This is a genomic window from Lentzea sp. NEAU-D7 (assembly GCF_026242055.1).
GTDB lineage: Bacteria > Actinomycetota > Actinomycetes > Mycobacteriales > Pseudonocardiaceae > Lentzea.
This window is the reverse complement of sequence record NZ_JAPJDL010000039.1, coordinates 1-55,825: the sequence shown is the minus strand read 5'-3', so window position 1 is coordinate 55,825 and position 55,825 is coordinate 1. Positions and strand designations below refer to the sequence as shown.

General features: G+C 70.4%; 56 protein-coding genes and 1 tRNA gene (1 of these 57 cut by a window edge). 27 read left to right on the top strand and 30 right to left on the bottom strand.

What is annotated here, in order from left to right; genetic code table 11:
* The 4 genes from ORI60_RS44125 to ORI60_RS44110 all read right to left on the bottom strand — a co-directional run.
* Positions 1-1,847, bottom strand: partial view of a non-ribosomal peptide synthetase gene (locus ORI60_RS44125; protein WP_266042430.1) — the 5' portion only. Its footprint begins 622 nt before the window's first position; the window shows 1,847 of its 2,469 coding nt (coding positions 1-1,847); its start codon is at positions 1,845-1,847; its stop codon lies beyond the left edge, outside the window.
* Positions 1,844-2,845 (bottom strand): ABC transporter ATP-binding protein, encoded by a 1,002-nt coding sequence (locus ORI60_RS44120; protein ID WP_266042431.1) that lies wholly within the window; start codon positions 2,843-2,845, stop codon positions 1,844-1,846. The genes ORI60_RS44125 and ORI60_RS44120 overlap by 4 nt, the downstream gene beginning before the upstream one ends.
* Positions 2,842-4,296: an ABC transporter permease gene (locus ORI60_RS44115; protein ID WP_266042432.1), complete on the bottom strand. Its 1,455-nt coding sequence runs from the start codon at positions 4,294-4,296 to the stop codon at positions 2,842-2,844. The genes ORI60_RS44120 and ORI60_RS44115 overlap by 4 nt, the downstream gene beginning before the upstream one ends.
* Before the next feature lie 62 nt (positions 4,297-4,358).
* Positions 4,359-5,339, bottom strand: a complete 981-nt coding sequence (locus ORI60_RS44110; RefSeq protein ID WP_266042433.1) for an iron ABC transporter substrate-binding protein — start codon at positions 5,337-5,339, stop codon at positions 4,359-4,361.
* A 361-nt stretch (positions 5,340-5,700) separates the two neighbouring features.
* Between ORI60_RS44110 and ORI60_RS44105 the strand changes: the two genes are divergently transcribed.
* Positions 5,701-6,096 carry a MerR family transcriptional regulator gene (locus tag ORI60_RS44105; RefSeq protein ID WP_266042434.1) on the top strand — a complete coding sequence of 132 codons (396 nt, stop codon included), beginning with the start codon at positions 5,701-5,703 and terminating at the stop codon, positions 6,094-6,096.
* A 105-nt stretch (positions 6,097-6,201) separates the two neighbouring features.
* Complete coding sequence (locus tag ORI60_RS44100) at positions 6,202-7,125, top strand: NADP-dependent oxidoreductase (RefSeq protein WP_266042435.1); 924 nt, start codon at positions 6,202-6,204, stop codon at positions 7,123-7,125.
* A gap of 49 nt (positions 7,126-7,174) precedes the next feature.
* Here the strand turns inward: ORI60_RS44100 and ORI60_RS44095 are convergent, their stop codons facing one another.
* The 6 genes from ORI60_RS44095 to ORI60_RS44070 form a co-directional block, all read right to left on the bottom strand.
* On the bottom strand, positions 7,175-8,146 hold the full coding sequence (locus ORI60_RS44095) for an ABC transporter permease subunit (RefSeq protein ID WP_266042436.1): 972 nt from the start codon (positions 8,144-8,146) through the stop codon (positions 7,175-7,177).
* Positions 8,143-9,042, bottom strand: a complete 900-nt coding sequence (locus tag ORI60_RS44090; RefSeq protein ID WP_266042437.1) for an ABC transporter ATP-binding protein — start codon at positions 9,040-9,042, stop codon at positions 8,143-8,145. Before ORI60_RS44090 ends, ORI60_RS44095 begins: the two co-directional genes overlap by 4 nt.
* Complete coding sequence (locus ORI60_RS44085) at positions 9,039-9,434, bottom strand: GntR family transcriptional regulator (RefSeq protein WP_266042438.1); 396 nt, start codon at positions 9,432-9,434, stop codon at positions 9,039-9,041. The genes ORI60_RS44090 and ORI60_RS44085 overlap by 4 nt, the downstream gene beginning before the upstream one ends.
* Before the next feature lie 78 nt (positions 9,435-9,512).
* Entirely contained in the window at positions 9,513-10,463 is a 951-nt protein-coding gene (locus ORI60_RS44080) for an alpha/beta hydrolase (protein WP_266043957.1), read from the bottom strand.
* 28 nt (positions 10,464-10,491) lie between these two features.
* On the bottom strand, positions 10,492-11,427 hold the full coding sequence (locus tag ORI60_RS44075) for an NADP-dependent oxidoreductase (protein WP_266043956.1): 936 nt from the start codon (positions 11,425-11,427) through the stop codon (positions 10,492-10,494).
* A gap of 105 nt (positions 11,428-11,532) precedes the next feature.
* Positions 11,533-12,000 carry a cupin domain-containing protein gene (locus ORI60_RS44070; protein ID WP_266043955.1) on the bottom strand — a complete coding sequence of 156 codons (468 nt, stop codon included), beginning with the start codon at positions 11,998-12,000 and terminating at the stop codon, positions 11,533-11,535.
* A gap of 182 nt (positions 12,001-12,182) precedes the next feature.
* Here ORI60_RS44070 and ORI60_RS44065 point away from each other — a divergent pair, with 182 nt between their 5' ends.
* The gene (locus tag ORI60_RS44065) at positions 12,183-12,680 is read left to right on the top strand and encodes a MarR family winged helix-turn-helix transcriptional regulator (protein WP_266043954.1); all 498 of its coding nucleotides are present in this window, start codon (positions 12,183-12,185) and stop codon (positions 12,678-12,680) included.
* 2 nt (positions 12,681-12,682) lie between these two features.
* On the opposite strand, the gene ORI60_RS44060 is transcribed toward ORI60_RS44065, so the two are convergent.
* Complete coding sequence (locus ORI60_RS44060; protein WP_266043953.1) at positions 12,683-14,335, bottom strand: ATP-binding protein; 1,653 nt, start codon at positions 14,333-14,335, stop codon at positions 12,683-12,685.
* Between the two features lie 29 nt (positions 14,336-14,364).
* A complete protein-coding gene (locus tag ORI60_RS44055; protein WP_266043952.1) occupies positions 14,365-15,219 on the bottom strand; it encodes a helix-turn-helix domain-containing protein in 855 nt (284 codons plus the stop codon).
* Positions 15,220-15,410: 191 nt separating this feature from the next.
* Here ORI60_RS44055 and ORI60_RS44050 point away from each other — a divergent pair, with 191 nt between their 5' ends.
* From ORI60_RS44050 to ORI60_RS44040, 3 genes are read left to right on the top strand one after another with little or no spacing between them, the layout of a single operon-like run.
* Positions 15,411-15,797, top strand: a complete 387-nt coding sequence (locus ORI60_RS44050; protein ID WP_266043951.1) for a hypothetical protein — start codon at positions 15,411-15,413, stop codon at positions 15,795-15,797.
* On the top strand, positions 15,794-16,513 hold the full coding sequence (locus tag ORI60_RS44045) for a heavy metal-binding domain-containing protein (protein ID WP_266043950.1): 720 nt from the start codon (positions 15,794-15,796) through the stop codon (positions 16,511-16,513). Before ORI60_RS44050 ends, ORI60_RS44045 begins: the two co-directional genes overlap by 4 nt.
* Positions 16,510-17,307: a heavy metal-binding domain-containing protein gene (locus tag ORI60_RS44040; RefSeq protein ID WP_266043948.1), complete on the top strand. Its 798-nt coding sequence runs from the start codon at positions 16,510-16,512 to the stop codon at positions 17,305-17,307. Before ORI60_RS44045 ends, ORI60_RS44040 begins: the two co-directional genes overlap by 4 nt.
* 90 nt (positions 17,308-17,397) lie before the next feature.
* On the opposite strand, the gene ORI60_RS44035 is transcribed toward ORI60_RS44040, so the two are convergent.
* Positions 17,398-17,766 (bottom strand): hypothetical protein, encoded by a 369-nt coding sequence (locus ORI60_RS44035; protein ID WP_266043947.1) that lies wholly within the window; start codon positions 17,764-17,766, stop codon positions 17,398-17,400.
* Between the two features lie 104 nt (positions 17,767-17,870).
* Here ORI60_RS44035 and ORI60_RS44030 point away from each other — a divergent pair.
* From ORI60_RS44030 to ORI60_RS44020, 3 genes are all read left to right on the top strand, one after another.
* Positions 17,871-17,942, top strand: a tRNA-Pro gene (locus tag ORI60_RS44030).
* 22 nt (positions 17,943-17,964) lie between these two features.
* Positions 17,965-20,283: a hypothetical protein gene (locus ORI60_RS44025; protein WP_266043946.1), complete on the top strand. Its 2,319-nt coding sequence runs from the start codon at positions 17,965-17,967 to the stop codon at positions 20,281-20,283.
* 162 nt (positions 20,284-20,445) lie between these two features.
* The gene (locus ORI60_RS44020; protein WP_266043945.1) at positions 20,446-21,201 is read left to right on the top strand and encodes a class I SAM-dependent methyltransferase; all 756 of its coding nucleotides are present in this window, start codon (positions 20,446-20,448) and stop codon (positions 21,199-21,201) included.
* A gap of 50 nt (positions 21,202-21,251) precedes the next feature.
* On the opposite strand, the gene ORI60_RS44015 is transcribed toward ORI60_RS44020, so the two are convergent.
* The 3 genes from ORI60_RS44015 to ORI60_RS44005 all read right to left on the bottom strand — a co-directional run bounded on the left by ORI60_RS44015 (position 21,252) and on the right by ORI60_RS44005 (position 25,030).
* On the bottom strand, positions 21,252-21,995 hold the full coding sequence (locus tag ORI60_RS44015; protein ID WP_266043944.1) for an MBL fold metallo-hydrolase: 744 nt from the start codon (positions 21,993-21,995) through the stop codon (positions 21,252-21,254).
* Positions 21,996-23,024: 1,029 nt separating this feature from the next.
* On the bottom strand, positions 23,025-24,536 hold the full coding sequence (locus ORI60_RS44010) for a hypothetical protein (RefSeq protein WP_266043943.1): 1,512 nt from the start codon (positions 24,534-24,536) through the stop codon (positions 23,025-23,027).
* 77 nt (positions 24,537-24,613) lie between these two features.
* The gene (locus ORI60_RS44005; protein ID WP_266043942.1) at positions 24,614-25,030 is read right to left on the bottom strand and encodes a PASTA domain-containing protein; all 417 of its coding nucleotides are present in this window, start codon (positions 25,028-25,030) and stop codon (positions 24,614-24,616) included.
* Between the two features lie 474 nt (positions 25,031-25,504).
* On the opposite strand from ORI60_RS44005, the gene ORI60_RS44000 reads away from it, so the two are divergent.
* The 3 genes from ORI60_RS44000 (at position 25,505) to ORI60_RS43990 (ending at position 27,779) form a co-directional block, all read left to right on the top strand.
* Entirely contained in the window at positions 25,505-26,053 is a 549-nt protein-coding gene (locus ORI60_RS44000) for a TIGR03086 family metal-binding protein (protein ID WP_266043941.1), read from the top strand.
* 119 nt (positions 26,054-26,172) lie between these two features.
* Positions 26,173-26,937 carry a DUF5984 family protein gene (locus ORI60_RS43995; protein ID WP_266043940.1) on the top strand — a complete coding sequence of 255 codons (765 nt, stop codon included), beginning with the start codon at positions 26,173-26,175 and terminating at the stop codon, positions 26,935-26,937.
* Between the two features lie 68 nt (positions 26,938-27,005).
* Positions 27,006-27,779 carry a maleylpyruvate isomerase family mycothiol-dependent enzyme gene (locus ORI60_RS43990; RefSeq protein ID WP_266043939.1) on the top strand — a complete coding sequence of 258 codons (774 nt, stop codon included), beginning with the start codon at positions 27,006-27,008 and terminating at the stop codon, positions 27,777-27,779.
* Here the strand turns inward: ORI60_RS43990 and ORI60_RS43985 are convergent.
* Positions 27,739-28,206, bottom strand: a complete 468-nt coding sequence (locus ORI60_RS43985) for a DUF6326 family protein (protein ID WP_266043938.1) — start codon at positions 28,204-28,206, stop codon at positions 27,739-27,741. The genes ORI60_RS43990 and ORI60_RS43985 overlap by 41 nt on opposite strands.
* A 167-nt stretch (positions 28,207-28,373) precedes the next feature.
* Here ORI60_RS43985 and ORI60_RS43980 point away from each other — a divergent pair, with 167 nt between their 5' ends.
* The 3 genes from ORI60_RS43980 to ORI60_RS43970 all read left to right on the top strand — a co-directional run bounded on the left by ORI60_RS43980 (position 28,374) and on the right by ORI60_RS43970 (position 30,865).
* Positions 28,374-29,519 carry a sensor histidine kinase gene (locus tag ORI60_RS43980; protein ID WP_266043959.1) on the top strand — a complete coding sequence of 382 codons (1,146 nt, stop codon included), beginning with the start codon at positions 28,374-28,376 and terminating at the stop codon, positions 29,517-29,519.
* On the top strand, positions 29,516-30,172 hold the full coding sequence (locus ORI60_RS43975; protein ID WP_266043937.1) for a response regulator: 657 nt from the start codon (positions 29,516-29,518) through the stop codon (positions 30,170-30,172). The genes ORI60_RS43980 and ORI60_RS43975 overlap by 4 nt, the downstream gene beginning before the upstream one ends.
* Before the next feature lie 81 nt (positions 30,173-30,253).
* Positions 30,254-30,865, top strand: coding sequence for a hypothetical protein (locus tag ORI60_RS43970; RefSeq protein ID WP_266043936.1), 612 nt, complete (start codon positions 30,254-30,256; stop codon positions 30,863-30,865).
* Between the two features lies 1 nt (position 30,866).
* On the opposite strand, the gene ORI60_RS43965 is transcribed toward ORI60_RS43970, so the two are convergent.
* A complete protein-coding gene (locus ORI60_RS43965; RefSeq protein WP_266043935.1) occupies positions 30,867-31,529 on the bottom strand; it encodes a Type 1 glutamine amidotransferase-like domain-containing protein in 663 nt (220 codons plus the stop codon).
* Positions 31,530-31,663: 134 nt separating this feature from the next.
* On the opposite strand from ORI60_RS43965, the gene ORI60_RS43960 reads away from it, so the two are divergent.
* Positions 31,664-32,290 carry a glyoxalase gene (locus ORI60_RS43960; RefSeq protein ID WP_266043934.1) on the top strand — a complete coding sequence of 209 codons (627 nt, stop codon included), beginning with the start codon at positions 31,664-31,666 and terminating at the stop codon, positions 32,288-32,290.
* Between the two features lie 112 nt (positions 32,291-32,402).
* Here ORI60_RS43960 and ORI60_RS43955 read toward each other — a convergent pair whose 3' ends face one another.
* The 4 genes from ORI60_RS43955 to ORI60_RS43940 form a co-directional block, all read right to left on the bottom strand.
* Positions 32,403-32,810: an SRPBCC family protein gene (locus tag ORI60_RS43955; protein ID WP_266043933.1), complete on the bottom strand. Its 408-nt coding sequence runs from the start codon at positions 32,808-32,810 to the stop codon at positions 32,403-32,405.
* Positions 32,785-33,876 (bottom strand): VanZ family protein, encoded by a 1,092-nt coding sequence (locus ORI60_RS43950; protein WP_266043932.1) that lies wholly within the window; start codon positions 33,874-33,876, stop codon positions 32,785-32,787. Before ORI60_RS43950 ends, ORI60_RS43955 begins: the two co-directional genes overlap by 26 nt.
* Positions 33,877-33,940: 64 nt before the next feature.
* Positions 33,941-34,657, bottom strand: coding sequence for a spermidine synthase (locus ORI60_RS43945; protein WP_266043931.1), 717 nt, complete (start codon positions 34,655-34,657; stop codon positions 33,941-33,943).
* Positions 34,658-34,702: 45 nt separating this feature from the next.
* On the bottom strand, positions 34,703-35,134 hold the full coding sequence (locus ORI60_RS43940) for a cupin (RefSeq protein ID WP_266043930.1): 432 nt from the start codon (positions 35,132-35,134) through the stop codon (positions 34,703-34,705).
* Positions 35,135-35,274: 140 nt separating this feature from the next.
* Between ORI60_RS43940 and ORI60_RS43935 the strand changes: the two genes are divergently transcribed.
* Positions 35,275-35,952, top strand: a complete 678-nt coding sequence (locus tag ORI60_RS43935; RefSeq protein WP_266043928.1) for an alpha/beta fold hydrolase — start codon at positions 35,275-35,277, stop codon at positions 35,950-35,952.
* Positions 35,953-36,072: 120 nt separating this feature from the next.
* Here ORI60_RS43935 and ORI60_RS43930 read toward each other — a convergent pair whose 3' ends face one another.
* The 3 genes from ORI60_RS43930 to ORI60_RS43920 all read right to left on the bottom strand — a co-directional run bounded on the left by ORI60_RS43930 (position 36,073) and on the right by ORI60_RS43920 (position 38,164).
* Entirely contained in the window at positions 36,073-37,137 is a 1,065-nt protein-coding gene (locus ORI60_RS43930) for a lectin MOA-related protein (protein WP_266043927.1), read from the bottom strand.
* 182 nt (positions 37,138-37,319) lie between these two features.
* Positions 37,320-37,805, bottom strand: a complete 486-nt coding sequence (locus tag ORI60_RS43925) for a glutathione peroxidase (RefSeq protein WP_266043958.1) — start codon at positions 37,803-37,805, stop codon at positions 37,320-37,322.
* A 14-nt stretch (positions 37,806-37,819) separates the two neighbouring features.
* Entirely contained in the window at positions 37,820-38,164 is a 345-nt protein-coding gene (locus tag ORI60_RS43920) for a hypothetical protein (RefSeq protein WP_266043926.1), read from the bottom strand.
* Positions 38,165-38,274: 110 nt separating this feature from the next.
* Here ORI60_RS43920 and ORI60_RS43915 point away from each other — a divergent pair, with 110 nt between their 5' ends.
* Positions 38,275-38,781 carry a M15 family metallopeptidase gene (locus ORI60_RS43915; RefSeq protein ID WP_266043925.1) on the top strand — a complete coding sequence of 169 codons (507 nt, stop codon included), beginning with the start codon at positions 38,275-38,277 and terminating at the stop codon, positions 38,779-38,781.
* Here ORI60_RS43915 and ORI60_RS43910 read toward each other — a convergent pair.
* The 3 genes from ORI60_RS43910 to ORI60_RS43900 are packed head-to-tail and all read right to left on the bottom strand — an operon-like array spanning position 38,778 to position 40,984.
* Positions 38,778-39,602 carry a PaaX family transcriptional regulator C-terminal domain-containing protein gene (locus tag ORI60_RS43910; RefSeq protein ID WP_266043924.1) on the bottom strand — a complete coding sequence of 275 codons (825 nt, stop codon included), beginning with the start codon at positions 39,600-39,602 and terminating at the stop codon, positions 38,778-38,780. The two genes, ORI60_RS43915 and ORI60_RS43910, sit on opposite strands and share 4 nt — an antisense overlap.
* Positions 39,603-39,636: 34 nt before the next feature.
* Entirely contained in the window at positions 39,637-40,509 is an 873-nt protein-coding gene (locus ORI60_RS43905) for a fumarylacetoacetate hydrolase family protein (RefSeq protein WP_266043923.1), read from the bottom strand.
* Positions 40,510-40,567: 58 nt separating this feature from the next.
* Positions 40,568-40,984, bottom strand: a complete 417-nt coding sequence (locus ORI60_RS43900) for a RidA family protein (protein WP_266043922.1) — start codon at positions 40,982-40,984, stop codon at positions 40,568-40,570.
* A gap of 40 nt (positions 40,985-41,024) precedes the next feature.
* Between ORI60_RS43900 and ORI60_RS43895 the strand changes: the two genes are divergently transcribed.
* The 5 genes from ORI60_RS43895 (at position 41,025) to ORI60_RS43875 (ending at position 48,949) form a co-directional block, all read left to right on the top strand.
* Complete coding sequence (locus ORI60_RS43895; protein WP_266043921.1) at positions 41,025-41,507, top strand: cupin domain-containing protein; 483 nt, start codon at positions 41,025-41,027, stop codon at positions 41,505-41,507.
* A complete protein-coding gene (locus ORI60_RS43890; protein WP_266043920.1) occupies positions 41,504-42,403 on the top strand; it encodes an acyl-CoA thioesterase in 900 nt (299 codons plus the stop codon). Before ORI60_RS43895 ends, ORI60_RS43890 begins: the two co-directional genes overlap by 4 nt.
* Positions 42,404-42,444: 41 nt before the next feature.
* The gene (locus tag ORI60_RS43885) at positions 42,445-44,055 is read left to right on the top strand and encodes an AMP-binding protein (RefSeq protein WP_266043919.1); all 1,611 of its coding nucleotides are present in this window, start codon (positions 42,445-42,447) and stop codon (positions 44,053-44,055) included.
* A complete protein-coding gene (locus ORI60_RS43880; RefSeq protein WP_266043918.1) occupies positions 44,052-46,424 on the top strand; it encodes a bifunctional salicylyl-CoA 5-hydroxylase/oxidoreductase in 2,373 nt (790 codons plus the stop codon). The genes ORI60_RS43885 and ORI60_RS43880 overlap by 4 nt, the downstream gene beginning before the upstream one ends.
* A 200-nt stretch (positions 46,425-46,624) precedes the next feature.
* Positions 46,625-48,949 (top strand): hypothetical protein, encoded by a 2,325-nt coding sequence (locus ORI60_RS43875; protein ID WP_266043917.1) that lies wholly within the window; start codon positions 46,625-46,627, stop codon positions 48,947-48,949.
* Between the two features lie 17 nt (positions 48,950-48,966).
* Here the strand turns inward: ORI60_RS43875 and ORI60_RS43870 are convergent, their stop codons facing one another.
* A complete protein-coding gene (locus ORI60_RS43870) occupies positions 48,967-49,599 on the bottom strand; it encodes a response regulator transcription factor (RefSeq protein WP_266043916.1) in 633 nt (210 codons plus the stop codon).
* Positions 49,587-51,551 carry a sensor histidine kinase gene (locus ORI60_RS43865; RefSeq protein WP_266043915.1) on the bottom strand — a complete coding sequence of 655 codons (1,965 nt, stop codon included), beginning with the start codon at positions 51,549-51,551 and terminating at the stop codon, positions 49,587-49,589. The genes ORI60_RS43870 and ORI60_RS43865 overlap by 13 nt, the downstream gene beginning before the upstream one ends.
* 174 nt (positions 51,552-51,725) lie before the next feature.
* On the opposite strand from ORI60_RS43865, the gene ORI60_RS43860 reads away from it, so the two are divergent.
* The 4 genes from ORI60_RS43860 (at position 51,726) to ORI60_RS43845 (ending at position 55,533) form a co-directional block, all read left to right on the top strand.
* Positions 51,726-52,400 carry a hypothetical protein gene (locus ORI60_RS43860; RefSeq protein WP_266043914.1) on the top strand — a complete coding sequence of 225 codons (675 nt, stop codon included), beginning with the start codon at positions 51,726-51,728 and terminating at the stop codon, positions 52,398-52,400.
* 117 nt (positions 52,401-52,517) lie between these two features.
* Positions 52,518-53,594, top strand: a complete 1,077-nt coding sequence (locus ORI60_RS43855) for a TetR/AcrR family transcriptional regulator (RefSeq protein ID WP_266043913.1) — start codon at positions 52,518-52,520, stop codon at positions 53,592-53,594.
* Entirely contained in the window at positions 53,591-54,199 is a 609-nt protein-coding gene (locus ORI60_RS43850; protein ID WP_266043912.1) for a transcriptional regulator, read from the top strand. The genes ORI60_RS43855 and ORI60_RS43850 overlap by 4 nt, the downstream gene beginning before the upstream one ends.
* Entirely contained in the window at positions 54,187-55,533 is a 1,347-nt protein-coding gene (locus tag ORI60_RS43845) for a PEP/pyruvate-binding domain-containing protein (protein ID WP_266043911.1), read from the top strand. The genes ORI60_RS43850 and ORI60_RS43845 overlap by 13 nt, the downstream gene beginning before the upstream one ends.
* Positions 55,534-55,825: the final 292 nt, after the last annotated feature.

Below are 55,825 nucleotides of genomic sequence, written 5' to 3'. Positions count from 1 at the left end.
AGAACGTGCACGACGACCTCGACGAACCAGTACCCGGCGGCGCCGACGCGGGTGAAGTTGTTGACCAGCAGGACGTTGTCGATGGTCACGTCGTCGGTGACGGCCATCCGGTAGACGAGCCAGAGCGAGGTCGGCACCGCAATGAACGCCGCCGCCCGCAGGATGCGGAGCGGATCGGCGGGCACCAGGAAGCGGGCGATGTTCCAGCCCGCGACGACGAGCAGCAGGTGTGCGCCGCCGAGCAGCGTGAAGAAACCGACGTGCGAGCCCACGATGAGCAGGATCGCCAGCGCTCGCAGCACGATCGTGGTGTCGACCAGCGGGACGCGGCGGTGCCGGGCGCGCAGCGCTTCCAGCGACGACACCGGCATCGTGGGCCACGAGGACGGTAGATCGCCGAGCAACCGTTGCAGCTGCACGGTCATCTGGACGTAGCGCAGCGAGTCGCCGCCCAGCGAGTTGAAGGTCGCGTCGGACGGCACCGGCCGCACGCCGAGAACCGAGGCGAACACCTCGCGCACGGAGTTCGAGTCGCCCGTGGACGGTGCCGCGACGGCCCGGTAGTCGACTTTGCCGTTGGACAGCAACGGGAACGACGTCACGGCGTAGGTGCGGACGGCGGTCGCGGGCAGTCCGGTCAGAGCGCGGACCAACCGCGCCGCGCGGTCCGCGTCGCCGAGCACCGCGACGACCAGGCCGCTGTCGTCACCCGTGCAGGCCGCGCGGAGGCCGTCGGCGGCGAGCGAGCGTTCGACCTGGTCCAGATCGACGCGCAGCCCGAACGGCTTCACGAACCGGTTCTTGCGGCCGGTCACCGAGAACAGGCCGTGGGACTCCGCTCCCAGGTCCCCGGTCCGCAGCTCGAAGGTCGTGCGTCCCAGTGCCAGGTCCTCGGGCGCGTGGGCGTACCCGAGCATGACGTTGGGGCCGCTGTAGACGAGTTCGCCGTCGTCGACGCGCAGCTTTCCGCCGGGGATCGCGACACCGATCGCAGACGGGTGCGAGGCGGCGAGCTCAGGCGGGAGGTAGGCCATGCGCGCGGTGGCCTCGGTTTGGCCGTACATCACGAAGAACCGCCAGCCCCGTGCGGCGCCCAGTTCGGAGTACCGGACCACGTCCGCCGGGGCCAGCCGGCCGCCGGCCTGCGTCACGTAACGCAGGCTCGGGAGGTGCATGGCGTCGAAGCCGATGCCGTCCAGCAGCCCGAACGTGTGCGGCACTCCGTGCAGGCTCGTCACGCCGTGGGAGCGCACGAGGTCCCAGAACTCCGGCTCGATCACCGATCGTGCGGTGAGCACCAGCCCGGCGCCGCACGCGAGGTTGCTGTTCACGACCGACAAGCCGTAGCAGTAGTGCAGCGGCAAGGACGTGACGGCGCGGTCCGTCTCCCGGATGTCGAGGTAGGAGCCGATCGCGGCGGCGTTCGCGGCGAGGTTGTCCGCGCTCAGCCGCACCAGCTTCGGCGACCCGGTCGTGCCGGACGTCGACAGCAGCAGCGCCAGTTCGGGGTGGAGCGCGTGCGCGGTGCCCGCGCGCCGTTCCGTCCAGGAGCCCGAGATCACCACGTCCGGGTCGTAGGCGGAGGTCAGCGCGGGGATCTGCGCGGTGGACGCGAGGACGACAGGATGCCTGCCGCGCAACGCGGCCAGGTACGCCACGACCGAATCGGCGTCGTTCTCCGCGGCGAGCAGCACCAGCCGCCGCGTCGTGCCGAGCCGCTCCGCCGCCGAGGTCACCCGCTGGTCCAGCTCGTGGTAGGTCAGCGAACCGTCGGGTGTCACCAGGGCGAGCCGGTCACCGTGCTCCGCGAGACGATCAGCGAACCCGAGGTCCGCCGTGGCCGTCACGGTGTGCCCTCGAAGAACAGGGCGGGCCCGTCGACCGACACGGAGACCGCGTCTCCGGACCGCACCGAGATCCGGCCCTGCACGCGTGACCGGACCCGTGTGCCGTCGGCGAGCCGCAACAGGACCGTCGCGTCGTGCCCGTGGAAGAGGACGTCCTCCACAGTGGACGGAACGCCGGTGCCGCCGAGGATCAGCTGCTCCGGACGCAAAAGCACCGTGCCGGGACCGTCGCCGGACGTCGGCAAGGTCCCGAGCGGTGTCTGCACCCGGCCGGAACGGGCGACGCCGGCGAACGTCATCGCCTCACCCACGAACAACGCCACCCCTAGGTCGGCGGGCGAGGTGTAGATCGTCTGCGGCCTCGCGAACTGGGCCACTGCGCCGTCCCGCAGCACCACCACGTGGTCCGCGACACCCAGCGCTTCCTCCTGGTCGTGCGTCACGAGCAACGCCGTCGCGCCGGCCGCCTTCAACGTCGCGCGAACGTCCGCCCTCAGCTCCTCGCGCAGACCGGCGTCCAACGCGGAGAACGGTTCGTCGAGCAGCACGACCCCGGGACGCGGTGCCAGAGCGCGGGCCAGCGCCACCCGCTGCGCCTGGCCGCCGGAGAGCTGCGCGGGCATCCGGGAGCCGAACCCGCCCAGGCCCACCAGGTCGAGCAGCTCTTCGACGCGGTCTCCGCGCTCACCCCGGCCGAGCCCGAACCCGACGTTCCCCGCCACGGTCAGGTGCGGGAACAACGCGCCCTCCTGCGGCACGATCCCGATCCCGCGCCGCTCCGGCGGTACGTCGGAGGTCAGCCGCCGCTCGCCCAGCCAGACCTCGCCCGAGGTGACCGGGTGGAATCCGGCGAGGACCCGCAGCAGCGTCGTCTTGCCGCACCCGGAAGGCCCGAGCACGGCGAGCAACCCGCCCTGCGGCACTTCGAAGTCGACCTCGCGCAGCACGGGTTCTCCGCCGTAGCCCGCGACGAGTCGCTTCACCGTCAAGCCGCTCATCGCCCACCTCCCGAATCGTCCCGGCGCAGGAACCGGTCCAGCACCACCGCGGGAATCGCCGCCACCACGAGCAGCACCGCCGCATAGGGCGCCGCCGCGGCGTAGGCGGCGACCTCGGTGCGGGTCCACAGCTCGGTCGCCAGGGTGTCGACCCCGGTCGGCCGCAGCAGCAACGTCGCCGGCAACTCCTTGGCACACGTCAGGAACACCAGCGCGGTGCCGGCCAGGACGCCCGGCGCGGAGAGCGGCACGGTGACCCGCATCGCCGTCCGCCACCGCCCGTGGCCGAGCGACCGCGAGACGTCCTCCAGCACCGGCGGTGCGTGCGCCACGCCGGTGCGGACAGCTCCCACGGCCAAGGGCAGGAACAGCACCGCGTACGCGAACGCCAGCATGGGGAGGGTCTGGTACAGCGCCGGCGCGAACCTGATCCCGAAGAACACCAGCGCCAGCCCGACGGTGATGCCGGGCAGGGCGTGCCCCGCGAAGCTCGCGAGCTCGACCCCTCTGGCGAGCCGGCCCTGGTGCCGTGCCGCCAGGACTCCCACCGGCAGCGCCAGCAGCAGCGTCAGCACCGCGCCGAACGCCGACACCGCGACGGTGTTGCCGGTGGTCGCCAGCAGGTCGGACACCTCGAACGTCGAGGTCCCCGCCGCGAGCCACCACACGAGGCTGACGACCGGCACGCCGAGCGTCAGCACGAGCAACACCACCGTCCCGCCCAGCGCCGGCACCCGAGCCCGCCCCAGCGGCACGGTCAGCGGCTGACGGCGCCCGCGCAGCGCCATCACCCCGCGCGCCCGTCGTTCGCCGACGGTCAACGCGACCGCCAGCACCACCAGGACCAGTCCGAGGACCGCGGCCGGCGTGCGGTCGAACGAGGCCCGGTAGCTCGTGTAGATGCCGAGGGTGAACGCCTCGTACCGCATCAGCGACACCGCGCCGAAGTCGCTCAGCACGTACAGCGCCACCAGCAGCCCGCCGGCGAGCGCCGCGGGCCGGATCTGCCTCAGCGTCACGGAGAGGAACACCTGGCGACTGGTCCTGCCGAGCGACCTCGCGACCTCCTCCACCGCCGGATCGGCCGTGCGCAACGCGGCCGCGACCGGCAGCAGCACGTACGGGTACGACACCAGCGTCAGCACCACGAACGCGCCCGCGAACCCGGTGAGCCGCGGCGCCACGGAGATCCAGGTGAACCCGGCGACGTACGACGGCACCGCGAGCGGCAGCACGAGCAGCACTCCGAAGGCCCGCCGTCCGGACAGGTCCGAGCGCGTCACGAGCCACGCGCTGAGCACGCCCAGCACGAGGCACGCGGCCGTCACCGCCACCGCGAGCGAGAGGCTGCGCAGTGCCAGTTCCGCGGTCCGGGTCCGGGCCAGCACGTCCCACACGACACCGCCGCCGCGTTCGAACGAACGCACGGCCAGGTACGCCAGCGGCAGCACGGCGACCGCGGCGACGAGCAGCGACAGAGTGGTGAGAGCTGGGCCGGCCCGGTGGCCGGGCCTCAGGACAACCCCGCTTCCTGCAGCAGCTTCACCGTCTCCTGCAACGACGACAGCTGGGAGAGGTCGATGTCGGGCGCCTGCAGGTCCGTGATCGGCGGCAGCCGGTGCTTGCCCGGCTTCACGCCCGGATTCGCCGGGTACTCGGCGGTCTGGTCCGCGAAGTGCCGCTGCGCCTGCTCGGACAGCAGGAACCGCACGGCCTTCTGCGCGGCCTCGCTCTGGTTGGAGCCCTGGATGATCCCGACACCGGCCACGTTGACCAGCGCGAGCGGATCACCACCGCCGGACCGGTGCAGCCGGGCCTTGACGTTGGCCTCGCCGCCCTTCTCCGCGACCATGGCGTACCAGTAGTAGTGGTTGATCAGTCCGAAGGGGAGCTGACCGTCGTCGACCGCCTTGAGGATGCTGTTGTTGTTGTCAAAGCGCTTCGGTTCGTTGGCGGCGAACTTCTTCAGCCAGTCCCTGGCGAAGTCCTCACCCTTGAGCACCCGCACCGACGTCACGAACGCCTGCCAGGACCCGTTGGTCGGTGCGTAACCGACCTTGCCCTTCCACTTGGGGTCGACGACCTCCTCGATCGACCTGGGCAGCTCGTCCTCGTCGACCACGCGGGGGTCGAAAGCGATCACGCGGGCCCGTGCGCTCGTCGCCACCCAGCGCTTGTCCCGCGCCTGGTAGGTCTCCGGCACCATGCCGAGCACGTCCGCGGGCAGCTCGGCCAGCCGGCCCTGCGCCCCGACCGCGCCCAGCGCGCCGGCGTCCTGCGCGAAGAACAGGTCCGCCTCGGTGCCCTGGCCTTCTTCCAACAGCTGCGCGGCCATTTCACCGCTACCGCCGTAGCGGACCTCGACATCGATTCCGACGGCGTCCTCGAGCTGGTCCAGGAGGGCTCCGACCAATTGTTCGTTGCGGCCGGAGTAAATGATCAGGTCGTCTGCTGAACTGCAAGCAGTCAACGTCGACGCCAACAGTGCTGCCACCAGCGTCACGGTGCGTGCACGACGCCTCACCAGCAGTCCTCCTCAGCTCACCCCCAGGTCAGAACGGGTGTCGACAAGGTAAAGCTAACCTAAGGCACATTCAAGACGTGGATGCCATTACGTGATGCGACGCCGGACACATCACCTGTTCGGCCCCATATGTTGAGGAGTTCCTCCTGGCGATCGAAAAATGGTTGGGGGACGCCGCTGCGGGGATGCGGGAAACTTTCGTGACGTTGCCGGAAAACATTCTCGAAGCAAATGTGGAAAACTCGCCACCGCCCGTGTCGGGGGTTCGATCCCGAATGTCCACAATGGACGCGAGCGGTCGCGCGGAGCACGCGGGCGTAGGCTTTCGGGAATGCGGATCGGCGAGCTGTCCAAGCGCACGGGCGTGAGCCCGCGCTCACTGCGGTACTACGAAGAGCAGGGCCTGCTGACCAGCTCGCGCTCCGGCGCGGGGCAGCGCCACTACTCCGACACCGCGGTCCAGCGCGTCTCGCTCATCCGGCAGTTGTTCGACGCGGGCCTCTCCAGCCGGGTGATCACGACTCTGCTGCCGTGCGTCGACATCCCGGATGACCTGGACGTCGCGGAGGAGACGTTCACGGCGATGATGCGCGAGCGCGACCGGATCGACGCCGAGATCGCCCACCTGCTCCAGACCCGGGATGCACTCGACATGCTGATCAGGGCCAACGGCCGGCACCGGGCGGCCCTGTCCACGGCTCCGGAACGGGCGGCGCAGCCGGCCTGACGCTGTGACCCGCGCCTCAGCCGGTTGCCCCTCACATCGATGTCAACGATGAGGATGGCCGCAGAGCCCGGAACCACCGGGCGGTCATCCGAAAGGCGGCAGAAAATGGGGCAGGCGTGGGGTTTCAGCAAGCACGGCGGGCCTGAGGTGCAGGAGTTGTTCGACCGTCCCGACCCCGTCCCCGGCCGCGGCGAGGTGCTGATCCGGGTCGACGTCGCCGGCGTGAACCCCCTCGACCACATCGTGCGCGCAGGTCTGGTCGAAGGGCTCGACGGCGGGCGGCCGTTCCCCCGCGTGCTGGGCATGGAGGCGGCGGGAACCGTTCTCGCACTGGGGGAGGACGTTGACGGGCTCGAGGTGGGCTACGCGGTCTTCGGCTTCGCGCTCACCGGCGGCGGCACCTACGCCGAGACGACGGTGCTGTCCGCGCCGAACACCGCGCGCATCCCGGCGGGCCTGTCCGCGGCCGTGGCGGCGACGCTGCCCGTGGCCGGGACGACGGCGGTGGACGTGCTCGACCAGCTCGGCCTCCCGGCCGGTGCCACGGTTCTGGTCAACGGCGTCGGCGGCGGAGTCGGTCTCGCCGTCGCCGGGCTGGCCGCCGCGCGCGGGCTGCGCGTGGTCGGCACCGGCAGCACCGCCAAGCGCGAGTCCGCCGAGGCCGTCGGCGTGCGGTTCGTCGACTACACAGCCGAGGACGTCGCCACTGCGGCGGGCGAGCTGGTCCCGGACGGCTTCGACGCGATCGTCGACCTGGTCGGCGGCGCCTCGCTGCGGACTGTCGCCCCGCTCGCCAAGGATCCCCGCAACGTCATCGCCGTGGGTGACGCGTCCGTGTCCGACCTCGGTGGGCGTTTCGTCGAGCGCCGCCTCGACCGCGAGAACCTGGAGCGGTCGGCCGGGCTGGCCCTCGACGGAGTCCTCGCACCCGCGATCAGCGCGGTCCACCCGTTCTCCGACGCCCTGGTCGCCCTCGCCGCTGTGGAGAACGGCCACGCCGTGGGCAAGGTCGTCATCAAGGTGACCTGATCGTCCACAACAGACGGATGGAGCGCGTCCGGCACAGACGCGCTACGGCCTAGATCATCCTGCGCCGCACCCGCCACACCACCACACCGGTCAGGACCGCCGCGACGGCGACGAACAGGGCCGCCTCGACGAGCTGGAACGTCCAGAACCGGTCGGCCGGGTGGTAGACGCCGAACCGCTGGACGCCCCGTGCGTGCAGGAACTGGTTGAGGTTCGTGCCGGCCTGGTCGGCGGCGGCCTCCAGCTCGGAGTACTCGGCCGAGCTCAGCCTGCGCCCGGTGGCGTCCGCGTAGCCCCGTTCGATCGTCCAGTCGGCGAAGCCGGGCACGGACCCGGCCTGGTCCTTCGCGCCGCCGGCGGGAACAGGTTCCCTGGTGGTGAGCGGCGTGGCGTACGCGGGACGGGCCACCAGCGCCACCGACATCCTGGCGGCGAGGAACGCCCCGAACGCGACGCCGAACGCGGGCAGGCTGCGCCGCAGGACCGCCCCCGCGGCGGTGGCGGCGCCGAACGCGAACAGCGCGTACGCCACCGGAACGAGTCCCTGCAGGTCGAAGGCGTCGTACTGGAACCGCCCCTCCCACGCGTCGAACGGCTGGCGGAACCAGGTGAGCACCGCGGTGAACATGCCGGTGAGCGCGACGGTGACGCCGGCCAGTGCCGCGAGCTTGGCCGCCAGCCAGCGCATCCGCGGCACGGCCTGCGTCCAGGCGAGCTGCCAGGTGCCGTCCTCCAGCTCGCGCGCGAGCAGCGGCGCGCCGAGGAACGCCCCGATGACGACGGGGACCAGGTAGAAGGCCGCCAGGAGGTTCTCGACGTAGCCGTACTCGTCGTCGAGCCGGCGGAAGGAGGCCGTGCAGGCGTCGGTGACCCGGGCCTCTCCCGCGCACCGCGCGGGACCGCCGGGGAACAGGTCGTGGGCCTGCGTCCCGAGCGCGAGCAGGACAACGCCGAACATGCCGACGAGCAGACCGAGGACGACGACCTCGGTCCGGTGCTGGCGCCAGATCAACCACGTCACGACGCCACCTCCGCCGCGACCGCGGCGCCCGGTTCGGACGGCCGGCGCAGGTATGCGAGCACCAGGTCCTCCAGCGCGACCGGCTGGGTCTGCCACCCCGGCGCGGCCGGTATCGCGCCGTCGCGCACCAGCAGGGTCGTGTGCCGGTCGCTGTGGACGGCCTCCACGACCGTGCCGGCCCGGTCGAGGTCGGTGGACGTGCGCGGGCCGACGAGCACCCGGTGCTCGGCGAGGAGGGTGTCGATGTCGCCGGTGAGCGTGACCCGGCCCTGGTTGAGCACGACCAGGTGGTCGCAGACGCGCTCCAGCTCGTGCACGACGTGGGAGGAGAACAGGACGGTCACGTCGCCTTCGGCCACCGCGCCCATGAGGACCTGCATGAACTCGTGCCGCGCCAGCGGGTCGAGACTGGCCACCGGCTCGTCGAGGACGAGCAGGTCCGGCCGCTTCGCCAGGGCGAGGGCCAGCGCGACCTGGGCCTGCTGCCCGCCGGAGAGCGTGCCGGTCCTGCGGTCCAGCGGGATGCCCAGCTTCGCCAGCCGGCGCTCGGCCAGCCCCTGGTCGAACCGCAGGTTGCAGGCCCGGCCGAAGCGGAGCATCTCGGCGACGGTGAAGCGCTTGTACAGCGGGTGGTCCTGGGCCAGGAACCCGATCCGGGACAGGGTGTGCGGAGTGCTGGCGGTGACGTCGTGGCCGAGGACCTCCACCGTGCCGGTGCTCGGTGCCAGCAACCCGACGGCCAGGCGCAGCAGCGTGGTCTTGCCCGCGCCGTTCGGCCCGACGAGGGCGATCACGCCGCCCGCCGGCAGGGCCAGCGTGCAGTCGCGCAACGCCCAGCCCTTCCGGTACCGCTTGCCCACGCCGTCGGTGCGCAGCGCGAACCCGGCCGCCGTCACGCCACGCCCTCGTTCTTCGCCTGCTGGTGGACGGAGGCGAACAGCGCGTCGACCGACTGCTCGTCGAGCCCGGCCGCGTAGGCGCGGCGCAGCCAGGTCACCAGGCCGCGGTGCAGGGACGTGTACGTCGACGCCGGCATCGCGGCCGACCGCTGCTCGGTGACGAACGTGCCCTGGCCGGGCCGGCCGGTGACCAGGTTCTCCTGCTCCATCTGCCGGTACGCCTTGGCGACGGTGTTCGGGTTGATCGCCAGGTCCTCGACCACCTCGCGGATGAGCGGGAGGCGGTCACCGGCTTGGAGGAAGCCCAGCAGCACCGCCTGGCGGACCTGCTGGACGAGTTGCAGGTACGGCGGCACACCGGAGTGGGTGTCGAGCCGGAAGACGAACACGGCAGCCCCTTTGCTGATTTACTAGTACCATAGTAAAGCAGCAGTTCGGCACGTCGAGCGCGGCTGCCGGGAACTCGGCTAGATCGACCTGAGGACTCGGACGCGGTCAGCGACGGCGCGGCGGGCGACGTCCGAGTCGACGGCGATCGAGTCGAACTCGTGCGGTGCGCCGGGGTGCAGGTGGAACTCGACCGGCACGCCGGCGCGGCTGAGCTTCGTCGCGTAGGCCAGGTCCTCGTCGCGGAAGACGTCGAGCTGACCGACCTCGACGTAGGCCGGCGGCAGGCCGGACGCGTCCTCGAGCCGGGCGGGTGCCGCGGTGGCCGGGACGTCGGGCCCGCCGGCGGCGTCGCCGAGCAGCGCGGGCCACGCGGTGAGGTTGTCGTCGTAGGACCACAACGCGTAGGGCGCGATGTGCGGGTCGGCCTCGGTGGTGCGGTCGTCGAGCATCGGCATGATCAGGATCTGCCGGGCGATGGCCGGACCGCCGCGGTCACGGGCGAGGATCGACAGCGCCGCCGCCATCCCGCCTCCGGCACTGTCGCCCATCACACCGATCCGGGCGGGGTCGACACCCAGTGCGGCGGCGTTGTCGTGCAGCCAGCGCAGCGCCGCGTAGGCGTCCTCGAGCGGGGTGGGGAAGGGGTGTTCGGGCGCCCGGCGGTACTCGACGGACAGCATCGGCACACCGCTCGCGGACACGTACCGGGAGACCGGTCCGTCGAACAGGTCGATGTGGCCGAAGACGTACCCGCCGCCGTGGAAGAACAGCGCGGCCGGGCCGGGCGTCGCGCCTTCCTCGGTGTACCAGCGCATCGTGATCCGTGCGCCGTCGTCCGCGGTGGCGTGGTGGTCGGTGGTGGTCACGTCGGCCGGGATCGGCTGGGCCGTTCCGGCGGCGCCGATGATCGGTTCCCACAGGGCCCTGCGCGCCTCGACGTCGCCCACCGCCGGAGGGGTGGCGTCCGCCATCGCACCGGCCATCGGGGCCAGTGCGATGGCGATCTCGGGGTCCAGCCCGAGTGACATGGTCTGCTCCTTCTTCTGTGGCGGGTTGTCAGACGACGAAGACGACCTTGCCGCGGACCGCGCCTGAGGCGGCCTGGGCGTGGATCGCGGGCAGTTCGGTCAGCGGCACGCGCTGGGCGACGTCGATCCGCAGGTCGCCGGAGTCGACCAGCGCCACGAGCTTCGCCAGCTGCTCGGCGTCGCTGCGGACGTAGAGGTTGACGCCGCGCACGTCGCGGTCCTCGTCGGCCGGCGCGGGCATCCAGATCGTCGTGTTGACGACGGCTCCGCCGGGACGGACCACCGTGACCAGCCCGGCCAGGACCGCCGGGTCGACCGGCGCGAGGTTGAGCACGAGGTCGACCTCCTCGGTCACCGCCGAGAGCACGCTGGTGGTGGTGTGGTCGACGACCTCGTCGGCGCCGGCGGTCCGCACGGCCTCGGCGCTGTGCGGGCTGGCCGTGGCGATCACGTGGGCACCGGCCTCCTTGGCGAGCTGGACGGCGTAGCCGCCGACCGGTCCGCCCGCGCCGTTGACCAGCACGCGCTGCCCTGCCTTCAGCTGACCGTGGTCGAACAGCGCCTGGTAGGCGGTGAGACCTACCAGCGGCAACGCGGCGGCGTCGGCCAGCGGGACGCCCTTGGGAGCCGGGGTCAGGGCGGTGGCCGGTGCCAGGACGTACTCGGCCGCCGCGCCGGGCTTGGTCATCGGCAGGAAGCCGACGACCTCGTCGCCGACCGCGAAGCCCTCGACGCCCTCGCCCAGGGCGTCGACCGTGCCGGCGACGTCGAGACCGGGGGTGTGCGGCAGCTCGACCGGGATCGGGCCCTGCATGACGCCCAGGCGGATGTTGCCCTCGACGGGGTTGAACGTGGTGGCCGCGACGCGGACCAGGACCTCACCGGCTCCGGCGACGGGCTGCTCCACGTCCTCGTACCGCAGGACCTCGGGGCCGCCGAACTCGTGGAAACGCACTGCCTTCATGGCAACTCTCCCTTGTTGTTTGCTTCGAACTCGAAGCACCTGAAGCTGACGGTAGACCTGCTTCGAATTCGAAGCAAAGTGACGTGCGGCACTGGAGGTCCGGGGTCAGCGGGAAAGGCCGAGCAGGACGTTGCCGGAGATCTCCGCGGCCTCCGCGAGCAGCGAGAGCGGGATCTCGAACCCCTCGGGACGCGGTTCGCGCAGGTCGCGCCCGGCGTGGCGGAACATCTTCTCCAGTCCGCCCGGAGTCGAGATGAGCAGCAGGTCGGCCTTCTCGGAGGTGATCCGGTAGCTGTGCGGGATGCTGCGAGGCAGGAAGACGATGCCGCCTTCGCGCAGCTCGTGCTCTTCGTCGCCCGCCCACACCAGCGCGGAGCCGGACAGCAGGAGGAAGACCTCGTCCTCGTTGTTGTGCATGTGCCACGGCGGCGCCTCGCCGAGACCGGCGTCGAAGCGCCCGACGGTCAGCTGACCTCCGGTCGCCTCGGCGTCGAGCAGGACGCTGAACACGCTCCCGCCGATCCATTCGAGCTGTTGCTGGTCCTCCCGCTGGGAGAGGTGGGGGATGCTCAAGGTCGTCCTCGGGGTCGGTGGGACGGCGGTGCCGTCCTCCTGCCTGGAGACCCTGGTGTGCGCCGCTGCTCAGCCGCCACGTCCCGCGGTGCCCACCTGTGTCCAGCGCTGCTCAACCCGCGCTCTGCCCGGCGCGGAGTTGTCCGAGCGCTCCTTCGAATTCGAAGCAGTAGGATGCGATCATGTCCGACTCACCGCCGTCGCTCGACCCCGTGCAGCTCGGCGCCTACTTCGCCCTCGTCGAGGTGACGAGCCTGCTGCGCCACGCGGTCGAGCAGCAGCTGAAGGAAGCCGGTGACCTGAGCTACGTGCAGTTCCAGCTGCTGGCGCGGCTCGGGGACTCGCCGACGGGCAGCCACCGCATGACCGATCTGGCCGACGGCGTCGTCTACAGCCGCAGCGGCCTGACCTACCAGGTGGGGCTGCTGGAGAAGGCGGGACTGGTCGAACGTTCGCCGTCCGCCGACGACGAACGGAGCGTCACGGTCACCATCACCGACGCCGGACGCAAGCTGCTCGCGGCGGTGTTGCCGGGGCACGTCGAGGTCGTCAGCGGGCTGCTCTTCGAACCGCTGTCGCGCGACGACGTGCACACCCTCGCGGCACTGCTGGCGCCGGTGCGCGACCACATGCGGTCGACGCCGCCGCGTTCGGCTGCGCCTCGCCGTCGCAGGAGCTGACGTCACCTCGCCAGGAGATGGGCGACGAGCCGCTCCTTGGCCAGGGCGAGGTGGCGCCGGTAGGTGCCGTAGGGCACGCCCAGCCGTCGCGCGGTCGCCTTGTGGGTGCTGGAGGCGGAGATGTAGGTGGCGACGAGGGTGTCGTGCGCCTTGACGCCGGCGGCGTCGACCCGGAGCGCGTCGAGGGCCGACGTGATGCGGTCGCGCAGGTCCGCGACGGGATCGGCCGACTCCGGTGGCACCAGGTGCGACCTCAGCAGGACGCTCGTGGCGAACTCGCGGGGAGCACGCCACGTGCGCAGTGCTTCGAGCACGCCCTCCTCGAACGCCTTGCGCGGCAGGAGATCGGCCGTTTCCGGGCCCCACGAGGCCGTGGGCGCGGCGGCATGAACCCCGTCTTCGACCCACTGCTCTCCGGGCTGCCGCCGCCAGTCCTTGCTGAAGACGTGCTGCGTTCGCCCGTCGACCTCCACCGCCACCACCTCCCGTCCCGAACTCCGCATCTCGGTCGCGACGGTGCGGCGGACGCCCAGGTGCTCACCCTCACGCAGGGGAGCGGCCGTCTCGACGTGCTCCCACAACGCCGCGATCACCGGGTCGGCGGGACCGAGAGGCGTGTCCTCGATGTCCGCGAGGTCTTGCCAGTCGTACAGCTCGCGCGGGTCGGCTTGGTCGCGGAAGAGGAACATCCACTCCGCGGCGCGCTGCGGTGCGTCGGCCTCGGCGGCCCGGCGCACCGCGTTCAGGCAGGCGACCGACAGGCGCGTGCGGACTTCCTCGTAGCGCTCGGGGTCCCGCCACCGCAGATCGGCTGCGAGCGCGGACCGCACCGCGACATGGGGACGCAGTCCGTGGGGCGTGGTCTCGACGTAGGGCTGCCGCCGCAGCCAGGAGAACGCCGTCGCGGCGTCCTCGTCGCCGAGCACCGCGCGCAGCAGTTCCTCACGCGTGACATGAGCCTGCGCGAGGACGTCGAGGGCGCGCCGGTGAGCTCCACCCGGCAGATCACCCACGAGCCGCTCCACCAGGGTGGTCAGCACTTCACCGGTCGGTGCCGAGGTGGCGAGGGAGAGAGCGAGCGGGCTCCCGCCCGCGAAGGCGAGGATGCCCGCGCGACGGTCCGGTGCGACGTTCCGCGCGGCGAGAAGGGCTTCGGACTGGACGGCGTCGAGCGGTCGCAGTGCCAGAGCGGTGAACACCTGCGCCCAGCCGGGATCGAGCGTCCACTCGGCGTCGGCGGCGATCCTGCTCGCGAGCACGACGACCGTCCCCTCCGCGAGCCTTGGCAGGAAGGTGTCGCGCAACCACGACTCAAGTCGCTGGGAGTGCTCGAAAGCGTCGACGAGGAGCACCACACCGGGTTCGACGCACGCCAGCGCGGCGGTGTCCTCCATGCGACGCGGATCGGCGTTCAGCAACCGCCCGTCGACCCGCACGACCTCACGACCGGCGAACTCCGCCCGCGCGGCCGCGTAGCGCAACAGCGAGGACTTGCCGATGCCGCCGGAACCGTGGACGTACGCCACGAGCGGAGCACCGGCCACCCCGGACAACATCCGGTCGAGCACCGACCGCTCGAAGTCCCTGCCCACCAACGCCCCGGCCCGCCCCGCGGCCAGCCGCCCCGCCAGGCCCAGGCCCAGGTTGATCAACATGGGCCCCAGGATCGCCGCCCGAGGACCGGTCAGCCTGGGCCAGCTTGTCCCACCCTGACGACGGCGGGCCCGGTGAAGGCGCGAACGACCTCGCCGAGCCGTCCCGCGTCGGCCGACCCCGGAGCGGCGGTGAGCATCACGGCCTGGAGGTCGTCGCCGGGCACCTGCAGCAAAGTGCCGTCGAGCGCGATGTCACCCACGCCCGGATGCCGGAACACGGCCCGATTCCCGTAGTCGGCAACGATTCTCGGCGCACGCCACAGGCTGTCGAACGAACGGCTCGTGGTGCGCAACTCGTCCACGAGCTCAGCGAGCGGCTCGTCACCGGGATAACGCAGGGACGTGCTGCGCAACCGGCCGGCGAGCGTCGCCCGGAACGCGGCCGCGTGGTCGTCGTCGCGGCTGATCTCCCGGTGGGCGTGCGAGAACGTGCGCCAAGCGACGTTCCAGTCCCGGGCCTCCCGGTTGGACGCTCCCGCGCCGAACGCCGTCCACGCACCGTTGACGGCGACGACGTTCCACGCCGCATCAGTCAGGAACACGGGGGTGTCGGCGAACCGCTCCAGCAACCGCATCGAGGCGGACCCGGCCGCCCGCGGCACCCGCCCGTCCGCCGCGGCATAACCCGCCAGCGCGCAAAGCCGTTCGTACTCGGCCGGCCCCACGCGCAACGCGCGGGCGATCGCGTTCACCACAGCCGCCGACGGGTGCCGCCGACCCTGTTCCAGCCGCCGCACGTAGTCCGCCGACACCCCGGCCAGCTCGGCGAGCTCCTCCCGCCGCACGCCACGAGCCCGCCGCCGACCGGCTGGCAACCCGATCGCGGTGGGCTCCGCGGATTCGCGCAACCGGCGCACCTCCGCGCCGAGATCCTGCAACGCCATGATGCAAGTGTCCCTTATGGAGCAAATGCGATGGCGCCTGCACATCTTGTTCGTGAGAGCGCGCGCAGTGTCCACCTAGCCCGCCGCGCCCACCCCGCCTGCGACGACTGGGTGATGCCTCCAGCGGTGTGGTGACGGATACGATCCGGGGACATCGATCCGCACTTGGGGGCAGGTTGCCGGACTGGGATGTGGAAGCGCTCGCAGCGAGCCTGCGGACCCGCAGCGCGGACCTGGCGCTGTACGCGGGCTTCCTGGTGAACACGCTGTCCGAGGCGCTGCCGCCGGACATGGTCGAGGTGCGGCGGAAGAACGGCGTGCTGCGGCGGGCCGACGGCCCGGTGCTCGCGGTGACCGTGCGGGTGGGGGACCGCCGGTTCACGTTGCGCAGGAAGTCGGTCGGCGCCGCGGTGGGCGCACAGATCGTCCACGAATCGCGCGGCATCGTGCTGAGCACCTCGGAGGTCGGGATCGACGCGTGGTGCCGTGAGCTCGCGGGCGCGTTGACGTCGTACGCGGCGCACCACGCCGAGGCCGCGGAACTGCTGCGCCGCATCACGCTGCCGGATCCGCGGTGAAGGAGATCGCGGCACTGCGGCCGGTCGGCTTCACCCCGCTCGGCCCGTCGAGCGGCACCTCGGTGTTCGAGACCGGCGCTCCGCCACCGCCGTGCGGGCGGAACCGGGACGGCTTCGAGGTCTACCCCGACACGGCCGCGGGCGCGCTCCGGTACCAGGGCTGGACGTCGGCGCTCGCCCGGTTGCGGGAGCACTGCGCGGTCCTGGGCGGCGACGGCGTGATCGGCGTGCGTCTGTCACAGCAGAAGCTGGGGCGCCTGGTCGAGTTCACCGCGTCGGGCACGGCTGTCCGCGCGGACGGCGAGATGCACCCCGCACTGCCGTTCACCGCGCACGTCGGGGACGGGGAGTTCGCTGCCCTCATGTCCGCGGGGTGGGTACCGGTGGGAGTCGTCGTCGGACCGGCCACCGTCCGCGGCCATCTCAGCAGGAGACGTCCGCAGGGAGACGAACAACCCGAGCACACCGAGACACTCACCCACGCGATGGTGACCGCACGGCGCGCGTTACACGACGACGCGCTTCGCCAGAGCGCGGAGGAGGTCGTGGTCGACGACATGAGCACGTGGGTCGGCAACGAGGAGTGCGGAAGCGGTGAACACGGCACCGACGTCGAAGCGCGGGTGCTGATCGCCGGCACCGCGATCGCGCGGTTCCGGCTGGCCTCGCGGCCGCCACTGACCATCATGCCGTTGCACGAAGGGGGATCCGGATGAGCGTCGAGCTGTCCACCGAGGCGATGAAGAGACTCCGCCAGCTCCAGCCCGGCGGCAAGGGGATCTTCACGTCCGACCTGTCCGTCAACGAGTTCCTGCTGGTGCGGCAGGCGGGTTTCCGGCCCCTGGGGCTGGTGCTCGGCGTGTCGATCTACCACGTCGGCACGCAGTTCCGGCGCTGGAACGCCAACCAGGAGCTCGACGTCCTCTCGCAGGCGATGTACCACGCGCGGGAACTCGCGATGACCCGCATGCAAGCCGAGGCGGAGGTGCTCGGCGCGGACGGCATCGTCGGCGTGCGGCTCAAGGTCGAGCTCAAGGAGTGGGGGAGGCACGTCGCCGAGTTCAGCGCGATAGGCACCGCGGTGAAGGCGGCGGACGGCGGGAACTGGCGCAACCACGAGGGAAAGCCGTTCACCTCGGACCTGTCCGGGCAGGAATTCTGGACGTTGCTGCAGGCCGGGTACGCACCGTCCGGCATGGTGATGGGCACGTGCGTCTACCACGTAGCGCATCGGAAGGTCGGTGCCGTCGTGAAGAGCCTGGGCCGCAACGCCGAGCTGCCCGCGTTCACCCAAGGCCTCTACACGGCGAGGGAACTCGCCATGGAACGGATGCAGGCGGAGGCGACGGCCCTGGAGGCGGAGGGCATCGTTGGCGTGCAGTTGTTGCAGCACAACCACAGCTGGTCCGGCCACGTGACGGAGTTCTTCGCGGTGGGGACGGCGGTGCGGCCGATTCGCGACGACCACAGCATCCCGGCTCCGCAGCTGGTGCTCGGTCTGGACTCCTGACCGCGAGCCGAGCACATTGTCCGCTCATCGGCGTGAGGGCGCGTTCTGGGGCTGTTCACAGGCAAGCTATGGCCATGTAGGGCAAGGGGCCTACTCGAGGCAGCGCAACCACACCACACGCGGTCCGGCGACCCCCTCCTGGTGGGCCTCCACATCCACGATGCCCAACCGCACACGTGTCTTCACGGCAGTGTCGGTACCGACACAAGCGGGCCCGTCCGTACCGTCGTGCCACACGTTGTCCCGGCCGGCCCACGACGCGCCGACGATGATGTAGCCACCGTCACGGGTGTCGTCGCTGTTGTGCAATGCGATCGCCGTCCCGCTCGCGTTCGGCATCGCCCAGCCCTCGACGACATCGGCGGTCGCGGAGTGCCGCGTGGTGAACCCCCAGGCCCCGAACACGGCTGCGGCGACGACACCCACGGCCACCGGCGCAACGAACCGCCTCGTTTCCATTGCTGTTTCCTACCAGCCCACCTTGGCGACCGCTCCGCGGCATGACCGGACGTCTGGTAATTCGAGAGCGGCCGGTGTGCGTGATCGATACGATTCGCGCGCATCATGGAGTAGATCAGTGGTAGATCACCCCGCTCGGGACGGGGAGGGCGCGGGTTCGATTCCCGCCTCCATGTCCGACGAACCGTGGAGTCCGCTGTGTCCGACCAGATCCACACCGCTTCGCCGGGTTACGCCACCGGTCAGTTGGCGCGGGCGTTGGCCGCGGCGATCTCCGCGGGCACCGAGGCCGACCGCGAGCGGGCGCTGCGGAAGGTGCGGCGCTGGGAGGACGTCGTCAGCGGAATGGCCGACGGCGCGCTTGCGGTCGGTTCCCGCACCCCGGTCGCGGACACCCCGGCGTGGGTGACGCTCGAGGTCGCGCACGGTGGCTTCGCGACCGGCAGGTACCTGGCCGAGGTGCCGCTGTCCGAAGACGAGACCGCCCGCGTCGCTTCCCTCCCGGACGAGGTTCCAGGCGGCAACGAGCGGGAACGGCTCAACCTGTGGTACCTCGGCGACGCCGGTCAGGCCGAGCTCTTGGACGCGGTCCGCGCCGGGCATTTCCGGGTCGAGGTGCCCGAGGACGCGGCGCTGCCCGTGGTTGCCTTGCTTCTGGACCGGGGTTTTCCGGAGCAGGCTCTCGATCTGGTCGCCGAGCTGCGGCCGCTGATGCACCGGCTGCGGTTGACGCCGCGCTTCGAACCGGTTGCCCGGCCGTCGGACTCCGCCGTCAGGCTGGCTTCGGTGCGGGATGCCGCCGCGTCCCTGCGTGCCGTGCGGGTGCCTGCACAACTTGCGAAGATGCGCGCCGCGGTGACGGTGTGGGATCCGCTGTACGACCGGCTGGTGGCGTTGTGGTGCCGCACCGTCGACGGTGAGCTGCCGCGGCTCGGAGAGGACGGATCTGTGCACGGCGGCTGGCCGTGCCGGACGTGGCCCGCGGACTGGACGGCGGCCAGGGCCCAGTGGCTCGCGGACTTCGCCGACATGTGCCGCACCGTGGCACCCTCGGGAAGGCAGACCAACCCGAAGAACAACTTCGCGAGACTGCGTCGCGCGCTGGAGGCCTGCCCTCACGGCAGCCTCGGGCTCACCGCGCGGGAGGTGGGCTGGATCCGCCGTGCCATCGCGAACACGGTGAGCCGCCGGGGAGCCCCGGAGACAGAACAACGCGGCGCGTGGCACGCCGCTCGAGCGGCGACCGTCATGACGCCGACGAATGCCGCGCTGGCCCGTGTGCTCGCGTCCAGGCTGGACCGGTTCCCGGCTGACGGCGGTCTGCCGTCGCTCGACGTCGCGACGGCCGCGGTGTCCGAAGCCGAGACGACCGCCGAGATTCCCTGCGGCACAACGATGCCGGACCGTCTGGTGCACAAGGCGGCGCGGGCGCTCGAAGCGCCCGCGGACGAGTTGGTGCGCCTCGGCGTGATCACCTCAGGGGAAACGCTGGCGGCCGTGTTGCCGCAGCTCACCTCGCGGCTGCTCAGCGCGGCGATCGACGACCCTGTCGTGGCGGGACTGCACGAGCAGACCTACACGGCATTCCGCCGCCGCCGCCGCGGCCTGCTCCTGCTCAACCTCGAGCATCAGGTGCAGTTCACCGAGCTTCCCTGGGTCCAAGCCCTCGCCTCCTTCAAGTCACCCCAGCCGGACAACGCCGCAGCCGCTCGTCGCGCCCTGCGGCAGATCACGATGCTGGCACTCACCGCGTTCCCGCACGCATTGCTGCCGAATCCGCTGGTGACCGAGATCAGGACGCTGGCGAAGCAGGCGGAACTGGAGCTGCCCCTCGTGGAGGAGGTGGCCGCGGACATCTTCATGGGCACGTTCACCACCAAGTGGCGCGACGCCGCCGCCGTGGCGAGCCGTCTGCTGTCCGGCACGCTCTACGCGAACTACTACGACCTGCCCGCGGACTGGTCCGAGCCGCAGCGCACGGTCCTGCGCTGGGGCAAGCGAACAGCAGCGGACTTCACCGAGCTGTGCCGGCAGCGGGCGGGCACCACCGGTGGCTCCACCGCGGCCAACGGCATGCTGCTGGAACAGAGCCAGATCCTGACCACGCACAACCTCGCCGTGCTGGTCGACGCCCTGGACCTGACCGAGGAGCTGCGCGAACACGCGCCGGGACTGGCGGGGCGGACGCTCAGCTGGATCGTGCGCAGGCAGGCCCAGCGCACGGACCACCTGCACGCCGCGCTGATCAAGGTGAAGAACACCGCGTACGCATGGCGCCAAGCCCTCTTCCTGCTCAGCTTCTGCGAACCCGGCGTGCAGATGTCGCTAGCGGTGAAGTTGGGCACCGAGCTTCGCGGCAGTCGGCTCGTGCCCGCAGTAGAAGGGCTCCTGCAAGTGCTCGAAGGAGATCGTTTCACACCGGCCGGAACGATGCGACGCGGCAATGGCAGGCGGTTCCTCGGCTGGGCCCGGGAAACGAACCCGTTCCTGGGCTACGCCGGTGGCAAAAGTCAGTAACAACGGTGCAGGGCTCGCCAGAACGAGGCGGACAGCGTGGTCGATTGCCCGTCCAACCGCAGGAGGCAGGGGCACGAGGGTCGGTGTAGCGGCCGAGATGCGCGGTCGCCGCTGACCGCAGCTGATGTGCCACCGCGAGTGGCCGCGTGACGGAGGTAGTAGTTGACGGGCTATGACGCGCTTGCCGAGGTGTACGAGTGGCTCATCTCCGATGCGAAGCTGGCTCCGGCCGAGTTCGCCGCGTCGTTCGACGACGTCCTCAGTGTCCTGCCGTCGAACGCCCACGTCCTCGATTGCTCGTGCGGAACCGGACAGTTGGCGGTTGGCCTCGCCGGTCTCGGCATCCAGGTTGTCGCAACCGACGCCAGCGAAGCGATGGTTCGTCGGACTGCGGAGTTGTCTGAGGAGTTCGGTGCATCTGTCCGGACAGTGCGGGCGGCCTGGGAAGAGTTGCCCGACCATTTTGATGACGGCACCTTCGACATGGTGTTCTGCGTCGGCAACTCGCTGCATCATGCCGTGGGCGCTAGGGGCAGGGTTGCTGCTCTGGAGTCGATGTCACGGCTTCTGCGCCGTGGCGGGCGCTTGGTGCTCACCTCCCGCACATGGGAACTCGTGAGGGCCAGAGGTTCCCGACTGGACATCAGGGACCGACTCGTCCGCCGGAACGGTCGCGATGCCGTCGTGGTCTACCGCTGGGAGATTCCACCGCTTTGGGAGGAGGAGCACCACATCGAGATCGCGGTCGCGCAAGTTGATGCGGCTGGGTCGGTTCTTGTCCGCTCGGAACTGCTGTCGTGCTGGCCCTACCGGTACGACGAACTCGAAGTCGAGTTGCACCGGGTCGGACTTCGGATGGAAATGAGCACGTTCAACCCCGAGGCCGAGAACTACATGGTGGTGGCGAGCAAGGTGTAGAAATCGGGCTCAACCACCCGGAAAGCTGTGTGGGGAACGAAGGCCGGGGATCAGATCGGGTCGAGTGGGACGACGAGGTCCTCGTCGGCGATGAGCACTTCCCCGTTGAAGGTGGATCGGGCTGTTGCCGCGGAGGCAGGCCGATCGGTGCCGGGCCAGAAGTGGGTGAGCATCAGTCTGCGCGTGCCGGCCCGGGTGGCCCAGTGCCCTGCTTCCTCGGCGGAGAGCAGGTTGCGGTGGGGCTGTTGCAGTTCGCCTTTCCTGTCGGTGGCGTCAACGATGTACAGGTCGGTGTCTCGACCGAGTTCGGCCAGCAGAGGGTCGGGCCCGGTGTCGCCGGTGTAGGCGAGCGCGATCTGGGCGTTCTGCAGGCGGACACCGACGTTGGGCACGTAGTGGGGTAGCAGGACGCCCGTGAGCTCGAACGGGCCGATGCTGTGCGTTCCGGGCAGCTCGTGGACGTCGAACACGGTGTGCAGGTCGGCCTCCGGTTCCAGACCGCTGAGACGGCTCAGCACGCCTGGTGTGCAGTACAACGGCAGCCTGGCGCCGTTTCCTCCGTAGAAGCGCATCCGGAACAACCCGTGCAGGTCGATGCAGTGGTCGGGATGTTCGTGGGTGATGACGACGGCGTCCAGGGCACCGTCGGGGCAGTGGCTCAGCAGCCGCGGCAGGGTGGCGTAACCGAGGTCGAGAACGAGGCGGAAGCCGTCCCATTCCACCAGGAACCCGCTGCAGGCCCTGCCCGGTTCCGGATAGGCGCCACAGCTTCCGAGCACCGTGACTTGTCGCATCAACACAGCATGCCGACTCTGCTACGACGACGTCGACCGCGTGATCGCTCATCGGCACGGTCGGATGCTCGTTCAGCGCGTGCCTGTCTTGTGTTGGTGAGCCGGAAGCGGGCGCTGCCGAGGTGCTCGAGGTTGAGGTGCGGGGATGCCCCTTCGGCCAAGGTGCAAGCTGGTGGGCGACAAGCCAACGGCCTACGTCCGCGTTTCGCAATTTGATGCAGGCTCGCTGAACGAACGGACGAGGCCCCCAGCTCAGGCCGGTTCAAGGACTCCTTCTCTATGAACTATGGCACCGATGCCGCGCTGAACTGCGGAAACAGGACTCCGGCAGGTTGGCGCGGTTCCGTTCAAGTCCATTGAGGACTGGTCTGGGGCGTTCGACGCACGGAGTTGCTCGCAATCTGCTCCCCGGCCGTGCTCCCAAGATCCATCAGCGGGGTCTCGCTTGAGGCAGTCACGTGCACTCGGCAGCATGACAGGACGTTCGCAACGATACGAACAGAAAGCTCTTCCGGCTATTGTTGCGACTGAAGGCCACGACCTCATGCGCGACTACGAGGCCGAACAGGTCGACACGGACGAACGGCAAGAAGCACTTCATCGCCTTGTGGCGCACTACCGGCACAACGCCGACAACGCCCGCGCCCTGACGAGGCGGCGGCCGGTTGACCAGGGCTGCCCCGGCCTGGGTCTGTTCGGCCGCATTCGGCTAATTCGGCAAGTGGAGACTGGCACCTCGTTCCCCTACGTGATGAGGGTGTCCGGAGCGGCCTCATCGCAGGATGGTCAGTACGTCGTCAACGACGTAAGCGGCGGAATGCCGTGCGTGAGTTCGCGGTCGACCGCAGCACGCACGTTGCGGGGTCGCCGTTGTCAGGAGCATTCCCTGAAGGCGCATGCAGATGATCAGCGTCCACTCGCCGCACCACGATCATGGTCTTGATTCCGCAGCCCGCGTCGGTGTTGATGGAGAAGCAACCGGGAGGCCAGTCGGTGTCCCTTGGCGCCGATGTAGAAGGGTGAGGCCCCCTACTTCCAGCCGATGAAGGCGACTGAGTGCTGTGTCTGGGGAAGCGTGGTGACCTTGGCGGGCTGTGCGGAGCCGTCGAGCGGTACCTGGAAGACGTCCAGGGTCTTGCCCCGTTCGGCGGTGAAGATCGCGGTCTTGGCTTGAGGGTCGGACACCGCGGAGCGGATCACGTAGTCGGTGCGCGGGGTAATAGGGACCATCTGGCCCTCGGTCGAGGGGTCGTCCGGGCCCGCGAGCTTGATGCCAAGAGTGTTGGGTGCATTGACCGGCGCGCCGATCTGCAGGCCCCGCGACTTGTCGACAACCCAGACGACCGGGCTGGAACTGGCGGAGTCGAGCACACCGCCGACCGGCATCGGGATCGTGAGCACCATGCCGCGGTCCAGGCCGCTGGAGTTGCTGCTCACCGATCCATCTGGCATCACAAGAACTTTGCCTACCGTATTCTCAACTTTCTGCGAGCGCAGCTTGGCCTTGGTGTCTGGGTTGATCCATACGAACTCGTTGGTGGTCTTGTCGAAGTATCCGAAGTTGCCGTCCTGGTTGAACACGGCGTTGGAGTGCTGCGGCTGAGCAGTGAAACCCCCGCCCGTTCCCGCCAGCAGGGCTGTCAGGTCAGTCATCGTGCCGTTCGTGGCGTCGATCCAGCCGACGTGAGTGCTGTTGGTCTCGCTGACGCGCAGGTTGACCGCCATGCGGTCAAGATCGGGGGTAAACACCTGGCGGGCAAAGTAAGACGACAGCGTGGTGCCGGAAGCGCACACGCTCCACGTGGTCTTGGGGCCGGTCGTGGCGCCCACGGAGGAGTTCGCGGCGCTGAACTCGGCGATGGAGGCGGACACACCGGTGGCGGGGTCCAGAGTGGACAAGGTTACTGCGGTCGCGGTGCAGGTCGCCAGCAGCGGACCATGCGGCGCCCGGGAGGGGGGTGAGGTGGTCGTAATAGTGGCCGCCGTCTCCGCCGTCGTTGTCGACCCGGTTGTGGTTGTCAGACCTGCAGGTGCGGCCGCTGGTTGTCCGCTGCACCCCGCCAAGACCACCGCTGCTGAGGCAGCCGAAACGCAGGATCGGAATAGTCGCAAGAACATTGGCACTCCGGAATCAGTCTCTGGCTGGGCTGCCATCAAGCAAGTCATCGGTAACAGCGAAACGGTCTGCTGTGCGAGTAGGTGACACGGCGACATCGACACGTGCAGCACCACCGTTTTGCTGCCTGCGTCGGCTTTCGTGCCGTACTGGCCGCAGGCGGGGTTGGTCTCGATGCTCTCCACCACGAACTTCAGCCCGCACGACGCTTCGGTCTGGCAGTTCAGACCGCCCTGCTCGCCGATCTTCTGCGGGATGAACTCCCGCAGAGTCAGGCTCGGGCTCGGCGCGGCCGTCGACTTCGAGGTCGGCGCAGGGCTGAGGCTCGGGTTCGGAACAGACGACGAAGAAGTCGACGCTACTGGTGCAGCGGCGCACCCCGCCACGAACGTGACGAGCAGGGTCAGTGCGGGAACGAAACGCATTGGTCGGCCTGTCGCAGAGGCCCCCGGCATCGTCACAACGAGTCACCTGACTTGCCGCGGAAGTGGACATTTCGCCGCTAGTCGATCTTTTCGGCGGATAGGAGGATCTTTGTGTTGCAGTCGACGACCGTGCCAGCCGCGACGTTCTGCTTCGTGGTCTTCCAGTTGCGATCGTTGATGAGCAGTCGGCCCTGGCCGCTCGCGTCTTCCTCGGCCAGGAGGAACAGGCCGGCCTTCTGGATGGTGTCCTGCGCGGTCTGGTGGACCAGGCCGACGACGTTGGGAACGGTGCAGGTCTTCGTGGCCGGTGCGGGCGCGGCCGTGGTCGTTGCGGCCGGTGCCGTCGTTTGGATCGTCGCGGCGGTGGTCGCTGCCGGTGATTCGGGTGTGCTCTCGGCGGTCGTCGAGGACGGCGTGGTTCCACACGCGGTGGCGGTGAGCAACAGCAGAATGGTGGCAACGGCAATGCGCATGTGTGGCCTGTCGTAACCCACCAAGATCGTGTTACACAGTGTCACCAAACTGGGCGCGGGAGTGGACATGACGCACGGCCAGTTGCGACGTCACGGCCGCCCTCCTGGCCGAGCAGAGGCCTGTCTCCCGCTCGGAGGCCGACCTGCACCACGGAGCGGACTGCGGGTTGGGTGTTCGTCGAGTCCCGGACCCGCCTTTCGCGGGTCTGCTCGAACATCTGGCGGAAATCGGCCGCTGCGTCGGTGTCCATGACTACGTCCCAGTCCAATCGCTGCCAGACCATGCGAAGGGCACACGCATCGCTCAACGTTGCGAAGTCCGCACATCCGCATGACAGCGCACTTCGGGACCCGAAGACTGCCCGACAGCTGTGGGGTGGACGCGCTGGAACGGTCACTTGGGGGTGAGGCGGCGCCCGTGATGTGATCGATGAGTTTCGGACCTGTCGACGGTCTGCATTCCGACCGCGTCTGCCGGATGTGTGGAGGAAACCTGTGATCGATCTGAAGCCGGCCTGCCATCGGATGGTCGAGGTGTTGCAACGCGTGACCGATGATCAGCTCACGAGTTCCAGCCCCTGCGCCGAATACACCGTTGCCGATCTCATCGACCACGTCGACCTGGTGTCTCGGGGCTCGGCCGCGCTGGCACGCCGGGATTCCGGCGAACTGCCGGACACCGGGGGCGCGGACTCCAGCCCTGGCTGGCGCGACGGCGTCGCTCGACATGTGCTCGCACTGGGAGAGGCGTGGGACGAGCCGGCGGCCTGGCAGGGCAGGACCGACGTGGCGGGGCTGGAGCTGTCCAACGAGGTGTGGGGCAAGATCGCGCTCACCGAGCTGGTCGTGCACGGCTGGGACATCGCCAAAGCCACTGGCCAGCCCTTCGACCTGCCCGAGCACACGGTGCGAGCCTGCTTCGACCACGTGACCGAGTTCGTCCCGGTTGCCCCGGTACCGGCCCTGTGGGGTCCCCCGGTGGCGGTTGGGCCGGACGCCACGTTGCTCGACCAGATCGTGGCGATCACCGGCCGTGTTCCGTAACGCGCATTTCTGTGAGTGACGCTCCGGCAGCGTCCGAGGCTGGGTTCGGCGTGCCCGGAGGCGGGACAGCAGGGGCAAATCGCTCGACACCTGTCCGAGACCGCGGACAGACTGCGGAGGTGATCCGTTTCAGGTTCCGTCTCAGACCGCTGGCCGATGTGGAGCCCTGGGGTGATCAGCGCACCCTGCACTGGTTCGCTTTGACGGACGGCTGGTACTGGATCGAAGTGGACGGTCACAGGTTGTTCCACCACCCGGCGGACGGCGACACGGGGTCGCCCTCACCGGTCGACCACTACGTCGTCCGCCTGTGGGAGGACATCCAGGAAGTGTTGCCGTCTCTGCTGGAACCGGTGCCCGCGGATCTCGTCCACCTCATGACCAGTGATCATGACGCGTGGTACGAGGCAGCCGCTGAGGACGAGGAGGCCGCCCTCGACTGGTACAGCGGCCACTTCATGTACACGGGCTACCTCCTCGCCTCTCCGGACGTGGTGTGGTGGCGATCGGTCACCGACCGAGACGTGGTCACCGTCGACTGGCGGCACCGCGCCGGGCGCGGGCTCGACTGCGCCGTGCCGAGGCAGGGACGGGCGAGTGTGCCCACCGAGATGTTCTTGCGAGCCGTGGAGGAGTTCGACCGGGAACTGATCGCCGCGATGGACCGGCGCATCGCCGAGATCGAGGCCGGCGGGCTGGGACCGGACATCCGCCTCGACCTCGAGCAACTCCGCCGCGAACACTCGCAGCGTTCGGGATCACTGGCTGCCGCCTTGCGGCGCGCACCCGCGACGGACTGGACAGCCGTTCGCGAGGGCGTCGCGCGCATCTTCTCGACGCGGATGCCGCAGCCACAGCCCTGCGCGACAGATCCGGATCACTGACCGCGGCATGGCATGACCCCGCAGACCTGGAGAGGAACACACGCGCGGGTTCGGGAGTTGGGGATGGCATGACCCCACTCGTGGACCGAACGATCACCGTTCTGCGCGCCGAGCACGACGTCCTCGCCGGCCTCGCCCGCACCTTCACCGACGAACAGCTGGCCACCACCAGCGGCGCGTCGGAGTGGACCGTCGCCCAGGTCCTGTCCCACCTCGGCAGCGGTGCCGAGATCGGCCGGGCGCCGATCGCCCGGGCCGCAGGGGAGGCCGTGGAGGCCGAGGACAACCAGACGATCTGGGCCCGCTGGGACGGGTCCGCGCCGCGCGCGCAGGCCGAGGGTTTCCTCGAGCACGACGGCCGGTGGCTCGACATGGTCGAGGCGCTCACGCCCGAGCAGCGCTCGTCGCTGACCGTCGACCTCGGCTTCCTGCCGGAGCCGGTCCCGCTGCTGACCGCCCTGGGCATGCGGCTCAACGAGGTGGCCAACCACTCTTGGGACGTGCGCGCGGCCTTCGACCAGCACGCCGGGGTGAACGCCGACTCGGCCGCTGTGCTCGTCGACCTCCTGGCCGGGCCCATGGGGTTCCTGCTGGGCTTCCTCGCGAAGCCCGCCGAGATCTCGGCGCCCGTGTCCGTCGCGATTCCCGGCGCCGGGCTTGTGATCGACGACGCCGTCACCGTGGTGGACCACCTCGAGGCACCGTCCGCGACGTTCAACGGGCCGCAGGAGGCGTTCGTCCGCCTGGTCAGCGGCCGTCTCAAGGCGCCGTACGACACCGGCGTCACCGTTGAGGGCAGCGTCACGCTCGACGACCTGCGTCGCGTGTTTCCCGGCTTCTGACGGAGGGCGTGACGGCCGGCCACCTCCAGGCGGTTCGGGCGATGAGGACCAGGAGCACCACTTCGACGAGGCTGCCGAGGAAGTAGTAGACCCACGTCTCGCCGATGCACGAAGCGACGATGGTGACCAGGTAGAGGGCGCTGACGACGAGGTTGACGGCGCGGTTGACCCGTGGTCTGAGCAGGAGCGTCAGAACCACCATCAGGATCGGCGGCAGGATGTAGATCAGGGTGCCGATCAGGAACCCCTGGTTGACCGTGAACGCCGTGTTCGCCACCTTGCCGCCGAGCGCGGCGTCGAGGACGTCAGCGCGGAAGAGCCCGAAGATGTCCACGTAGGCGAACACGAAGAGCATCGTGACCCACAGGGAGCTGAGCACGAGCTTCACGTCGACCGGGGTGTCCTGGTACTGCCTTGGCTTCGTCACGGGATCTGCTCCTCTTGTTGGGCGAGGAGGTCAGTTTCATCGCGCCGGGTTCCTGGCACACCGGGGTCTCGGCCAGAGTTGCCCTGGCCGTTCGGCCAGGGCTGGACCTGCCTCTTCGGGCGGTCCGCGGTGTCGTCCGAGTCCCTATCCTCTGCCTGGTGAGCAGAATGCCCGGCTGGCCGCGGATGGAGCCCGACGGCGAGAGACCACCTGTGCGCGTGTGGCGCGACTGGGTGCTCGTCGCGGGGGTGGCGGGGACGGCGGTGGCGGAGGTCGTCGTGCGCGACGACATGGTGTGGCGCCCCGCAGGCGTCGTGTTCGGGGTGACGTTGGCGCTCACGATGCTGTGGCGGCGAGTTCGCCCGCTCGTCGCGTTGGGGGTCGGGTTCGGCGGGTTGATGGTGGCCGACCTGGCCGCGTTCTTCGTCGGCGGTCAGCCCTTTTCCCCGTACGCCGGCATGTTCGTCGTGGTTCTCGTGTACTCGCTGTTCCGGTGGGGAACCGGGCGGCAGACCGCGATCGGGCTGGCGGTCGTGCTGCTGGAGTGGCTCGTCGCCGTGACGACCGACTTCCCCGGTGTCGTCGACGCCGGCGGCGGCCTGGTCGTGTTGTTGTTCCCCGCCGCGCTCGGCGTCCTGGTCCGCTCCCAGCACATCGTCCACACCCAGCGGTTCGAGCGGATCCGGTTCCAGGAACGGGAGATGCTGGCACGGGAGCTGCACGACACCGTGGCTCACCACGTGTCCGCCATCGCCATCCAGGCACAGGCGGGACGGTTCCTGGCCGGTTCACGCGACCTGGACGGCGCCGCCAGGGCTCTCGAGGTCATCGAGGGGGAGGCGTCGCGCACCCTGACCGAGATGCGCTCCATGGTCGGGTCCCTCCGCCGGGGCACCGGCGCGCCGGAGGTGTTCGCCCACCGCGGCATGGCCGACATCGAGGACCTGGCCACCGCGGAAGGGGACCGGGGGCTGCGGATCGACGTCGAGCGGTGCGGCGATCTCCACGACCTGCGCCCGTCGGTCGAGGCGGCGCTGTACCGGGTCGCCCAGGAGTCGATCACCAACGCGAAGCGCCACGCGCGGCACGCGACCCGGGTCCGCGTCCTCGTGGACGGCGGCACCGACACCGTGCGGCTGAGCGTCAGCGACGACGGTGAGCGCGCCCTGTCCAACTCCCGCGTGCCGGGCTACGGGCTCGTGGGCATGGCTGAGCGCGTGACGCTGCTCGGAGGAACCCTCGAAGCGGGCCCGGGCCCCGACCACGGCTGGACGGTCCACGCGGTGATCCCGAGGCGGGAGGCCCTCGCATGACCATCCGCGTGATCATCGCCGACGACCAGGACATCATCCGGGCGGGACTGACCACGATCCTCGACGGCCAGCCCGGCATCGAGGTGGTCGGCCAGGCCGCCGACGGCAACGAGGCCGTCGCGCTCGCCCGCCGGCTGCGGCCCGACGTGTGCCTGTTCGACATCCGGATGCCCCACCTCGACGGCGTCGAGGCGACCCGCCTGCTCGCGGGACCCGACGTCGAGGACCCGCTGGCCGTGGTCGTCATCACCACCTTCGACACCGACGACCACGTCAGCGGCGCCCTGAAGGCGGGTGCCAGGGGCTTCCTGCTCAAGGACGCGGGCCCCGCCCTGCTGGTCCAGGCCGTCCACGCCGCCGCCGAGGGCGACGCCCTCATCGCCCCGAGCGTCACCGCCCGCCTGCTCACCTGCTTCGCCGACTCCGCGTCCTCCTCGAAGCGCACCGGGCCACTCGTCGCCCTGACCGACCGGGAGGAGGAGGTCGCGCTGACCGTTGCCCAGGGCCTGACCAACTCCGAGATCGCCGACGAGCTCCACATCAGCCTCAGCACGGTGAAGTTCCACCTCGCGAGCCTCATGAACAAGATCGGGGCCCGCAACCGCGTCCAGATCGCCATCTGGGCGTACGAGACCAGGCGAGTGCGTCCCTGAACACGCAAGCCCGCCCCATCGGCTCGCCGGCCTGGCAGTGTGTGAACCGGTGGTCACTGCCGAGGGACGGAGGTGGTCGGCATGCGTTCCGCCGGAACGGCGTCGTGGTCGATCAGCATCGACCAGTGGGACTTCCAGCTGGAGTGCGCGCTGTGGTTCCGCGCCGCGGAACGGATCGAGGTGCGAGCGGACGGACCGGTGACGGGCCCGCCGGACGTGGACCCGCTGCCCGAGCCGTCCGCGGCCTCGGCCGGCGAACTGGTGGAAGGCTGGCTGTGGTGGTGGCGGACACTGCTCGACAGGCCCGCGCTCACCTCGTCGCCGGCACAGGCGGACCTGGCCCGCGTCAGCCGGCTCAGCCCACCGGACTTCGAAGGCCTCGCGGACCATCCGGCGCTGCGGCACGTGGTCGTCGCACGGTGGAGCGAGGCCAACGCGTGGCACTCCGCCCGCAAGCAGGCCGGGGTCGAGGCACTCCGTGCGAGACGTGGGCGAGAGGGCGCCGTCGTGCAGGCGGTGGAGGCCGAGATCGGCCACAGGGCCGCGCCGTTCTCGTTGCGGATCATCGTGCTGCCGGTCGTCGACCAGGAGATCCGCTCGGCCGGGAAGCTGACGTTCCTCGTCCCCGAGCGCGTGCACGCGACCAGCGCCTACGACGACTGGCTGCGCAAAGTCGTTCGCGCACTGGCCTGAACTACGAGGGGAACCGCTTCCAGCGCCCCTCGGAGACGACCTCGACGGTGCCGCCGGCGACCTTGATGGCCGTCTGGTCGTCGATCGCGTAGGCAGGCCCGGCGATCTCGGCCGCCCACCTCTCGGCGGCGGCCATCGTGTTGTCCGGCAGGAGGCCGAGGTGCGGGAAGATCGAGAAGTCGACGACCCCGAGGGCGCTGTCGCTCCCGCCGGGTGCCGTCCACTCGACGAACTCCTCACCGATCCGGGGAGTCATCGCCATGCTCCCGGCACTCAGTCCCACCCAGACGGTGTCCCGCAACGAAGGCAGCAGGTCCGCCAGGCCGGACTGCCGCATCCAGTGGCACAGGTACAGCGCGTCGCCGCCGGCCACCAGCAGGACGTCGGCCTCCCGCACCCAGGGCACCCACCGCTCCTCGCCGATGCTGGGCAACGCCGTCAGCTCCAGGACACCCAGCGACTTCCACCCCAGGTCGCACAGGGGGAGTGGCGTCTGGCCGGTGATGAAGCGCCAGGCCGAGGCCGGCCCGCACATCGGGTGGCCGTACTGCGCCGTGGGAACGCACAGGGCACTGGAGGCGGCGATCGGCCTGCCCAGCAGGTCGGTCAGCGCATCGCGGATGCTCGCGTTCGTGACGCCTGCGGACGTGAGAAGAAGCCTCACGCTTGCCTCCTGTACGTAGCCACTCAGGGATTCGGGTGCGTTGGAAGACAGACCGGACACCACAGCGGAACTCATCGCCGTCCGGTCAGGAATCGAGAAGCACCGGTCCCGGGGTGGCGCCTAGCGTTTCCGGCATGACCTCACTCGACGCGATCACCCTCGAAGTGGCCGACCTCGCGGCCGCCGAACGCTTCTACGCCAACGCTTTCGGGCTCGGCTCCCGCCTGCGCCTGCGGGCCTCGCAGGAACCGGCCGCCGGCTTCCGCGGCTTCACGCTGTCCCTCACGGTGGCGCAGCCCGCGGACGTCGACCTGCTGATCGGCGGCGCGCTCGACGCCGGCGCGACCGTGCTCAAGCCCGCCGGGAAGGCGTTGTGGGGCTACGGCGGGGTCGTGCAGGCGCCGGACGGCACCATCTGGAAGGTCGCGACCTCGGCGAAGAAGAACACCGGACCGGCCACCGGGCAGATCGGCGACGTCGTGCTGCTGCTCGGCGCGACGGACGTGGCCGCCAGCAGGCAGTGCTACGTCGACCAGGGCTTCACGGTGGAGAAGAGCTTCGGCCGCATGTACGTCCAGTTCGCCGCGGCAGGTGCCGTGAAGCTGGGGCTGTACCGGCGGCGCGCGCTCGCCAAGGACGCCGGGGTGGCGCCCGAGGGGTCCGGTTCGCACCGGGTCGTGATGAACGGCGCCGGCGACTTCACCGACCCGGACGGGTTCGCGTGGGCGTCAGGGCAGCCGGCCGGCCGGCTCGGCGCGTGAGCGGATACCGAGCTTCGTGCAGGCCTCGCGCAGGTGGTGCTCGACGGTCTTCGACCTCAGGAACGACGCGGCGGCGATCTCGGGTGCACGGCCTACGAGCAGCTCCGTGAGGTCAGCCGGTCTGCCGGTCGTCGGCCGCCGCGGTCTGGGTGAGCACGGCGACCGTCTGCTCCAGCCCGCGCTGCACCTCGTCGCCCTGCGCCTCCCGCACGCTGTGCAGGCTCACCGTGATGCGCGACCGGCCCGCCGCCACCTCCTCGATCTGGAGTTCGCCGTGGTAGTCGTCCGGGCCCTCGGCGCCCCATTCGAGCGTGCGTCGTTCGGCGTCCGGCCGCACCCACGCCTCGCCCTCGACGTGGTGGCCGTGCACCTCGGCCTCGACGTGCACCTGCTCGCCGCCCTCTGGTTCGGCCGCGGTCATCTGCGGGAAGTAGCGGGGCAGGTTCCGCGGCTCCGCGAGGAAGCCGAACAGCTTGTCGGCCGGGATGTCCGCCTCAGCTGTGTGCGTGTACGTCGTCATGGCGGTCCGGGTACCCGGTCTCCCGCATCGCGAACACGTCCCTCGTCCGAGCCACCTGTTCGTGCCATCCGCGCTGGTCGCGGCGGAACACGGGCACGACGAACGCGCCGCCGACGTACAACGCCACGACGGCCAGGTCCCACCAGCCGATGCCGATCAGCGGTGACACGACGGTCGCGTAGGCCAGGAAGCCCGTGAAGCCGAGCAGTTCGCGCAGGGCGAGCTGGAACGGGTTGGCGCGTGAGCCGTCCTCAGCGCGGACCCGGTAGTGCAGCAGCACCCCGCCGATGGTCATCCCGTTCGCCGCCGCGGGCAGCACGACCCGGAACGCCGCGAGCACGCACACCGCCCAGCGCGGATCCGAGTTCAGCACCAGCTTCGCGATGACGATCACCAGCACGAGCTCGGAGATCAGGCCGAGGATCCGGCGCGGCACGGTCACGGTGTCGATCGGCGCGGCCGACTCGTCGGACGAGGGCAGCCGGGGCACGACGAACGCCGCCGGCGCCATCATCCAGCCCAGCAGGCCGCCGAAGGTGTTCGAGATCAGGTCGTCGACGTCGGCGATGCGGTACGGGCACGGGTAGAAACCGAGGTTGCCGGTGAACTGCACGACCTCGATGGCGAGCGACAGCCCGAGGCTGATGGCGATGACCGCGAGCGGCCCCTTGCGGTAGGCCTTGCGCAGCACCACACCCAGCGGCACGAACAGCGCGACGTTGAACAGCTGCTGCAGGAACGCTTGCGACTTCACCATCGACAGGACGCCGGAACGCCCGTTCGCCGCCATGTTGTTGCTCATGTCGGTCACCCACTGGAACGGGACCGTCGACAGCATCTGCTCGCCCGTGCACAGGTTCGCCACGTCGGACGGGAACGGCAGGAAGATCAGCGCCAGCGCGACCAGCCCGTAGGCCAGCAGCCCGTACAGGACGAACGCCCGCCGCGGTTCGACCCGCCGGAATCGGAAGTAGTGCAACAGGACCAGGGGCAGGAGCACCATCGAGCCGACACCCACGAACGCCAGGAAACCGGTCCGGGCGGTTTCCCAGTACGACGCCATCATGAGCCGTCCAATGCCCGTTCACGCGGAGCGCCAAACCACGATCACCAAGGTTGCGGCGAATGGATCAACGGCGCTTCGCGAGGTAGACGGTGTTCGTCGATTCCCTGTCCTGCAGGGGATTGGGGAAGGTGACGACCTCGGCCCGCACGTCGGTGAAGACCTCCGCGAGGGTAGCGGTGTACTCCGCCTCGGGCGGGTCGTTGGACCACAACGCGAACACTCCGCCGGGCGTGAGCAGCGCGGCGAGGCGCCGCGTGCCCTCCGCGGTGTAGAAGTCGGCGTTGGACGGGTGCAGCAGGTGGCGTGGTGAGTGGTCGATGTCGACGACGAGGGCGTCGAACAGCCTGCCGGGCGCCGCCGCGTCATACCCCTGGCCGGAGCGGGTCAGGGCGAAGAAGTCGCCGTGCACCAGACGGCACCGCTCGTCGGCCGCCAGCGTCGTCCCGGCGGGGATCAGGCCCTGCTGATGCCACTCGATCACCTCGCCGAGGGCGTCGACCACCAGCAGCGAGCCGACGTTCGAGTGCTCCAGCACCGTCTGCGCCGTGTAGCCGAGCCCGAGGCCGCCCACGACCACGTTCAGCGAGTCCCCGGACAGCTCCGCGAGTGCGAGGTTGGCCAGTTCGACCTCGGCGACGGTGAACAGGCTCGACATCAGGAATTCGTCGTTGAGCTTGATCTCGTGGATCTCCCTGCCGGTGCCGGGTTCGAGCCGGCGCCGCAGGGACAGCTCACCCAGCGGGGTCTGGCGGTAGTCGAGTTCCTGGAAGCGCGCACTCATGCGGCGGCACGCTACCCCGTGTGCACGAACGGGTGGCCGCGGCGCCTACTCGAAGGAACAGCCGGGATTCGGCGCGCTGACCGCCAGCGGGTTGCCCACCGGGTTCTGGTAGAGCACCTCCAGCACCAGTGGCGCGGTCGTGAGGTTCCGTCCCAAGTGGACGTAGCCGGTGCCGTTGGGTTCGTTGATGAACTGTCCCGGCCGGTACACGCCGTCGATCGAGCAGTCCGACTCGTGGTGGGTCAGCACGCCTGCGAGGACCACGGCCTTGACCGGCCCGGGGTGGTGGTGCCAGCCCGTGGAGCCACCCGGCGCGATGGTGATCTCCCTGAGCACGTACTGGGTGTCGCCGACGGTCTGGTTGAAGATCGTGACGGCGGTGACCCCGCTGCCCGGTGTCGCGCCCGCGACCGACGGCACCACGGCGGCCGACAGCCCGAGGGCCGTGATCAACGCGAGCCGGCTGGTCGTGCGCATGGAACTCTCCTCGGCCTTGCAACGGTGGGACGGCTGCCCCACCAGAATGCTGGACCTGTGTCGCGTACGCGTCGAGGGGTGCGCCTCGACGCGTACGCGATTGCCCGTGAGAGGATTCCGGCTTCCTGGCGGGAGAACAGATGCACTTACCCGACATTCTTCTGGTGCACGGCGCGTGGCACGGTTCGTGGTGCTGGGAGCTCGTGACAGAGGAGCTGCGGCGGCTCGGCCGCACCGCCCACACCGTTGACCTGCCCAGTTCGGGAACGCCCGCCGGGCTGCACGAGGACGCGGAGACCATCCGGCGCGCGATCGCGGCGATCGACCGGCCGGTCGCGGTCGTGGGGCATTCCTACGGCGGCTTCCCGGTGACCGAGGCGACGGCGGGGTCCGCGTTCGTGACCCGCGTGGTCTACCTGGCGGCGTGGATGCTGGAGGCGGGCACGTCGATCAGCGAGGTGGCCGGCCTGCCGGAGTTCGAGACCGAGCTCGTCGCTCCTCCGCCCGATGCCGTGGCCCAGTTCTACGACGGCGTCGATCCGGTGCTGGCCGAGCGTGCCGCCGGGATGCTGCGGCCGCAGAGCGCCCGCAGCGCGACCGACCGGCTCAGGGCCGCCGGGTGGCTCACGATCCCGTCCACGTACCTGGTGTGCGACAACGACAAGACGATGCCGCCCGCGGTGCAGGAGGAGATGGCCGCCCGCGCGTCCTCGGTGCACCACCTGCCGGCGTCGCACTCGCCGTTCCTGTCCATGCCCGCCGACTTGGCCGCGTTGCTGGACCAGATCACGCTCGACCAGGCGCGCGTGCGCTCGTAGTGCCCGGGCGACCCGGGCCCGGTCGCCGCACGCGTGCAGCGCGTCCAGCCGCTTCCGGTCGGCCAGACCGATTCGAGCGTGGTGCCGCCCCCATCTCGCGGGGGGCGGCACCACGGCCGCCTACATCAGGATGAAGTAGGGCGTGTACGCCGCGCCCGCGTGGTCCTTCCAGTCCTCGCCCTTGGCGATCTGACCGTTCTGCGGCTCGATGACCCGAACGGTGCCGCTCGTGTCGATGAAGACGTTGACGGCGTGCGCGCTGTTCGCCGTCGTCCCGAAGATGATGCCGACCGCGTAGCCGTACTCCGGGCTGACCGCGTAGGCGTCCTTGGAGCACTGCGCCTTGTAGACGTAGCTGAAGTCGTCGCAGTCGAAGTAGTCGGCCTTCCAGCTGTACTGCGCGAGGCCGGAGTTGTTGTAGGCCGCCATCACCTGGGAGGTCGAGACGGCCTGGTAGTACTTGTCCCCGGTGTTGAGCTTCAGGTCGTAGCTCGCATCGGGCCACGTGGCGCTGAACAGGCTGTCCAGCTTGGACTTCTGCACGTAGAACCTGTGGAAGGTGAGCGCGGCGGCCGAGTGCGAGCTCGAGACGTACGCCCAGTTCCACGAGCCGGAGTCCCCGCACAGGTTCATGGTCGTTCCGTTGTTGTTCCACGACAGGGTGTAGGTCTGGACGCCGTCCTGGTTCTTCTGGGCGGCCTTCGCGGACAACGACATCACCGGATAGCCGCTGCCGTAGTCGGACGGCGCCCAGAAGGCGTACTCCCACGAGGTGGCGGTGCCGTTCGAGTGCAGCGGCCAGTTGCGCTCCGGCATGGTGATCGACGCGGGCTTGTCGACCGGGTTCCCGGAGAACTGCAGCGGGAAGACGTCGGTCCAGTAGCTGTCGTAGGCGCCGAAGTACGCCCATTCCCAGCCGCCGCTTCCCGCGTCCTGGACGCTCAGCACCCGTCCGGCGGCGTCCTTGACCACGTAGGGCGTGCTCGCGTCGATCTGCTCAGCGGGGATCGGCTCGCTCAGCGTGATGACCGGGCCCCCGCCTCTGGAAGGACCCGACGAGTCCTGGCCTCTTCTCGGGGCGTGGAGGTGGCCGGCGAGCAGGTCGCCCGGGTCGGCGTGCGGTTCGCGCTGGATCGGGAGGAGGAGGTCGGTGGCCTCGGTCGGGGTGATGCGCAGGATCGTCATGGCGGCCTCGGAGTGGAAGGGGTTTGGACCCGTTCAACAGTCCGCCGACCGCCGTGGCGCGACAAGATATCTATCGGTGCGACAAGGGCGACTCGCGGGAGTCGCGGCCCGGCGAGCCACCCGGACGTGTGGCGCCGCCGGGTGAAATCCGCCTCGCGGCCACTTGACCCGGTCAAGCAGTGCTAGCGCAGCGCGGCCTCGATCGCCTCGGTGATCGCGGCGTCCTCCGGCTCGGTGGTCGGCCGGAAGCGGGCGAGGACCTGCCCGTCGCGCGAGACGAGGAACTTCTCGAAGTTCCACACCACGTCACCGGCGGCCCCGTCGGCGTCCGGGTGCTTCGTCAGCTCCTGGTAGAGCGGGTGCCGCCCGGGCCCGTTGACCTCGATCTTCTCGAACAGGGGGAACGACACCCCGTAGGTGGCCGAGCAGAACGTGGCGATCTCCTCCGACGTGCCCGGCTCCTGGCCCGCGAACTGGTTGCACGGGAAGCCGACCACGGAGAAACCCTCGGGCCCGTACTTCTCCTGCAGCCGCTCCAGGCCCGCGTACTGAGGGGTCAGGCCGCACCGCGAGGCGACGTTGACGACCAGCGCCACCTTGCCCCGCACCGCGCTCAGGTCACCGGGCTCGCCCGCGAGCGTGCCGACGGGGATGTCGTAGATCTCCATGCCGCCAACGTAGTTCATGCTTCCCGCCCACCGGGAGCGGCCACGATCCGCGCGCTCACCGACGGCGGGGGAGCGGCGAGCCCGGGCCCGCCCGCGTCGACCCAGTCGATCACGCCCCGCACCGCGTCGTCGTCGAGCACGGACCCGACCCACACCGGCCTGGCCCCGGCGGCGCGGGCGGCCCTGCTGGGCTGCACGACGACCACGTTGGAGGCCTCGCACGCGTCGAGGCAGTCGGCCACCTTCACCGATGCGAGCCGTGCGCGCAGCACTTCGAGCTGGTGGTCGTGATCGACCTCGGGGTGCTTGCGCTCGGTGCCGCAGCAGCAGCCGCGGCACACGGTGATCCGTGAACTCATGATCACCGTTCTACGCAGTCGACGGTTCGTTGCACAACGCGCACGCTCCGCTCGCCGTCCGGCGACATCGACCGGGAAAGCTCGAAGTCGTGGCTGGCAAAGGAAGTTGGATGATCCTCCTGCTCGCGGTGGTGACGGCTTGCACACCCGCGGGACCGCAGGCGGCGGGTGTTCAGGCGACGGTGAACGGCGACGGCAGCATCCCGGAGAACGAGAGCATCTCGCTGGACGACGGCGAGCACGCCGCCATCGCGAACCTCGATCCCGCGCTGCTCGCCGCGATGCGCAAGGCGGCGGCGGACGCGAGGCTCGCCGGGGTCGAGCTGCGGGTGACGTCGGGCTGGCGCAGCGCGGAGCACCAGCAGCGGCTGCTGGACGAGGCCGTCGAGCTGTACCGCAGCGAGGAGGAGGCCCGTCGGTGGGTGCACCCGCCGGACAGGTCCGCGCACGTCACGGGCAAGGCGATCGACATCGGGCCGACGAACGCCGACGACTGGCTCATCCAGCACGGCGCCGACTACGGGTTGTGCCAGGCCTACGCCAACGAGATGTGGCACTTCGAGCTGCTGACGACCCCCGGTGGCCAGTGCCCGCAGCCGCGGAGCACCGCCGGCTAACGACCGTGGATCACGGCCAGCGCGTGTTCGCGGGCCGGTGCGCTCAAAGTCTTGTTGAGCTGCTCGAACAGGGCCTCGGCCGTGACGCCGTTCCAGCCCGGGGGCAGCAGCGACAGGGGGAGCCCGGGGTCGCTGTACGGCAGGCGGCGCCACGCGGTGAGCATCGGCACGTACGTCTGGAACGCCTGCTCGGGGGACGTGACGCCGGCGTCGAGGACGGGGCGGTGGCGGCGCAGGAAGTCGGCGTACAGGTCGGTCAGCTCGTCGAGGTCCCACCAGGCGCGGACCTTGGAGCGCAGGTCGCCGAACGCGAAGTGGTGGCCCGTGAAGATGTCCACGTACTCGGACAGCCCGCGGCGCTCCAGCGTGCGGCGGGTCTCGGTGGCCAGGTTGCCCGGCGCGACCCACACGCCGGGGGCCGTGGTGCCGAAGCCGAGCTGGGTCAGGCTGGTGCGCAGGGCGTGGCGCTTCTCGCGTTCCGACTCGGGCACGGAGAACACGACCACGAGCCAGCCGTCCTCGATGGTGGCCCGGCGGCGTTCGAAGATGCGGGTGTCGCCCTCGGCCAGGGTCTCCAGCGTCGACTCGGAGAGGGCGTAGCCGGCGCCGTCGCGGCGTTCGGCCCGCACGACGCCCCGGCGCTTCAGGCGGGAGATCGAGGACCGCGCCGCCTGGCCCTCCACGCCGAGGTCGGCCATCAGCTGGACGACGGAGGCCACGGAGAGCCAGTTGCTCTCGCCACGCGCGTAGAGGCCGAAGATCGTGATGATGAGCGGGCCGAGCCGGTCACGCCCGGCGGGAGCCGCGGCTTCCACGGTCATGTCCGCGACGTTCAGCGCCCTCTCCTCACCTTGATCAGCTCCTGGCGAGCTTAACGCCCGGCTCGCCGAGAGCCGTCAGCGTGACGGTGTTGCGCATCTCGCCGAGACCGCTGACGCGCGTGACGACGACGTCGCCGTCGCGCAGGAAGACCTGCGGCTCGCGGGCGTTGCCGACACCGCTGGGGGTGCCGGTCAGGATGACGTCACCGGCGCGCAGGGTCATGCCGTGGCTGAGCTCGGCGATGATCCGGGCGAAGGAGAACGCCATCTGCGCGCTGGACGCGTCCTGCAGCAACACGCCGTTGACCTCGCACTGGACCCTCAGCTGTCCGAGGTCGCCGATCTCGTCGAGGGTGGTCAGCCACGGGCCGAGCGGCATCGTGGCGTCGAGACTCTTGCCCTTGAGCCACTGACCGCCGTGCGCGCGTTGGAGATCGCGCTGCGAGACGTCGTTGGCGACGAGGAAGCCGAACACGTGGTCCAGCGCCTTCTCCTCGGGGATCGACCGGCCGTCCCGCCCGATGACCATCGCGATCTCGGCCTCGTAGTCCCACTTCTGGGACACCGAGGGGTCGTAGGCGATGCCGTCGCGCGGGCCGACGACCGTGTCGGGGCCCTTGGTGAAGAACGTGGGACGCAGCGGACGGGACACGGGGTCCTGCCCCTCGCGCTTGCCGGCGGACTCCTCGAAGTGGTCCCAGTAGTTCCAGCCGGTGCACAGGATGTCGCGGTTGAAGCGGTGCAGCGGCGACTCCAGCCGCACTTCGGCCAGCGGCAGGACCTCGCCGGTCTCGACCGGAGCGCCCCGCACGACGTCGTCGACCGCGCACGACAGCAGCGCGATGGAGTCACCGTCGACGACCCCGCCGCGACGGACGCCGCCGACGGTCACGGAAGCGAGCTTCACCCACGAACCTCCTCGGATATCGCGTTCATGTTTCGCTGATCATGGAAACGCTATCGATTCAGCTGGGCCTGACCAGCCGGTCTTCCGGGATCACCGCGACGCCGAGGATCTCGATCAGCGCCTCCGGCTGCCACAGCGCCGTGCAGCCGATGCCCGCCATGGCCGGGTAGACCGGGCCGGCGAGCTCCCGCCACACCTTGCCGATCTCCTTGCCGTGGGCTTGGTAGCCGGGGATGTCCGTCAGGTAGATCGTGATGCTGACCAGGTCCTCCGGCTCACCGCCGACCGCGCGCAACGTCGTCAGCACGTTGCTGAACGCCTGGCGGAACTGCTCGACGATGCCGCCGGGAACGATCTTCATGTCGGCGTCGAGGGCGGTCTGCCCGCCCAGGTGGAGGGTGGTGCCGGCGAGGGTGCCGTGGGAGTAACCGCTCGGCGCCGGAAGGCTGGCCGGGTTCACTGCTGCAGGCCTCATGAGTATTGACAGTATCTGACGGTCGTGAAGAATACGAGATATGGAGCCCGACCTGAGCAAGTACCAGCTCGACGGCGACAACTCGATGTACCGGCTGCCCAGCGGCCTGGTCGCGCCGGTCGTGACGCGCGGCGGTGCCGAGAACCCGGACACCGCCGACTCCGGTGGCGCGATCCGCATCTCGGGCGTGAGCATCCAGCACACCCCGGCGACGAAGCTGTGGTTCGGCAAGGTCACGAACGAACCGGGCTACCGCTCGGTCACCCACCACCACGGCGAGGCCGAGACCGGCGGCTACGTGCTCTCCGGCCGGGCGCGGATCTACTTCGGCGAGAGGTTCGAGGACTACGTCGACATGGAGGAGGGCGACTGGGTGTTCGTGCCGCCGTTCATGCCGCACATCGAGTGCAACCTCGACCGGAACAACCCGCTCACGTGGATGACCACGCGGACGCCGGAGAACATCGTCGTGAACCTGGACGACGTGCCGGACGAGGAACTGCGCGACTGGCTGACCCGATGACGCCCGCACCGACCTCCGCGATCTTCACCGACGCCGTCGCGCTGGAGAAGGCCGAGCCCGAGCACTTCGACCTCGCCTTCACCGCCGTCACCCAGCCCTGCCCGTGGCCCAAGGCCTACGGCGGGGACCTGGTCGCCGCCGCAGCGGCCGCGGCCATGCGCTCGGTGACCGACGGCAAGACGCTGCACTCGATGCACAGCTACTTCCTTCGCCCGGCCGACATCGGCGCCGAGGTGCGCTACGAGGTGGAGCTGCTGCGCGACGGCCGCGGCTACAGCACCCGGCAGGTCCGCGGCTACCAGAACGGCAAGCCCCTCTACGCCTGCCTCGCGAACTTCGCCGCCGGCGAGCCGGGAGGTGGTTTCCGGGCCGAGCTGACCGGCGACCTGCCCGGCCCGGAGGAGCTGCCCAGCTCCGCCGACTTCCTCGCCGGACGCTCCGGCGGCTCGATGACCGAGGAGTCGAAGGCCTACTGGTCCGGTGGCCGCAGCTTCGACATGCGGCACGCGCCCGGCCCGGTCTACCTCGCGGTGGAGGGCGAGAAGGTCCCGCACCAGGCCGTGTGGGTCAAACCGTTCGACCCGCTGCGCCCGGTCGACGGCCTGACCGACGCCCAGCGCGACCTCGCCGCGCTGGCCTACGTGTGCGACTACACGATCCTCGAACCGGTCCTGCGGGTGCTCGACCTGCCGTGGGCCCGGCCGGGTCTCGTCACCGCGAGCCTCGACCACGCGATGTGGTTCCACCGCGAGGGCCCGGTCGACGACTGGCTCCTCTACGTGCAGGAGGCCGTCGCCGCCGACGCGGGCCGGGGCCTCGGCCACGGCCGCTTCTTCACCCGCGATGGTCTCCACCTCGCCACCGTTGCCCAGGAGGGCATGATCCGCACCGCCTGACCTGCCCGCGCCGCCACGCGGGTCGCCGGAAGGACTCACCCATGCCGACTCCTCCGTCACCCCCTCGGGACACCTTCGCCCGCGACCACTTGCCGCCGGCCGCCCTCTGGCCGGTGATCGAGTTCACGACGCCCGAGCTGACCTACCCTGCGAGGCTCAACGCCGCCACCGAGCTCATCGACGTGCCGGTGGCCAGGTTCGGCCCCGGCCGCCCCGCCCTGCGGACGCCGGCGGGGGAGGTGTGGTCCTACGGCGAGCTGAAGACCCGCGCCGACCAGGTGGCCCAGGTGCTCGTCGAGGACCTCGGTCTCGTGCCGGGGCAACGCGTTCTGCTCCGGTCACCGAACAACCCGTGGACCGTGGCCGCGTGGCTCGGCGTCCTCAAGGCCGGTGGCGTGGTGGTGACGACCATGGCCGCGCTGCGGACCCGTGAGCTGACGCCCGTCGTCGAGCGGACCCGTCCGTCGATAGCCCTGGCCGACCAGCGGTTCGTGGAGGACCTGCACGCCTTCGCGGAGCTGACCGTGGTCGGGTACGACGACCTGCGGGTGCTCGCCGCGACGAAGCCGGGGGAGTTCACCGCGGTCGACACCGCCGCCGACGACGTGGCACTGCTGGCGCCCACGTCCGGCAGCACCGGATCACCCAAGATCACCGCGCACTTCCACCGCGACGTCCTGTCCATCGACAACACCTTCGGCCGGCACGTGCTGCGGCTGACCGGGGACGACCTCGTCGCCTGCACCGCCCCGTTCGCCTTCACGTTCGGCCTGGGCATGCTCGTGGTCTTCCCGCTGCGGGCCGGTGCCTGCGCCCTGCTGACCGAGGCCGCCACGCCCGCCCAGATCGCGGACCTCGTGCAGCGGCACGGGGTCACGGTGCTCGCGACGGCGCCGACCGCGTACAAGGCGATCCTGCGCGACGGCGCCGAGGCGAAGCTCGGCGGTCTGCGGACCGCGGTGTCTGCCGGCGAGCACATTCCCCAGGAGACCTGGCGGCGGCTGCACGAGCGGCTGGGGCTCAAGGTGATCGACGGCATCGGCGCCACGGAGCTGTTGCACATCTTCATCTCCGCCGCCGGCGACGACATCCGGCCGGGCTCCACGGGCAAGCCGGTGCCCGGATACCGCGCCACCGTGCTCGGCGCCGACGGCGAGGAGCTCGGCCCCGGCGAGCCGGGACGGCTCGGCGTGATCGGCCCCGTCGGCTGCCGCTACCTCGACGACGAGCGGCAGGAGGACTACGTGGTGGGCGGCTGGAACGTCACCGGTGACGTCTTCCACCGCGACGAGGACGGCTACTTCCACTACCACGCCCGCAGCGACCACATGATCGTCTCCTCCGGCTACAACATCGGCGGCCCGGAGGTCGAGGAGGCCATCGACACCCACCCGGACGTGCTGGAGTCCGCCGTCGTCGCCAAACCCGACGAGGAACGCGGATCGGTCGTGTGCGCCTTCGTCGTGCTGCGCGACGGAGTTCCGAGCGACGAGGCGAAGGCCCGCGAGATCCAGGACCACGTCAAGCGCACGATCGCGCCCTACAAGTACCCGCGCGAGATCCGGTTCCGGACCTCGTTGCCGCGCAACGCCAGCGGCAAGCTGCAGCGCTTCACGCTCCGCAAGATCGTCGAAGAGGAGGTGACGGCGTGAGGACCGCACCCAGAAGGATCGCCGTCGTCGGTGGTGGCCCTGGAGGTCTCTACTTCGCGGCACTGATGAAGCAGCTCGATCCGGCGCACGACGTCACCGTGTGGGAGCGCGACGCGCCGGACGTCACGTTCGGCTTCGGCGTGGTGTTCTCCGACGAGACGCTCGGCGGGATCGAGAACGCCGACCCGGAGTTCGCCGCCGCCATGGCCAGCCGGTTCGCCCGGTGGACCGACATCGACATCCACCACCGCGGCGAGAGCCACACCGTGGGCGGCCAGGGGTTCGCCGCGATGAGCCGCAAGGAGCTGCTCGGGCTGCTCCAGCGGCGGTGCCGCGATCTCGGCGTGACCGTGCACTTCTCCACGCCCGCGCCCGGCGCGGAGGTCCTGCGCGCGTCGCACGACCTGGTGGTCGGGGCGGACGGCGTCAACTCGCTGGTGCGGCAGTCCTTCGCGGACGTCTTCCGCTCCACTGTGGACCGCAGGCACAACAAGTACATGTGGCTCGGCACGGATCGCGTCTTCGAGGCGTTCCAGTTCTTCATCAAGGACACACCGTGGGGCACCATGCAGGTCCACGGTTATCCGTACTCCGACAGCGGTTCCACGTTCATCGTCGAGATGCACGAGGACGTCTGGCGCCGCGCCGGCTTCGACACGGCCCAGGAGTTCGCGCCGGGCGTCTCGGACGAGCACGCCGTCGACCGGATCCGCGAGCTGTTCGCGGAGGAGCTGGCCGGCCACCAGGTGTTCGCCAACAACTCGAAGTGGCTCAGCTTCGCCACCGTGCGCAACGAGCGCTGGCACCACGGCAACGTGGTCCTCGTGGGCGACGCCGCACACACCGCGCACTTCTCGATCGGCTCCGGCACCAAACTCGCGATGGAGGACTCGCTCGCCCTCGCCGCGTGCCTGCACGAACACGGTGACGTCGAGACCGCGCTGACGGCCTACGAGACCGAACGACGCCCCGTCGTCGAATCCACCCAGCGCGCCGCCCAGGCGTCCCTGGAGTGGTTCGAGAACATCGGCATGTACGCGGACCAGGAGCCGACCCGGTTCTGCTTCAACCTGCTCACGCGCTCGCGCCGGATCACCTACGACAACCTGCGCACCCGCGACCCGGAGTTCGCCGACCGCGTCGACGCCGCGTTCGCCGCGTCCCAGGGACTCGAGAGCACGGCCCCGGCGATGTTCCAGCCGTTCCGCCTGGGACAGCTGGAGCTCAAGAACCGCGTGATCGTCTCGGCGATGGACATGTACTCCGCCGTCGACGGCGTGCCGGGCGACTTCCACCTCGTGCACCTGGGCTCGAAGGCCATGGGCGGCGCGGGACTGGTGATGACCGAGATGGTCTGCGTCTCGCCCGAGGGACGCATCACGCCCGGCTGCACCGGTCTGTGGACCGACGAGCAGCGCGACTCCTGGGCGCGGATCGTGGCGTTCGCGCACGAGCGGAGCACCGCCCGCATCGGCCTGCAGCTCGGCCACTCCGGCCGCAAGGGCTCCACCCGCCTGATGTGGGAGGGCATGGACGAGCCGCTGCCCGAGGGGAACTGGGACGTCATCGGCCCGTCTCCGCTGCCGTACGGCCCTGGTTCACCCGTCCCGGCCGAAGCCGGCCGCGAGGACCTGGCCCGGATCACCGCGGAGTTCGCCGCCGCGGCCCGGCGCGGTGCCGAAGCGGGGTTCGACCTGCTCGAACTGCACTGCGCGCACGGCTACCTGCTGTCCTCGTTCCTCTCTCCGATCGCCAACCAGCGCACCGACGAGTACGGCGGCTCGCTGACGAACCGGCTGAGGTTCCCCCTGGAGGTGTTCGACGCCGTCCGCGCCGTGTGGCCGGAGGAACGCCCGATGATCGTGCGCATCTCCGCGACCGACTGGGTCGACGGCGGCAACACCGAGCACGACGCCGTGGAGATCGCCCGCGCGTTCATCGCCCACGGCGCGAACGCGATCGACGTCTCCACCGGCCAGGTCACGGCGGGCGAACGTCCCGCGTACGGCCGCAGCTACCAGACGCCGTTCGCCGACCGGATCCGTCACGAGGTCGAGGGAGCGGCCGTCATCGCGGTCGGAGCCATCGCGTCCTACGACGACGTCAACTCCATCCTGCTGGCGGGCCGAGCGGACCTGTGCGCGCTCGGGCGCACGCACCTCTACGACCCGCACTGGACGTTGCACGCGGCGGCCGAGCAGGGGTACCCGGCCGAGTGGCCGGTCCAGTACCGCGCCGGCAGCCGCAAGCCGCCGTCCGCGCGCACCGACGCCGTCCGGCCGCGGTTGTCCCTGCTGCGGGCGGAGCCGCCCGACCGCACCGTCCACCTGCGGTGGACCCCGCACCGCGAGCATTCGCTTCTCGCATAGGCACTTCAGCGGCGTTCAGGTGAAACTTCATTCAGGGATGAATTGGAATCTCTTGTCAGGGCACATGTTCAGCATTCGCACATTGGTCTGATGGTGCAGACATCACGTGCACGCGGGTGAGGGGGTTTTTCCCGAACAGAAGACGTCCCTAGCGTCGGCGGTCAGTTCCCGAACTACCCGCCACCGAAGGGACCATGCTCGTGCGAAGACGTGTGCCGGCGATGGTGCTAGCGGGCGTGCTCGCCGGCAGCACGCTCACCGCCGCCGTTCCCGTGGCCGCCCAGCCACCCGTGTCCACGCTCACCAAGTCCGTGCAGGGAGTGTCCGATCCCGCCTCCCACGGCGACGTCGCCTCCTGGGTCGTGTCCTACGCGAACGGCGCCGACGGTGCCGCTTCGATCACCGACCCCATCGGCGCGGGCCAGACCCTGCTGGCCGGCTCGCTGCAGGTACCGCCGGGCTGGACCGGCACCGAGGGCAACCCGGTCACCGCGACGAACGCCAACGTGCGCAACGGTGGCAAGGCGCTCTCCAGCGTGTTGACGCCGCCGGTGCAGGCCAGCGCGGCATCGACCGGCGGTGACGGCTTCACCCCGATCCTGCAGCGCACGCCCGACGGCCGCCTGCAGGCGTGGAACGTCTACCACCACGCGGCTCTCACCGTCCCCAAGCTGGTGTGCACCGATCTCTCGACGAGCACGCCCTGCCCAGGCGGTCCGTGGCCGAAACCGCTCAACACCGCGCCCGGCCCGTTCGGCACGGGGAACACCGGCGACATCAGCAGCCCGCTCGAACCGCAGTACGTGCGCGACGAGGCGAATCCGGCGCGCGTTTACTACTCGGCCACCACGGCGTCCTCGATCGGCGTGGCCTGCATGGACCTCGTCGCTCCGGGCAACTGCGGGTTCTGGCCGCTGATGCCCCGCGGCGGGCAGACGACCGAGATGGCGGGACTCGTCCAGATCGGCGGCAACCTCTACGGTGCCTCGACCTCGGGCGACGTGGTGTGCTGGACGATCGCCACCCAGAGCGCGTGCGCGGGCCAGCCCTACGCCCCGATCGTGCCGTGGACCAACACCGGCAGCTACTACTACGGCGCGCTGACCGTCGCCGGGGGCAAGCTCTTCGCCTCCTCGGTGCCGGCCGCCGGTGGCGCTCCCCAGCTGGGCTGCTTCGACCCCAGCACCACGGCCAGGTGTGCGGGCTGGCCGGCCTCGAAACCCGTCGGGCCCAACGGCAACATCACCTACAACGCCTACACCGCCTACAGCACCACGGGTGCGGAGACCGGTGCGTGTTCCAGCACGACCGGTGCGTCGAACGTCACCACCTGTTACGCGATCGACGGCTCGCCCCTGCCCGCGCCGTCGGCCACGGCCGGACTGGAAGGAGGCGTGATCGCGTTCAACCCCGAGGTGGTCCGCACCGGTGACCGCGTGCGCAGCTTCATCGGCATCTGGCGCGGCCCGTACCTGGGTGCGGCGGTGTGCCACGACTGGAGCACCGGGGCGTCCTGTGCCGGCGTGCCTTCGCGCATCACCCACCCGACCGTCAACGGTGGCGACACCAGGGACTACGGCTACGCCTACGACGTTCCCACCGGCTGCATGATCGGCTTGGGTGACGCGGGCGTGCTGTTCTCGATGGATCCTGACACGGGGGCGTCGCCCTGCGTTCGCAGCGGCGCCTCCGTGTCTCTCACCCCGTCTCAGTTCTACTGCGACGGCAAACCGCACGTCACCGCATACACGAAGGCGCGGCTCGTCGGCGTGACACCGGCGAACGTGAACTTCGGCGCCTCCACCGTGAAGGCCGTCGACGGAGGCGGAAACCCCGTCGCCACACCGGGCTTCGCCCCTGACGGCACGGTCGACCTGACCGGTGTCACGGCCTCCTCGCTGACCGTCACGGCTTCGCTCGTGCTGAACAACGCCGCGGACTTCGGCGGCGGCAACCAGCCGTCCCTGGCCGTGGAGTTCAACGGCGACGCACCGCAGATGTGCTTCCGCACCACGATCTCCGCGGACTGCGCGGTCACGTCCGTCGCGAACACGGCGAACGGAACCGATGCGACGGGCGGCTTCTCGTCCAACACGGTGACCCGCCAGGTCGCGCCGGGAACGGCGTGCATGCCGAACGTGGTGGTGAACAAGGAGATCTGCGGGTCCTACACGCCGGCCAACTGCAAGGCGGGCGGCGCCGGTCCGTGGGCGAAGCAAGCACCCGTGGGCGTGCTCGGCCTGCTGAACGCGACCGCGTACTGGCGCGTCACGGTGACCAACAACGGCCCGATCCCGATCGTCGACGCGTACGTGGTCGACGACGTGGAACCGGCCTGCCAGTCCGGGCCGTTCACGCTGCAACCCGGTGAGTCCGAAGTGGTCTACTGCTCGACGTACGCGTTGCTCTCGCTCTTCCCCCTGACCAACAAGGCGAAGGCGAAGTACACGCCGGTCAACGGCACCCGCACGTACAGCGAGTGGTCGTCCGCGAAGGCCTGCTCACTGCTCTGCGTGCTGAACTGAGCAGAGGTGGGGGAGCATCAGCCGTACTCGGCCAGGTAGGTCAGGACGGCCAGCACCCGGCGGTGCTCCTCCACGTTCGCGGCCAGTCCGAGCTTGGCCATGATGCTGCCGACGTGGGTCTCGACGGTGCGCTCGGTGAGCCAGAGCCTCCGCGCGATCGCGACGTTCGTGCAGCCCTCGGCCATCAGTCCGAGCACCTCGCGTTCGCGCGGGGTGAGCGCCCCGGTGGTGGGCCGTCCCAGCAGCCGGCCCACCACCTCGGGGTCGAGGGCCGACCCACCGGCGGCGACGCGCGTGATCGACTCCAGGAAGTCGTCGACGTCGAGCACGCGGTCCTTGAGCAGGTAACCGAATCCTCCCTGGCTGACCAGCTCGACGGAGTGCTTCGTCTCCACGTGCTGGGACAGCATCAGGATGGCGACCCCCGGCTGGGCCGCCCGGATCCGGCGGGCGGCCTTCGCGCCGTCGTCGGTCAGGCCGGGCGGCATCCGGACGTCCACGATGGCCAGGTCGGGCTCGGCCCGCGCCACCACGTCCACGAGGGTCTCGGCGTCGGCGGCACGGCCCACCACCTCGTGGCCCGCGTGGGACAGCAGGCTCGCCAGACCTTCCCGGAACAACGCCGAGTCCTCGCCGATCACGATGCGCACGGCAGCACCGCCTGGATCGTCGTGCCCGCGCCCGGCAGGCTGTTGAGCCGCAACGAGCCACCCAGCGCGGCGACGCGGTCGGCCAGCCCGGCCAGCCCCGACCCGCCCCGCGGATCGGCGCCGCCGCAGCCGTCGTCCTTCACCCACACGTTGACCTCGTCCGCCTGCTGCGTGACGCGGACAGTGATCGTGCTGGCGTGTGCGTGCTTGGCGGCGTTGGTGATCGCCTCGGCGGCGACGTAGTAGGCGGTGATCGCGATGTCGTCGGTCAGCGGTTCGGACATGATCTCCAGCGCCACCGGGACCGGCAACGTGGTCGTGAGCGCGGCGAGGGCGTTGTGCAGGCCGTCGTCGAGGCTGGTGGGGCGCAGGCCGTGGGCGATCTGCCTGAGCTCGGCGATGGCGGTGGCGAGTTCGGCGACGCCCTGGTCGAGCACCGCGTGCACGTCGACGGACCCGGTGGGCAGCTGGCGCTGCGCGAGCCGCATCGCCATGCCGAGCGACACCAGCCGTTGCTGGGCACCGTCGTGCAGATCGCGTTCGAGCCGGTGCCGTTCGGCGTCCCCGGCCTGGATGATCCGGGTCCGGCTCGCCTCCACCTCGCGCAGGGCGGTGGCCAGTTCCCCGCGCAGCCGAGCGACCTCCACCAGGCTCGCGGCGGCGGTGGCGACGACCTTGAGCACGGCCGGGGTGGTGCCGGACGCGGCGAGAACGCCGATCTGCGTGCCTCCGAGGGTGATCGGGACCAGCCCCGTGCCGGTCACCGCCGAACCGTCGGCGTCGACGAAGGCCGCCGAGGAGGGGAGCAGCAGGCCCACCCGGAGGGTGGGGTCACGCAAGGCCGTGCGCAGCGTCGCCTCGAGCTCTTCGGGTTGGGCGGACTGGGTGTGCACCCGGTGCTGCAGGTCCTCGATGGCGAGCAGGGCGGCCCTCGTGCGGGGGAAGAGCCGCCGGTCCACTGCCCGGTGCAAGCGGCGGCGCACGGGCGTGAGCAGCACGGCGCAGACCGCGGTGGCGCCCGCGGCGGCGGCAGGGGAGTCCTTGCCCACAACGAGGCCGAGCGTCAGCGCGGACAGCGCGTACGCGCCGATCAGGACCAGCAGGACGATCGTGTAGCTGATCGTGTCGGCCAGCACGCGGTCCACGTCGTAGAGGTCGTGGCGCAGCATGGCGATGCCGACCGAGCAGAGCAGCGCGACGAGCGTGACGACGCCGAAGACCGTTGCCACGGCACCACTTCGCCCGGTCACGACGATCTCGGCCAGGCACACGACCGGGTAGGCGGTCACGGCCAGCCCGGCGAACGCGAGCCACTTGAGCTGAGCCCGGACGACTCCGGCGGACCGCCGGAACCGCGCCACCAGCGACACCCCGGCCGCCAGCACGGTCAGCACCAGCCCGATGGTCACGACGTAGCTGAGGACGTGGACCGCGTCCGACGGCGGCCCCCACGGGCGTGCGAGCCCTTCCATCGGTTCGGTGAAGGGCTCTCTGGGCGCAGCGCCGATTCCTTGCTGTGCAACGGAGAGCACGACGATCAGGGGTGGCAGCACCGACCACCGCCTGCCGGGCAGCGACCCGTCCGGGAAGTGCAGCAGCAGCAACGCCACCGCGGCGAGCAGCCACCAGCCGCTCTCGTTGAGCAGCGCGACCACGCGGGAGTCCAGCGGGAGCGACCGGGGATCGGTGAGCCAGGCGCGGTAGTAGACGTCGCGCGCGGCCAGGAAGACGACGATCGTGCCGGCCCAGGCCAGGAGCGGCCCGACGGGGTTGCCGCGCACCCGGAACGCGATCGTCACGCCCAGCGCCGCCATCGCCAGACCGATCGTCGCGAGGCCGGCGAACGCGAGGACCGCCTGGCCCGGCGTGCGGACCAGGAGCCAGGCGCCGCCCGCCGTCAGCACGGCGGAGACGCCCAGAAGACCCGGCGCTGCCGGTCGCGGCCACCTCATCGCCCCAGGGTAAGGCCGGTGTGACGGCACGGCCTCCGTGTCAGCACGGAGACGGGGTACCGGGCCGGCACCGATGTGGCAGGCGCCCTCCGGCCGGTTCTCTGAAGCCACCGAATCCGTGGACGGCGAGGAGCCACCAGACCTCACCGAACCTCATTCAAGGAGGCAGTGACCATGTCCGTCGACATCACCGCGGTGCACGACACCACCGCGAGTTCCACTCGGGGACGCCTCGCCGTCCTCGCGGTCGTCCTGGGAGTCACATCGGTCGCCGCCGTCGCGGGCGGGCTGCTCTGGCCGGAACCCTCGGGCGGCGGCGAGACCTACTCGTACGCCGACGTCGTGGCCGACCGCGACCTGTGGTGGGGGCTGCTCAGCGGCCTCGCGGCCATGCAGGTCCTCAACATCCCGTTGCAGGCACTGGCGACGATGTTCCTGGTCCGCCGTCGCGGCAGCGCCTGGGCCACCTGGGGTGCCGCGCTCATGTGGATCGGCACCGGGTTGCAGGGTGCCGGTGCCGCGGGCTGGGCCGCCGCCTACTTCTTCCCGACCGACCCCTCGGTGGGCGCGGCGGCGGGCGAAGCGGTGATCCAGGCGGCCAACAACGACACCGCGCACCTGTTCGCGCTGATGATCCCCGGTGCCGCACTGGTGTTGCTGGGCACCGTGCTGCAGTGCGTGGGTCTGTTCCGCTCGCACGCGGTCCCGAGGTGGGTGCCGTTCCTGCTGCTGTTCGTCGTGGTCACGTTCGTGGTTCCCGGCAACGGCCTGGCCGGTCTGCTGACCAGCGTCCCGATGGCGGCCGGTGCGATCGGGCTCGGCTACCACGCCTGGCGCGCGGCCGGGTGAAGAAGACGTCGGTCAGCCGGTTCTCCCCGCGCACCGCTCATGGCCGAGCGCCGCCGCTCAGAGGTTGAGGTAATCTGGATGTTCAGAACATCTCAGTTGCGTTCGGCGGGAGTGGCGATGGTTCGGCTGACTCGGGTGCAGCAGCAGGCGCGCACGCGTGCCGCGGTGCTGGCGGCGGCGCGGGAGGAGTTCGCCGAGCACGGTTTCCAGCCGGCGAAGGTGGACCGGATCGCCGAACGGGCGGAGCTGACCCGCGGGGCGGTGTACTCGAACTTCCCGAGCAAACGCGCGCTGTACCTGGCCGTGCTGATCGACCTGATCGAGAGAGCGTCAGCGGGTGAACCGCAGGCGACGGTGTCGCCGACGTCGAGGGTCGACGCGCTCGGGGTGTTCGCGAGGGTGTGGCTCGAACGGCTGCCGCTGGTGGGCGACTCGGCGCCGGGCGGCCGGCTGCAGTTGCGGTCGCTGGACGGCGTCTTCGACGACGAGCGCGGTCCAGCCGTGCTGGCGCAGCTCGCCCGGCTGGAGGCGTTGCTGCTGGCCATCGCCTTGGAACGGGGCGCACCGGCTCGGCGGGTGCGGCTGGCGGAGCTGGTGCTGACGATGCTGGACGGCGCGGGCCACCGGGCCGAGACGTCGCCGGGGTTCGGTGACCCGTTCGACGTCGCGCACGCGTGCAGGCACCTGGCCGAGATCGACCTGGAGGACACCTGGGCGCCGCCGCACCTGCCGTACGTCGCCCCGGCGCGGACGTGCGCGGACGCTTGGACCGCGCCCGAGGGGCTCGTGGACCGGATCAGCGGCGAGCAGGTGGATCTCGCGAACGGACTGGTGGTGGTGCTGGGCGCGAGCCGTCTCGGCGCGGCCGAGGAAGCGGTGCGGTCGGCGAAGCCCGGTGAACAGGTCACGCTGGCCGTCGTCACCGGCGATCCGGAGGAGACCGGGCGCCTCGTGCGGCTCCGGGTGATGGACGCCGTCGGCTGTCTGAGGCGGGTGTTCGCGCCGGAGGTCTGGCAGCACGTCCGGCTGGTGCTCGACGACGACGCGCTGGTGGCCTCGGCCATCGGTGTCACCGATCCCGGCGACGACACCGAGTCCGCGGTCAGCCTGCGGGACGGCGTGATCGTCGCGCGCGCCCACGGCCGCGGCGCCGGGTACGCGGCCGGAGCGCGCAGGCGGGAGGCGACGTCATGAGCGGGGACCTGTCTGTGCTGCACGCGTTGCGCTGCGTCGGCAGCGCAGGGCTCACCCGCGTGGCGTCGTTCACGGGGCTCGCGGAGTCCGATGTGGAGTCCGAGCTGATCGACCTGGCGGTCGCCGGTCTCGTCACCCACCACAAGGGTTTCGGCGGGTGGGCGCTGACGGAGTCCGGCCGCTCCGCCGACGCGGAGCGGATCAAGGCCGAGCTGGAGTCGGCCGGCACCCGTCCCGCGCTGGCCGAGGCGTTCGACGCGTTCCTCGTGCTCAACCCCGAACTGCTCGACCTGTGCACGGCGTGGCAGATCCGCTCCGCCGACGGCGTCACGACCGTCAACGACCACAGCGACACCGACTACGACGCCCGCGTCCTCGCTCTGTTCAACGACCTCCACACCCGCGCCGTCGTGGTGATCGCCGCTCTGGCCGCCGCCGCGCCGCGCTTCGGCCGGTACGACACGCGCCTGTCCGAAGCCCTGGACCGCGCTCAGGCGGGGGAGCGGGAACGCCTGGCCGACACCATCGACTCGTACCACGCGATCTGGGCGGAACTGCACGAAGACCTGCTCGCCACCCTGGGGATCGTGCGATGGGGTGGGTGAGGCGACTCTCCGGCGCGCTGGGCGAACCGCCGGAGGTCGTCGGCGGCAAGGCCCACGGCCTGGTGCTGCTGCACCGCCTCGGCCTGCCGGTGCCCGCCGCTGTCGTCGTCACCACCGAGGCCTGCCGGGCCTTCCTCCGCACGGGCCGGCTCCCCGACGGTCTCGGTGAAGAACTGGCCTCCGCCGTCGAGGTGCTGGGGCCGTCGAAGGTCTCGGTGCGCTCCGGGGCCGCCGTGTCGATGCCGGGCATGATGGACACGATCCTCAACCTCCACCCCACCCCGGACGCGCTGGAGGAGGCGCTGAGGTCGGTGTTCTCGTCGTGGGACACACCCCGCGCCCGCACCTACCGCACCCTGCACGGCATCCCGCACGACCTGGGCACGGCCGTGGTCGTGCAGCGGATGGTGTTCGGCGACCGCGACGGCCACAGCGGCTCCGGAGTGGCGTTCAGCCGCGACCCCGGCACAGGAGAGAACGTGCCGTTCGGCGAAGTCCTCTTCGGACACCAGGGCGACGACGTCGTCTCGGGCAGATCGCTGACCCTGCCCCTGCGCGCACTCGCGGACCGCGAACCCGAGGTCTGGCGCGACCTCCTCGCCGCCCTGAAGCGGATCGAACAGCACTACCGCGACGCGTGCTACGTCGAGTTCACCTTCGAGTCAGGTGCCCTGTGGCTGCTGCAGGTGCGACCGGGCAGGTTCACCGGCGCCGCCGCGGTCCGCCTGGCCACCGACCTGGCCGACGCCCGCACGATCACCCGCGGCGAAGCCCTCCTGCGGGTGACACCACACCACCTCCAGCACGTCCGCGTACCCCGGATCGCACCAGATGCCGACGTCATCGCGCGCGGCCTGGGCGTCTGCCCCGGCGTGGCGACGGGCAGGGTCGCGGTCACGGCCGACGAGGCGGTGCGCATGGCCGCAGACGGCCCGGTCGTCCTGGTGCGCCCGGAGACGTCACCGGAGGACATCCGCGGCCTGGCGGCGGCCACCGGCATCGTCACCGCTCGCGGCGGCCCCGCGAGCCACGCGGCCGTCGTGGCCCGCTCGATGGGAAAGCCCGCCGTCGTGGGCGTCGCGGACCTCGTCGTGGGCAGCGACTCGGTGACGCTGGGCGGGCACACCGCCGATGTGGGCGCGATGGTCACCATCGACGGGACCGGGGGTGAGGTCGTGTTCGGCACGCCGCGCGTCGTCACGGGAGGGGCGGACGAGCACCTGGGGCGGTTGCTGGCGTGGGCGGACGAGGTGTCGGGGGACCGTTCGGAGCGCGGCGAGGCGGAGCGACTCGAGGCCGCGCACGCTGTGCTTCGCCTGGGCTGGGGGGCGTGAGCAGGCCGGCGTGCGGTGCGGCGGGCGATCGGATAGGAGGCTCTGCGGATGGGCGCGAACGCGGGAGACAGAGGTGTGCAGTTGTCCAGGCGAAGCGGCGTCGTTCGGCAGTGGCAGTGAGGTAGTGCTTTGCTGCGGGTTGGGCAAGGGGTGCTTTGGCGCGAACGCGGTGCGATGGTCAGCCCCAAGCCCCAAGCCCCAAGCCCCAAGCCCCAAGCCCCAAGCCCCAAGCCCCAAGCCCCAAGCCCCAAGCCCCAAGCCCCAAGCCCCAAGCCCCCAGCCCCAGCCCCAG

Excerpts from the sequence above, each read along its gene's own strand:
- ORI60_RS43920 (WP_266043926.1), bottom strand. The coding sequence starts at position 38,164 with ATGAGTTCACGGATCACCGTGTGCCGCGGCTGCTGCTGCGGCACCGAG.
- ORI60_RS44120 (WP_266042431.1), bottom strand. The coding sequence starts at position 2,845 with ATGAGCGGCTTGACGGTGAAGCGACTCGTCGCGGGCTACGGCGGAGAA.
- ORI60_RS43885 (WP_266043919.1), top strand. The coding sequence starts at position 42,445 with ATGCCGACTCCTCCGTCACCCCCTCGGGACACCTTCGCCCGCGACCAC.
- ORI60_RS43975 (WP_266043937.1), top strand. The coding sequence starts at position 29,516 with ATGACCATCCGCGTGATCATCGCCGACGACCAGGACATCATCCGGGCG.
- ORI60_RS43980 (WP_266043959.1), top strand. The coding sequence starts at position 28,374 with ATGCCCGGCTGGCCGCGGATGGAGCCCGACGGCGAGAGACCACCTGTG.
- ORI60_RS44080 (WP_266043957.1), bottom strand. The coding sequence starts at position 10,463 with ATGTCACTCGGGCTGGACCCCGAGATCGCCATCGCACTGGCCCCGATG.
- ORI60_RS43855 (WP_266043913.1), top strand. The coding sequence starts at position 52,518 with ATGGTTCGGCTGACTCGGGTGCAGCAGCAGGCGCGCACGCGTGCCGCG.
- ORI60_RS43955 (WP_266043933.1), bottom strand. The coding sequence starts at position 32,810 with ATGACGACGTACACGCACACAGCTGAGGCGGACATCCCGGCCGACAAG.
- ORI60_RS44060 (WP_266043953.1), bottom strand. The coding sequence starts at position 14,335 with ATGTTGATCAACCTGGGCCTGGGCCTGGCGGGGCGGCTGGCCGCGGGG.
- ORI60_RS44035 (WP_266043947.1), bottom strand. The coding sequence starts at position 17,766 with ATGGAAACGAGGCGGTTCGTTGCGCCGGTGGCCGTGGGTGTCGTCGCC.
- ORI60_RS43865 (WP_266043915.1), bottom strand. The coding sequence starts at position 51,551 with ATGAGGTGGCCGCGACCGGCAGCGCCGGGTCTTCTGGGCGTCTCCGCC.
- ORI60_RS44040 (WP_266043948.1), top strand. The coding sequence starts at position 16,510 with ATGAGCGTCGAGCTGTCCACCGAGGCGATGAAGAGACTCCGCCAGCTC.
- ORI60_RS43900 (WP_266043922.1), bottom strand. The coding sequence starts at position 40,984 with ATGAGGCCTGCAGCAGTGAACCCGGCCAGCCTTCCGGCGCCGAGCGGT.
- ORI60_RS44100 (WP_266042435.1), top strand. The coding sequence starts at position 6,202 with ATGGGGCAGGCGTGGGGTTTCAGCAAGCACGGCGGGCCTGAGGTGCAG.
- ORI60_RS43845 (WP_266043911.1), top strand. The coding sequence starts at position 54,187 with ATGGGGTGGGTGAGGCGACTCTCCGGCGCGCTGGGCGAACCGCCGGAG.
- ORI60_RS43935 (WP_266043928.1), top strand. The coding sequence starts at position 35,275 with ATGCACTTACCCGACATTCTTCTGGTGCACGGCGCGTGGCACGGTTCG.
- ORI60_RS44015 (WP_266043944.1), bottom strand. The coding sequence starts at position 21,995 with ATGCGACAAGTCACGGTGCTCGGAAGCTGTGGCGCCTATCCGGAACCG.
- ORI60_RS43890 (WP_266043920.1), top strand. The coding sequence starts at position 41,504 with ATGACGCCCGCACCGACCTCCGCGATCTTCACCGACGCCGTCGCGCTG.
- ORI60_RS43850 (WP_266043912.1), top strand. The coding sequence starts at position 53,591 with ATGAGCGGGGACCTGTCTGTGCTGCACGCGTTGCGCTGCGTCGGCAGC.
- ORI60_RS44055 (WP_266043952.1), bottom strand. The coding sequence starts at position 15,219 with ATGGCGTTGCAGGATCTCGGCGCGGAGGTGCGCCGGTTGCGCGAATCC.
- ORI60_RS43950 (WP_266043932.1), bottom strand. The coding sequence starts at position 33,876 with ATGATGGCGTCGTACTGGGAAACCGCCCGGACCGGTTTCCTGGCGTTC.
- ORI60_RS43930 (WP_266043927.1), bottom strand. The coding sequence starts at position 37,137 with ATGACGATCCTGCGCATCACCCCGACCGAGGCCACCGACCTCCTCCTC.
- ORI60_RS43960 (WP_266043934.1), top strand. The coding sequence starts at position 31,664 with ATGACCTCACTCGACGCGATCACCCTCGAAGTGGCCGACCTCGCGGCC.
- ORI60_RS43925 (WP_266043958.1), bottom strand. The coding sequence starts at position 37,805 with ATGGAGATCTACGACATCCCCGTCGGCACGCTCGCGGGCGAGCCCGGT.
- ORI60_RS43945 (WP_266043931.1), bottom strand. The coding sequence starts at position 34,657 with ATGAGTGCGCGCTTCCAGGAACTCGACTACCGCCAGACCCCGCTGGGT.
- ORI60_RS44010 (WP_266043943.1), bottom strand. The coding sequence starts at position 24,536 with ATGCGTTTCGTTCCCGCACTGACCCTGCTCGTCACGTTCGTGGCGGGG.
- ORI60_RS43990 (WP_266043939.1), top strand. The coding sequence starts at position 27,006 with ATGACCCCACTCGTGGACCGAACGATCACCGTTCTGCGCGCCGAGCAC.
- ORI60_RS43910 (WP_266043924.1), bottom strand. The coding sequence starts at position 39,602 with ATGACCGTGGAAGCCGCGGCTCCCGCCGGGCGTGACCGGCTCGGCCCG.
- ORI60_RS43970 (WP_266043936.1), top strand. The coding sequence starts at position 30,254 with ATGCGTTCCGCCGGAACGGCGTCGTGGTCGATCAGCATCGACCAGTGG.
- ORI60_RS43895 (WP_266043921.1), top strand. The coding sequence starts at position 41,025 with ATGGAGCCCGACCTGAGCAAGTACCAGCTCGACGGCGACAACTCGATG.
- ORI60_RS44075 (WP_266043956.1), bottom strand. The coding sequence starts at position 11,427 with ATGAAGGCAGTGCGTTTCCACGAGTTCGGCGGCCCCGAGGTCCTGCGG.
- ORI60_RS44105 (WP_266042434.1), top strand. The coding sequence starts at position 5,701 with ATGCGGATCGGCGAGCTGTCCAAGCGCACGGGCGTGAGCCCGCGCTCA.
- ORI60_RS43860 (WP_266043914.1), top strand. The coding sequence starts at position 51,726 with ATGTCCGTCGACATCACCGCGGTGCACGACACCACCGCGAGTTCCACT.
- ORI60_RS43940 (WP_266043930.1), bottom strand. The coding sequence starts at position 35,134 with ATGCGCACGACCAGCCGGCTCGCGTTGATCACGGCCCTCGGGCTGTCG.
- ORI60_RS43915 (WP_266043925.1), top strand. The coding sequence starts at position 38,275 with ATGATCCTCCTGCTCGCGGTGGTGACGGCTTGCACACCCGCGGGACCG.
- ORI60_RS44065 (WP_266043954.1), top strand. The coding sequence starts at position 12,183 with ATGTCCGACTCACCGCCGTCGCTCGACCCCGTGCAGCTCGGCGCCTAC.